At 39.2% G+C, this 57,671-nt stretch carries 52 protein-coding genes; 16 read left to right on the forward strand and 36 right to left on the reverse strand.

The window, feature by feature from the left end:
* Positions 1-1,396 precede the first annotated feature (1,396 nt).
* From ubiB to ubiE, 3 genes are read right to left on the reverse strand one after another with little or no spacing between them, the layout of a single operon-like run.
* Positions 1,397-2,962, reverse strand: a complete 1,566-nt coding sequence (gene ubiB, locus H4J57_RS04870; protein WP_182242123.1) for a ubiquinone biosynthesis regulatory protein kinase UbiB — start codon at positions 2,960-2,962, stop codon at positions 1,397-1,399.
* A 15-nt stretch (positions 2,963-2,977) separates the two neighbouring features.
* Positions 2,978-3,592: an SCP2 domain-containing protein gene (locus H4J57_RS04875; protein WP_182242124.1), complete on the reverse strand. Its 615-nt coding sequence runs from the start codon at positions 3,590-3,592 to the stop codon at positions 2,978-2,980.
* A gap of 26 nt (positions 3,593-3,618) precedes the next feature.
* On the reverse strand, positions 3,619-4,410 hold the full coding sequence (gene ubiE, locus H4J57_RS04880; protein ID WP_070375394.1) for a bifunctional demethylmenaquinone methyltransferase/2-methoxy-6-polyprenyl-1,4-benzoquinol methylase UbiE: 792 nt from the start codon (positions 4,408-4,410) through the stop codon (positions 3,619-3,621).
* Positions 4,411-4,583: 173 nt separating this feature from the next.
* On the opposite strand from ubiE, the gene H4J57_RS04885 reads away from it, so the two are divergent.
* Positions 4,584-4,856 carry a hypothetical protein gene (locus H4J57_RS04885; protein WP_182242125.1) on the forward strand — a complete coding sequence of 91 codons (273 nt, stop codon included), beginning with the start codon at positions 4,584-4,586 and terminating at the stop codon, positions 4,854-4,856.
* Positions 4,857-4,877: 21 nt separating this feature from the next.
* The gene (locus H4J57_RS04890; protein WP_182242126.1) at positions 4,878-7,499 is read left to right on the forward strand and encodes an immune inhibitor A domain-containing protein; all 2,622 of its coding nucleotides are present in this window, start codon (positions 4,878-4,880) and stop codon (positions 7,497-7,499) included.
* Between the two features lie 49 nt (positions 7,500-7,548).
* Here the strand turns inward: H4J57_RS04890 and recG are convergent, their stop codons facing one another.
* From recG to H4J57_RS04930, 8 genes are all read right to left on the reverse strand, one after another.
* Positions 7,549-9,639, reverse strand: coding sequence for an ATP-dependent DNA helicase RecG (gene recG, locus H4J57_RS04895; RefSeq protein WP_310733702.1), 2,091 nt, complete (start codon positions 9,637-9,639; stop codon positions 7,549-7,551).
* An 86-nt stretch (positions 9,640-9,725) separates the two neighbouring features.
* Complete coding sequence (gene trmH / locus H4J57_RS04900) at positions 9,726-10,433, reverse strand: tRNA (guanosine(18)-2'-O)-methyltransferase TrmH (protein ID WP_070375399.1); 708 nt, start codon at positions 10,431-10,433, stop codon at positions 9,726-9,728.
* A gap of 164 nt (positions 10,434-10,597) precedes the next feature.
* Entirely contained in the window at positions 10,598-10,987 is a 390-nt protein-coding gene (locus H4J57_RS04905; RefSeq protein WP_070375400.1) for a RidA family protein, read from the reverse strand.
* A 38-nt stretch (positions 10,988-11,025) separates the two neighbouring features.
* Positions 11,026-13,143: a bifunctional GTP diphosphokinase/guanosine-3',5'-bis pyrophosphate 3'-pyrophosphohydrolase gene (spoT, locus tag H4J57_RS04910; protein ID WP_070375401.1), complete on the reverse strand. Its 2,118-nt coding sequence runs from the start codon at positions 13,141-13,143 to the stop codon at positions 11,026-11,028.
* A 170-nt stretch (positions 13,144-13,313) separates the two neighbouring features.
* Complete coding sequence (gene rpoZ, locus H4J57_RS04915; protein WP_070375402.1) at positions 13,314-13,598, reverse strand: DNA-directed RNA polymerase subunit omega; 285 nt, start codon at positions 13,596-13,598, stop codon at positions 13,314-13,316.
* Between the two features lie 105 nt (positions 13,599-13,703).
* On the reverse strand, positions 13,704-14,330 hold the full coding sequence (gene gmk / locus H4J57_RS04920; RefSeq protein ID WP_182175052.1) for a guanylate kinase: 627 nt from the start codon (positions 14,328-14,330) through the stop codon (positions 13,704-13,706).
* Between the two features lie 175 nt (positions 14,331-14,505).
* On the reverse strand, positions 14,506-15,534 hold the full coding sequence (gene tdh, locus H4J57_RS04925) for an L-threonine 3-dehydrogenase (RefSeq protein ID WP_070375404.1): 1,029 nt from the start codon (positions 15,532-15,534) through the stop codon (positions 14,506-14,508).
* Positions 15,535-15,556: 22 nt separating this feature from the next.
* Positions 15,557-16,768 (reverse strand): glycine C-acetyltransferase, encoded by a 1,212-nt coding sequence (locus H4J57_RS04930; protein ID WP_070375405.1) that lies wholly within the window; start codon positions 16,766-16,768, stop codon positions 15,557-15,559.
* Between the two features lie 175 nt (positions 16,769-16,943).
* Here H4J57_RS04930 and H4J57_RS04935 point away from each other — a divergent pair, with 175 nt between their 5' ends.
* Positions 16,944-17,375 carry an Lrp/AsnC family transcriptional regulator gene (locus H4J57_RS04935; RefSeq protein ID WP_404842490.1) on the forward strand — a complete coding sequence of 144 codons (432 nt, stop codon included), beginning with the start codon at positions 16,944-16,946 and terminating at the stop codon, positions 17,373-17,375.
* A gap of 14 nt (positions 17,376-17,389) precedes the next feature.
* On the opposite strand, the gene H4J57_RS04940 is transcribed toward H4J57_RS04935, so the two are convergent.
* Positions 17,390-18,172 (reverse strand): serine aminopeptidase domain-containing protein, encoded by a 783-nt coding sequence (locus H4J57_RS04940; protein WP_182242127.1) that lies wholly within the window; start codon positions 18,170-18,172, stop codon positions 17,390-17,392.
* 173 nt (positions 18,173-18,345) lie between these two features.
* Between H4J57_RS04940 and waaA the strand changes: the two genes are divergently transcribed.
* Positions 18,346-19,638: a lipid IV(A) 3-deoxy-D-manno-octulosonic acid transferase gene (gene waaA, locus H4J57_RS04945; RefSeq protein ID WP_182242128.1), complete on the forward strand. Its 1,293-nt coding sequence runs from the start codon at positions 18,346-18,348 to the stop codon at positions 19,636-19,638.
* A gap of 1 nt (position 19,639) precedes the next feature.
* On the opposite strand, the gene H4J57_RS04950 is transcribed toward waaA, so the two are convergent.
* From H4J57_RS04950 to H4J57_RS04970, 5 genes are all read right to left on the reverse strand, one after another.
* A complete protein-coding gene (locus tag H4J57_RS04950) occupies positions 19,640-20,446 on the reverse strand; it encodes a DUF4198 domain-containing protein (protein ID WP_182242129.1) in 807 nt (268 codons plus the stop codon).
* 52 nt (positions 20,447-20,498) lie between these two features.
* Positions 20,499-21,017 carry a DUF2271 domain-containing protein gene (locus H4J57_RS04955; protein ID WP_182214554.1) on the reverse strand — a complete coding sequence of 173 codons (519 nt, stop codon included), beginning with the start codon at positions 21,015-21,017 and terminating at the stop codon, positions 20,499-20,501.
* Positions 21,018-21,070: 53 nt separating this feature from the next.
* Entirely contained in the window at positions 21,071-21,661 is a 591-nt protein-coding gene (locus tag H4J57_RS04960) for a PepSY-associated TM helix domain-containing protein (RefSeq protein ID WP_182242130.1), read from the reverse strand.
* 72 nt (positions 21,662-21,733) lie between these two features.
* Positions 21,734-23,827, reverse strand: coding sequence for a TonB-dependent siderophore receptor (locus H4J57_RS04965; protein ID WP_182242131.1), 2,094 nt, complete (start codon positions 23,825-23,827; stop codon positions 21,734-21,736).
* Positions 23,828-24,059: 232 nt separating this feature from the next.
* A complete protein-coding gene (locus H4J57_RS04970) occupies positions 24,060-25,133 on the reverse strand; it encodes a glycosyltransferase family 9 protein (protein WP_182242132.1) in 1,074 nt (357 codons plus the stop codon).
* Between the two features lie 52 nt (positions 25,134-25,185).
* Here H4J57_RS04970 and H4J57_RS04975 point away from each other — a divergent pair, with 52 nt between their 5' ends.
* The gene (locus tag H4J57_RS04975) at positions 25,186-25,959 is read left to right on the forward strand and encodes a 3-deoxy-D-manno-octulosonic acid kinase (protein WP_220470264.1); all 774 of its coding nucleotides are present in this window, start codon (positions 25,186-25,188) and stop codon (positions 25,957-25,959) included.
* Between the two features lie 70 nt (positions 25,960-26,029).
* Here H4J57_RS04975 and H4J57_RS04980 read toward each other — a convergent pair whose 3' ends face one another.
* On the reverse strand, positions 26,030-26,710 hold the full coding sequence (locus tag H4J57_RS04980; RefSeq protein WP_231907340.1) for a TetR/AcrR family transcriptional regulator: 681 nt from the start codon (positions 26,708-26,710) through the stop codon (positions 26,030-26,032).
* Positions 26,711-26,854: 144 nt separating this feature from the next.
* Between H4J57_RS04980 and coaD the strand changes: the two genes are divergently transcribed.
* Positions 26,855-27,328, forward strand: coding sequence for a pantetheine-phosphate adenylyltransferase (coaD, locus tag H4J57_RS04985; protein WP_070375412.1), 474 nt, complete (start codon positions 26,855-26,857; stop codon positions 27,326-27,328).
* Here the strand turns inward: coaD and mutM are convergent.
* From mutM to radC, 9 genes are all read right to left on the reverse strand, one after another.
* A complete protein-coding gene (gene mutM, locus H4J57_RS04990; RefSeq protein WP_182242133.1) occupies positions 27,325-28,140 on the reverse strand; it encodes a bifunctional DNA-formamidopyrimidine glycosylase/DNA-(apurinic or apyrimidinic site) lyase in 816 nt (271 codons plus the stop codon). The genes coaD and mutM overlap by 4 nt on opposite strands.
* Before the next feature lie 28 nt (positions 28,141-28,168).
* On the reverse strand, positions 28,169-29,074 hold the full coding sequence (locus tag H4J57_RS04995; protein ID WP_259366799.1) for a RimK family alpha-L-glutamate ligase: 906 nt from the start codon (positions 29,072-29,074) through the stop codon (positions 28,169-28,171).
* A 33-nt stretch (positions 29,075-29,107) separates the two neighbouring features.
* Positions 29,108-29,593 (reverse strand): hypothetical protein, encoded by a 486-nt coding sequence (locus H4J57_RS05000; protein WP_182242134.1) that lies wholly within the window; start codon positions 29,591-29,593, stop codon positions 29,108-29,110.
* 96 nt (positions 29,594-29,689) lie between these two features.
* Complete coding sequence (gene rpmG / locus H4J57_RS05005) at positions 29,690-29,845, reverse strand: 50S ribosomal protein L33 (protein ID WP_070375415.1); 156 nt, start codon at positions 29,843-29,845, stop codon at positions 29,690-29,692.
* Positions 29,846-29,869: 24 nt separating this feature from the next.
* Positions 29,870-30,106, reverse strand: coding sequence for a 50S ribosomal protein L28 (gene rpmB, locus H4J57_RS05010; RefSeq protein ID WP_070375416.1), 237 nt, complete (start codon positions 30,104-30,106; stop codon positions 29,870-29,872).
* A 233-nt stretch (positions 30,107-30,339) separates the two neighbouring features.
* Positions 30,340-30,720 (reverse strand): hypothetical protein, encoded by a 381-nt coding sequence (locus H4J57_RS05015; protein WP_070375417.1) that lies wholly within the window; start codon positions 30,718-30,720, stop codon positions 30,340-30,342.
* A complete protein-coding gene (locus H4J57_RS05020) occupies positions 30,707-31,375 on the reverse strand; it encodes an AAA family ATPase (protein WP_182242135.1) in 669 nt (222 codons plus the stop codon). The genes H4J57_RS05015 and H4J57_RS05020 overlap by 14 nt, the downstream gene beginning before the upstream one ends.
* An 80-nt stretch (positions 31,376-31,455) precedes the next feature.
* Positions 31,456-31,782, reverse strand: coding sequence for a PilZ domain-containing protein (locus H4J57_RS05025; protein WP_182242136.1), 327 nt, complete (start codon positions 31,780-31,782; stop codon positions 31,456-31,458).
* Positions 31,783-31,808: 26 nt separating this feature from the next.
* A complete protein-coding gene (gene radC / locus H4J57_RS05030) occupies positions 31,809-32,483 on the reverse strand; it encodes a RadC family protein (protein WP_182242137.1) in 675 nt (224 codons plus the stop codon).
* An 81-nt stretch (positions 32,484-32,564) separates the two neighbouring features.
* Here radC and coaBC point away from each other — a divergent pair, with 81 nt between their 5' ends.
* The 4 genes from coaBC to H4J57_RS05050 all read left to right on the forward strand — a co-directional run bounded on the left by coaBC (position 32,565) and on the right by H4J57_RS05050 (position 36,773).
* Positions 32,565-33,785, forward strand: coding sequence for a bifunctional phosphopantothenoylcysteine decarboxylase/phosphopantothenate--cysteine ligase CoaBC (gene coaBC / locus H4J57_RS05035; RefSeq protein WP_182242138.1), 1,221 nt, complete (start codon positions 32,565-32,567; stop codon positions 33,783-33,785).
* A gap of 11 nt (positions 33,786-33,796) precedes the next feature.
* The gene (gene slmA, locus H4J57_RS05040) at positions 33,797-34,381 is read left to right on the forward strand and encodes a nucleoid occlusion factor SlmA (RefSeq protein WP_070375422.1); all 585 of its coding nucleotides are present in this window, start codon (positions 33,797-33,799) and stop codon (positions 34,379-34,381) included.
* A gap of 95 nt (positions 34,382-34,476) precedes the next feature.
* Complete coding sequence (locus H4J57_RS05045) at positions 34,477-35,949, forward strand: aminoacyl-histidine dipeptidase (RefSeq protein ID WP_182242139.1); 1,473 nt, start codon at positions 34,477-34,479, stop codon at positions 35,947-35,949.
* A gap of 164 nt (positions 35,950-36,113) precedes the next feature.
* Positions 36,114-36,773: a response regulator gene (locus H4J57_RS05050; protein WP_404842394.1), complete on the forward strand. Its 660-nt coding sequence runs from the start codon at positions 36,114-36,116 to the stop codon at positions 36,771-36,773.
* A gap of 132 nt (positions 36,774-36,905) precedes the next feature.
* Here the strand turns inward: H4J57_RS05050 and H4J57_RS05055 are convergent, their stop codons facing one another.
* Positions 36,906-40,343, reverse strand: a complete 3,438-nt coding sequence (locus H4J57_RS05055) for a PAS-domain containing protein (protein WP_182242140.1) — start codon at positions 40,341-40,343, stop codon at positions 36,906-36,908.
* A gap of 184 nt (positions 40,344-40,527) precedes the next feature.
* On the opposite strand from H4J57_RS05055, the gene H4J57_RS05060 reads away from it, so the two are divergent.
* The 3 genes from H4J57_RS05060 to H4J57_RS05070 are packed head-to-tail and all read left to right on the forward strand — an operon-like array spanning position 40,528 to position 45,490.
* Positions 40,528-41,250 carry a TetR/AcrR family transcriptional regulator gene (locus tag H4J57_RS05060; protein ID WP_070375426.1) on the forward strand — a complete coding sequence of 241 codons (723 nt, stop codon included), beginning with the start codon at positions 40,528-40,530 and terminating at the stop codon, positions 41,248-41,250.
* Between the two features lie 28 nt (positions 41,251-41,278).
* Positions 41,279-42,376 (forward strand): efflux RND transporter periplasmic adaptor subunit, encoded by a 1,098-nt coding sequence (locus H4J57_RS05065; RefSeq protein ID WP_182242141.1) that lies wholly within the window; start codon positions 41,279-41,281, stop codon positions 42,374-42,376.
* Between the two features lie 9 nt (positions 42,377-42,385).
* Complete coding sequence (locus H4J57_RS05070) at positions 42,386-45,490, forward strand: efflux RND transporter permease subunit (RefSeq protein WP_182242142.1); 3,105 nt, start codon at positions 42,386-42,388, stop codon at positions 45,488-45,490.
* A 93-nt stretch (positions 45,491-45,583) separates the two neighbouring features.
* Here the strand turns inward: H4J57_RS05070 and H4J57_RS05075 are convergent, their stop codons facing one another.
* The 4 genes from H4J57_RS05075 to H4J57_RS05090 form a co-directional block, all read right to left on the reverse strand.
* The gene (locus tag H4J57_RS05075) at positions 45,584-46,006 is read right to left on the reverse strand and encodes a VOC family protein (RefSeq protein ID WP_182221347.1); all 423 of its coding nucleotides are present in this window, start codon (positions 46,004-46,006) and stop codon (positions 45,584-45,586) included.
* Between the two features lie 481 nt (positions 46,007-46,487).
* Positions 46,488-46,928 carry a hypothetical protein gene (locus H4J57_RS05080; protein ID WP_182221346.1) on the reverse strand — a complete coding sequence of 147 codons (441 nt, stop codon included), beginning with the start codon at positions 46,926-46,928 and terminating at the stop codon, positions 46,488-46,490.
* Positions 46,929-47,227: 299 nt separating this feature from the next.
* The gene (locus H4J57_RS05085) at positions 47,228-48,967 is read right to left on the reverse strand and encodes a sodium:solute symporter family protein (protein WP_070375431.1); all 1,740 of its coding nucleotides are present in this window, start codon (positions 48,965-48,967) and stop codon (positions 47,228-47,230) included.
* Positions 48,967-49,218: a DUF4212 domain-containing protein gene (locus H4J57_RS05090; RefSeq protein ID WP_070375432.1), complete on the reverse strand. Its 252-nt coding sequence runs from the start codon at positions 49,216-49,218 to the stop codon at positions 48,967-48,969. The genes H4J57_RS05085 and H4J57_RS05090 overlap by 1 nt, the downstream gene beginning before the upstream one ends.
* Positions 49,219-49,532: 314 nt before the next feature.
* On the opposite strand from H4J57_RS05090, the gene H4J57_RS05095 reads away from it, so the two are divergent.
* A complete protein-coding gene (locus tag H4J57_RS05095) occupies positions 49,533-51,410 on the forward strand; it encodes a putative nucleotidyltransferase substrate binding domain-containing protein (protein ID WP_182242143.1) in 1,878 nt (625 codons plus the stop codon).
* An 8-nt stretch (positions 51,411-51,418) separates the two neighbouring features.
* Positions 51,419-52,123, forward strand: coding sequence for an exonuclease domain-containing protein (locus tag H4J57_RS05100; RefSeq protein WP_182242144.1), 705 nt, complete (start codon positions 51,419-51,421; stop codon positions 52,121-52,123).
* 142 nt (positions 52,124-52,265) lie between these two features.
* Here the strand turns inward: H4J57_RS05100 and H4J57_RS05105 are convergent, their stop codons facing one another.
* From H4J57_RS05105 to H4J57_RS05120, 4 genes are all read right to left on the reverse strand, one after another.
* Entirely contained in the window at positions 52,266-52,565 is a 300-nt protein-coding gene (locus tag H4J57_RS05105) for a hypothetical protein (RefSeq protein ID WP_182242145.1), read from the reverse strand.
* A 209-nt stretch (positions 52,566-52,774) separates the two neighbouring features.
* Positions 52,775-53,026 carry a YdcH family protein gene (locus H4J57_RS05110; RefSeq protein ID WP_182242146.1) on the reverse strand — a complete coding sequence of 84 codons (252 nt, stop codon included), beginning with the start codon at positions 53,024-53,026 and terminating at the stop codon, positions 52,775-52,777.
* 10 nt (positions 53,027-53,036) lie between these two features.
* A complete protein-coding gene (locus tag H4J57_RS05115) occupies positions 53,037-53,351 on the reverse strand; it encodes a TraR/DksA C4-type zinc finger protein (RefSeq protein ID WP_182242147.1) in 315 nt (104 codons plus the stop codon).
* 175 nt (positions 53,352-53,526) lie between these two features.
* Complete coding sequence (locus H4J57_RS05120; RefSeq protein ID WP_182242148.1) at positions 53,527-55,815, reverse strand: DPP IV N-terminal domain-containing protein; 2,289 nt, start codon at positions 55,813-55,815, stop codon at positions 53,527-53,529.
* A 300-nt stretch (positions 55,816-56,115) separates the two neighbouring features.
* On the opposite strand from H4J57_RS05120, the gene H4J57_RS05125 reads away from it, so the two are divergent.
* Positions 56,116-57,162, forward strand: coding sequence for a DcaP family trimeric outer membrane transporter (locus H4J57_RS05125; protein WP_070375439.1), 1,047 nt, complete (start codon positions 56,116-56,118; stop codon positions 57,160-57,162).
* The last annotated feature ends 509 nt before the right edge of the window (positions 57,163-57,671 follow it).

The raw sequence follows: 57,671 nt of genomic DNA on the forward strand, positions 1-57,671 counted from the left end.
TCAAGACTTCACATCAGCGATGACAGTTGGCTCAAACTCACCACAAACTTTGAAGGTATATTCACTGGCGCAGTAGGTACCGCAGAGCATTTGTGTGAATTTACTGAGCACGTGGGGTTAAAGCGAGCACACGGTAAAGCCAATGCCCAAGCTTGTTTGAATAGCGCGTAAACATAGCTACATTCAAAAACAGCAAGAAAAATACAGCTACCTTGGGGGAGAAGTAAAGCTTGCTTGAAATTCATTCATTTAATCAAAACATATAAAAGTCGATATACAAAGGCTTACAAGATGAAGTACATGCCTTGTTGTTGGCCAATGGATAGCCGTGTTTCAGAGCATTATTATTGTGTAGCATTATCATGGCTGGCATAATAATTTTAACAATTTCAATATGATGTCTATTTAGATGTATTTCAGCAATTCAGTACTGTAAAGAAATCTGACACTATACAACTCATCAATCATTTTAATATATTAGATAATATTTACAAACATGAATTTAGATTAGCTTTAGTATCTAATCGAATTTAGAGTATAGAATTTCACTGATAACTACAGATAAATCATTATATAAATCTGATAAAACTATCAAAATACGTATTTCAGTAGTGTAATTGAATAAAACTCAGTGGTGATAATTGTTGTAATTCACTACCTGAAAAACACTACAGGCCAGTAAATTCAACACTCATTTACCACCTACTAAGGGACTTGTAATCAGTTGGTTTGATATGTTGTTCGTTGGTATCACCACAAGCTCAAGATGTTGATTTTAGGCGATAAACTATATTCGTTGATATTAACGGATTTCGAATAAAACAAGGTAATTAAACTTAATAAATGCGTATTAACGGAGTTTTATCAGTTGTTACTAGTTTGAACTCCACAGTCGGCTTTGAGCTTGAAACCAGTCTCACAGCCAAGTAGAAAATCCTAGCTAATAATACTCAAAATACGGTCATGGTTTCACAAAACTTAATGACCGCTGTTGGCTATCACTTGCCCTAAAGAATAACCAGTAGCTAAGGTCAGCAATGCGCACAGAGTGATCGTTAATAATTCAAAATTGACTGGCAGCAATGGTGGTAAAAAGGACTGTTTTTAGGGTTGATTAAGGCCAAAACAGGTAGGTTTTGGCCTTAGTCGTCGTTAAAGGTCGTTACGTTAGCGATTATATTGTTGGTTAGCGGCCTTTATAACACTAGTAGTTAAGACCTCAAATAGGCACAAAATAATAATGCTTTGTTGTCTCAAAAAATTTATTTCGTCCTAAGCCGATAACGTTAACTTAGATTTAGTCCTCGAACGCATAACTCCTTAAGTAATTATCTCAGCTTAGGTTAATGTGAGATAACCTCATTACTGATATCTACTCAGTCAGTTGAAGCAGGTATTAGTGAAATATAATGGCTGCACAAATACATAAGGTACTAAAAAGCAAAGTACCAATAATAACTTTATGATTTTTGTGTTGCTGCGTTTTTAATTCAGTGAACAAGTGCATTTGCTTTTGACGGGTTACTTGGGTCGTTTTTAAATAATCATAAAGCAGGTCTGGTATTTCAGGCAGTTTTTCATTCCAAAAAGGCAGATTTTCTTTTATCTTTTTAAATACGGCTTTAACACCCATTTGCTGTTTTACCCAATTCTCTAGGAAAGGTTTAGCTGTTTGCCATAAGTCGAGTTGTGGGTATAGTTGTCGGCCTAAGCCTTCGATATAGAGTAAGGTTTTCTGTAATAAAACTAATTGTGGTTGCACTTCCATATTGAATCGTCTGGCGGTGTTAAAAAGGCTTACCAGCACTTGCCCAAAAGATATTTCTGATAAGGGTTTGTTGAATATCGGTTCGCAAACAGTGCGAATAGCAAATTCAAACTCATCAACACTGGTCTCGCTTGGTACCCAGCCAGAGTCGACATGAAGCTCGGCAACTTTCCGATAATCTCTATTAAAAAACGCGACAAAATTTTCGGCCAAGTAGCGTTTATCTTCACGGTTTAACGTACCACAGATACCAAAATCTATCGCTATCCATGTTGGATCGGCAGGGTTTGTTGCATCGACAAAAACATTGCCTGGATGCATATCAGCATGAAAAAAGCTGTCACGAAATACTTGGGTAAAAAACACTTCAACCCCACGTTCAGCAAGTAATTTCATGTCTACACCAAGCCCTTGAAGTGTCGCTATCTCTCCAACGCCAATACCATAAATACGTTCCATAACCATTACGTTTTCATGGCTAAAATCACTATAAACCTTGGGTACATATAATACGCTATCGCTGGCATTACCCTGGGAAAAATTGTGCTTTAATAAGGTTGCATTCGCGGCTTCACGGTTGAGATCTAGTTCGTCAACAATCGTTTTTCGGTATTCATTAACGACCTCTTTTGGGCGTAGTCGTTTACCATCAGGTAAAAATTTAGCGACAACACCCGCAAATAGCGACATGACTTTTACGTCAGCTAAAATTGTCTCAGTAATGTTGGGACGTAAAACTTTAAGGACTACTTCAAAAGGTTGTCCGTCTTGCAGCAAGGTGGCTGTATGCACTTGGGCAATTGACGCCGAAGCAAGAGGTTTACTATTAAAATCACTAAAATGCTGATTAAATGTTTCTTCACCTATGGCTTCTAAAACAATAGCTTTGGCTAATTCACCATCAAAAGCAGGTACTTGATCTTGCAGCAATGCCAGTTCGTTGGCAAAATCTTCAGGAAGTAAGTCACGACGGGTTGACAACATCTGGCCAAACTTTACAAACACCGGACCTAAAGATTCAATCGCTAGGCGAAGTCGCAAGGCTGAAGGCTTATCTTGGTGTTTATTACGTAACCAGAATAATGTAAAGCGAATGAATTTTGCATACCAAGGTATCATATGGCTTGGGATCAGTTCATCAAGACCAAATTGAAGAAATGTTTTAATGATGCGATAAAGTCGTAAACTGCTCACAATGTTCCTTGAGAATTAAGTTAAGGGAGTTATTTTTTCAGCAAGTCGCTGAATACGTTCCGCTACTGTATTTGTTTGCTTAGTTATTTCAGTAACCTGTTCACTAAAATTACCGAGTTGACTGGCTGTAACCACTAAGCGTTTTTCATGCACTAGCCATTCGCTGGCGTCGGCTTGTATCTGTTGTGTGGCAAAATTAATTTTTTTCGCCCAGCGCTTACTTAACTGCGACAACTTATAAGTAGGAATATCACCAATATGTTGAGCAATTTCGCTTTGCCAATCGATATCTAATGATTGGGCAATATTAGCAAACTGTTGAGCAACTTTAATGTCACCTTGAACATCAAGTTTCTCTTGCTTGATTAACTCTGTAATTTGTTGCTCTTTCTTTAGTTCACGTAAGGTTTTTATACTCGTATTTATTGTACAGTCGCTACGTTCAGTTAGGCCAGTCACTAACACTTTGTTGTTATTAACAGAGAAACTTAGTGGAAAACCTAACTCAGATAATAAAATGGTCAATGTTTTTTCTTCTAAGGTCTGCAAAACACGGGCACCCTTAACACTGATTGCGAGTGCCTGATTAAAGGCAAACTCTACGGTTGAACAAAGCGTTTGTTGAAACATTAACTGACTACTGAAGTTTGTCACGATTAAAATTTATACCCTTTGTGCAGAGCAACAACACCACCGGTAAGGTTTTTGAAACTTGTCTGTTCAAAACCCGCCGAATCCATCATTTCTTTTAATGTTTCTTGATCAGGGTGCATGCGAATAGACTCGGCTAAATATTGATAGCTATCACCATCTTTAGCCACTAATTCGCCCATTTTAGGAAGAATATTAAAAGAATAAAAGTCGTAAGCCTTACTGATTAACTGATGTTCTGGTTTTGAAAACTCTAGCACCAATAAACGACCACCGGGTTTTAATACGCGATAAATAGATCTTAGCGCCATATCTTTGTCAGTAACGTTACGTAAACCAAAAGCTATGGTGACAATATCAAAGGTGTTGTCTTCAAAGGGTAAGTATTGTGCATTAGCTTGTACGTATTCAATATTTTGTACTAAACCTTTGTCACGTAACTTATCTCGACCAACATTGAGCATAGAGCTATTAATATCAGCAAGAATAACCTTGCCTTCACGACCAACTAGCTGTGAAAATTTTGCGGTTAAATCGCCAGTACCACCGGCTAAATCTAGTACTTTGTTACCAGGACGTACGCCACTAGCATCTATGGTGAAGCGTTTCCAAAGGCGATGAATACCAAAAGACATTAGGTCATTCATTACATCATATTGCGCGGCGACAGAGTGAAATACACTGGCAACCTTTGACTCTTTCTCGTTTTTATCTACCGTTTGAAAGCCAAAATGTGTGGTGTTGTCACTTGAAGAATTTGATCCATTTTCTTGATGATTATCTTGTTGAGCGGCCATCTAACATTCACTTATCACTAAAATTACTGACAGTTTACCGTATTTTTTCGCAATTATTAACACTTGAAATCAAGTGGTGGGGTTTTTTATTAAATGGACTGTGCTGGTTAAACTTTATCCACTAATTAATATGCTGTATTATGGTTAATATTATTGTTACATACGGCGATGTTATGAAATTTTATTTAGGGGTCGTAATGACTTTATTACTGGGGTGTCAGCAAACAGCAGCACTAACCGCTAAAAATAGCAGCGAACAAGTTATTATAAAAAAAGTTGTTTGTCGCCAGTCAACGATACCACCACTTAAAAACACGAAAAAGTTAAAAGAGCGGTTAATTGCCAATGGTAAAATTGATGGTTCATTATCTAATGAAGAAATAGAGCATGCAGTTAATAACTATATTCGTAAGAAAAACGCGGCTTTGAAAAACTGTGCTAAATAACAAGTGACACGAGGAAAACTCATGAAGATACCCTATCTATTAGCTTTGTTGGTCTTGATAAGTCAGCTGCCTTTACGAGCAGAGAATACTGATGATATAAAACGTTTTTCAAAAAGTTCACCAGCAGATGCTGGTGTTATTAACAAAGAGCGTATTCTCTATTGGTTAGAAAAAAGAGGTGAATTGTCAATAAACGCCACTGATCAACAAAAAAAACAAGCACTGTCTAACTATCTGATAAAAAAGTCATTTCAACCTAAAGTTTTGCCTCAGGCCTTATCAAAAAAAGTGGTGGCCGCTGAACGTTTTAGTAGTGGAGAACGCCGTGAAAAGATGGGCTTCAATAGTCAATTGAAAAAAACGCAAATAGCCCATTATTTATTACAAGAAACAGCGGATGCTGACGTTGAAACCACGGTTAATATTTTAGCGATACTGATCGATTTTAATGATTTAAAGCATAACGATAATGGTTTGTCAGCGAATGATACCGATATGTTTTATGCGAATTATTCGCCTGCTCATTATAATGAGCTCTTATTTTCTACGAGTGGATTTGATGGTCCATCAGGACAAAATATTGAATCGGCTTATCAATATTATCAACATGAGTCTGGTCAGAAATTCTTTTTTACCGGCCAAGTTAAGGGCTGGGTGACTGCAGAGAATAATGCCAGTTATTATGGTAGTAACGACGAAGAAACCGAAAATGATCAAAATGTTAAGGCGCTTGTTGTTGAAGCAGTTACACAACTTGTTGCTAATGGTTTAGATTTATCCCCTTACGACAAAACTGATTTATTTGATTTTGACGGAGACGGAAATGTTAATGAACCTGACGGTATTATTGATCATATTATGCTTTTCCATGCGAGTATCGGTGAGGAAGCCGGTGGTGGTAATTTAGCCGAAGATGCTATTTGGTCACATCGAAGTTTTGTGCTCAATGATGCGGGTGATCAACCAGCCACTATTCCTGGCTCTGAGATAAAAGCGTTTGGTTATACCATTAATCCGATTGATGCGGCTCCGGGCGTTGTTGTCCATGAATTTGGTCATGATTTAGGTTTACTTGACGAATATGATATCGATAGTAGTGATATTGGGGCGCCCGTTTCAGAATGGTCAGTTATGGCTTCTGGTACTTGGCTGGGCTCTCCAGCAGGAACTCGCCCATCTGCTTTTAGTCCTTTGGCCCGTGATTATCTACAGGAGCGTTATCAAGGCAACTGGATAACTCAACGGCAAGTTGATTTTGCGACATTAAACAATGAGAGTATCTCCTTGGTTAGTACGGTTGATCATACTGCGGTTAACCAGATTAAGGTGAACTTACCGCCCTCTGTATTAGATTTTCCAGCTGCTTACGCGGGAGAATATCAATTTTATTCTAATAAGGGTGATATGTTGGAAAACAGTATGTCGTTCTCAGTCGACCTGCCAGCAGGTACCCCGACATTGTCGATGAAAGCGCGCTGGGAAATAGAACAAGACTATGATTACCTGCAGGTATTAGTAAACGACACCGTGATTAAGGGAAATCACAGCCAAAATAGCAATCCATATTACCCCAGCATAGGTGAATATATCAGCGGAAATTCAGCGGATATTGCCAATGCAGAAGGTGATTTAAAATGGACTGATTTAACCTTTGATCTTGCTAGCTTTGCTGGAAAAAGTGTTGTCATTAAAATTAATTATGTTACCGATCAAGCGGAAGGGGGTTATGGCTTTGTCGCAGATGAAATAAAAGTATTCAATAGTGCGAGCGAGATCTTTGCTATCGATGGCGAAGTAGAAAATCAAGCTACACTTGCGGGCTTTAGCCGTTTAGCTGATAAAATTGCCGGTTTACCCCATTACTATTATGTTCAATTACGCAGTCATACCAGTGTTGATAGCCGCTTAAAAAATATCGGCTACGATGCGGGTGTTTTACTTTGGTATCGTAATGAAAATATTGCTGACAATAAGGTAGATGAACATGCTGGCCAGTTATTTATCGGTGTGGTTGATGCTGATCAAAACTTAGTAAAGGCGTCTAATGGCAGTAACAGAAATTCGGCATATCAGATACACGACGCGGCATTTAGTTTATACGACCAACAACCTTTTAACGGTGATGTGCATAATGTTGCAAAGAGTTTCTTTAGCGATTCCAATGATTACTCTTCGCCAAGTCAACCTGAGTCTGGTGTTATCCTACCCAAACTCGATTTTAGTATGAAGGTCGACTTGCAAAGCTCTGATAGTACTTCGGCAACCGTAACACTTTCAAGCTCCTCGGAAGCGTCCGATTTAAGCGTTTCATTTTCTCATTCAGCTAATGATTTAGTGGTGACCTTTACTTCAAGTCCAGTCGGGGGGGATTCACAATATAGTTATGCTTGGGATTTTGATGATAATAGTACCAGTAACATACAAAACCCTAGTCACACTTTTTCTCAGGCTGGTACCTATAGTGTTGAATTAACGGTAATGGATAGCACAGGCCTTAGCGTTAAAACGACCAGAAGCATCACGGTTAGTAAAGCACCTGCTGTTGTTGTTACCGCACCAGCAAAAGTGAAAACCTCAGGTGGAGGAGCAATAAGCTTTGGTTTATTGTTGAGCTTGTGTTTATTGAGAATAATAAGAAAGTAACTTGGGATTTTTGTCTTTGCTTAGCTGTTTATTTTCCATATAAAGCAGCCTAAGCATTGGTAAAGTATTCGCGGTCTCCCATCCAACGCTGAATAATCGCTTGGGCATTTTGTGGGTGTTTTTTCCAAATAAGATAAGCATGTTGCTGTACTTCTGGAATTAAATGCGCATCTCTGAGCAAGTCTGCTATTTTTAGATCGGCGAGACCCGTTTGCTTGGTACCTAAAAATTCACCTGGACCTCGTATTTCTAAGTCTTTTTGTGCGATAACAAAGCCGTCATTACTTTCACGTAATACCGCTAAGCGTTTGGTTGCGGTTTTAGAGAGTGGGCTTTTATACATTAAGACACAATGTGAAGCGACTGTACCTCTTCCTACACGACCACGTAGCTGATGGAGTTGCGCTAAGCCTAACCGTTCAGGGTTTTCAATGACCATTAAGCTGGAATTGGGGACATCAACACCGACCTCAATAACGGTTGTCGCCACCAATAAGTCTAGTTCGCCTTTTTTAAACGTTTCCATTACTGACTGTTTTTCAGCGGCTTTCATTCTTCCGTGTATCAAACCAATTTTTAATTCTGCTAGTTGTTCTTGTAAATACACCGCCGTGTCTTCTGCTGCTTGGCATTGTAATACTTCAGACTCTTCAATTAATGTACACACCCAATAAGCTTGTCGATTGTCTTCTACACAGCCTTTTCGAATGCGTTCAACTACATCTTCACGGCGTGTGTCAGGTAAGGCGATGGTATTTATCGGGGTTCTTCCTGGGGGAAGTTCATCAATAATAGAGGTGTCTAAATCGGCATAGGCAGTCATGGCTAACGTGCGAGGGATCGGAGTTGCTGTCATAATCAATTGATGCGGATAATTACCCTCAAAAGCGCCTTTTTCGCGTAGTGATAAACGCTGATGTACACCAAAGCGATGTTGTTCATCAATAATAATCAGTGTTAAATTATGAAAGATAACTTTATCTTGAAATAAAGCATGGGTACCAACAATCATCTGCATACTACCATTTTCGATATGCTCTAGTGCGCTACGTCTTGCTTTTGCCTTCGTTTTTCCAGCTAGCCAGCCGACGCTGATATCAAGCGGTTCAAACCAGTTTTTAAAATTAAGGGCATGTTGTTCTGCTAATATTTCTGTTGGCGCCATTAAGGCAACCTGAAAGCCTTTACTGATAGCGGTGAGTGCTGCAAGTGCCGCTACTAAGGTTTTTCCTGAACCCACATCACCTTGTACTAAGCGCATCATTGGCTGAGTTTTCATCAGGTCCTGACGAATTTCTTTTACCACTCTCACTTGAGCATTGGTGGGTGAAAAAGGTAATGAGGCTAAAAATTTATCACTGAGTACTTGATCATCGATTAAAGAGATTGAACGATGAGCATCACTAGACTGGCGTAATTTCAGCATACTTAAATTATGCGCTAATAATTCTTCTTTTATTAATCGCAACTGTGCTGGATGCTTACCCTCTTCCAGTTGTATCACTGAAGTTTCAGGGGGTGGACGATGAATAAGCGCCAAAGCTTGCGCAAGAGAATAATTTTGCAAATTAAACTCATCAGGTAATAACTCTTCAACTTGGCCTCGTTCTAATCTAATTAACGCTTGCTCGGTTAAGTTACGTAAAGTTATTTGCCGTAAGCCTTCAGTTGTTGGGTAAACGGGGGTTAGTGTTTCTTCTACCTCGGTTAAAGGCTGGTCTTCATCAAGGGATTTATACTCAGGATGAATTATTTCAAAACCACGAGCGCCACGTTTAATTTCACCATAACAGCGAATGTTCAGCCCTAATGCTAAGCTATTTTTTTGTGCAGCGCTAAAGCGAAAAAAACGTAAGGTTACGGTTCCTGAAGCATCTTGAACGGTAACCAGTAACATACGTCCCTTGCCATTAATGATTTGGCTACCGGTGATTTCACCAATAATATTAGTGAAAACACCAGGAAAACAGTCTCGTATTGCGGTAACACGAGTCCGGTCTTCATAACGATTGGGTAAATGAAAAAGTAAATCTTGTAGTGAGCGCAAGCCAACTTTTTCAAGTTTTTCTGCCATGCTTGGACCAACACCTTTTAAGCTGGTGATGGCTATTTGTGCGAGTTTGGCTAGCCCTTTTGACACTAAGTTATTGTCCTTTTATCATATAGTCAAATCACCTAAATGGCATATTTAAGGGCTTAGCTATAAAATTTCAGCAATGCTGTCGATTAATTATCTAATGCTTTCCAAGCCGCTTGAGTCATTTGCATCTGTTCCCACCATGGTTCAGAGGCAATGATTTGTCCCTCTTCATCAATCACAGGATAAGGTAAGCCCTTACGTTTACATGCTTCAGCAAAAATAGGATGTCCACCTTCAAATAAGAAACGCTGACGGCGATTATCATCAATTCGAGCAGTGTCATACATTCCAGCTAATTGACGTTGACGTTGTGCTTCATACAAAACCACAGACGAAGCGACAGAAACGTTTAACGATTGCACCATGCCAACCATAGGAATAACAATATCTTGATCGGCCATTGCAAGTGCAATGTCTGAAGCACCAAACTTTTCTTGGCCTAAAATAATAGCCGTTGGTTTGGTGTAATCGATCTCACGAAAATCTACAGCGCTATCAGAAAGGTTGGTCACCAATATTTGCATGCCTTGCTTTTTTAATTCATCAATAGCATCTTTAGTTGTCGTGTAGTTGTGCACATCAATCCAGTTTTGACTACCCGCAGCACTGCCGCCACGTACTTCCATTTCATCACTTTTCCAGATGGCATGTACATCACTAACGCCAACAGCATCGGCGGTGCGAACAACTGCGGCAAGGTTATGTGATTTATGAACACCTTCCATACAAACAGTTAAATCTGGTTGGCGTTTATCGAGCATCGCGTTTATTCTTTTTAATCTTTCAGGAGTCATTACACTTCACATCTACACTTTATGGTTCATCATCTAAAAATCGCTAAACAAATCTGTATACGAGATTGCTTACCTATTTTTGACAACTTGCTCTTAAATTTAATGGCTAGGTGCAACCATTAAATTTAAGGAGGGACAATATACTTTATAGTTAACAGCGAAAATTAGCCGACGTTAGGTAATTCCATCACGCCATCTATTTCAATTAATACGTCTTTGGGTAAACGAGAAACTTGTACCGCAGCGCGTGCTGGGTAGGGTTGTTGAAAATATTGACTCATTACTTCGTTTACTGTTGCGAAGTTGGCGAGATCCATCATGAAGATATTTACCTTCACCATATCGTTAATATTACCGCCTGCGGCTTCACATACCGCAACTAAGTTCTTAAATACTTGATTAGTTTGTTCGGTAAAGTCTTCAGAAACAACAGTCATTGTCTCTGGAATAAGAGGGATCTGGCCTGAAAGGTAAACGGTATTATTAACTTTTACCGCTTGGCTGTATGTGCCGATTGCACTGGGTGCGTTATCTGTACTGATAATTGTTTTCATAGTATTTCCTACATAGTAATTTTGTTAAAGATGATTGACTACTTATTGCGCACAACACGCTGAACATCAATCATCACTTTTATTTTTCGAATAATATCGGCTAAATGAACGCGGTCTCGACAGGTTATTTCCATGTCAATCGCATATAGTCCCGAGTCTTTTTCACCAGAATTTAACGCATGAACATTGGATTCACACTTAGCAATAACATTGGTCAATGCGGCGAGTGCACCTTGATGATTCATTATTTCAATACGTAATTTTGCAATGAAGTCTCGGTTAATGTCACTGTCCCATTTTACTGGAAATAAGCTACCTTGTTCATGGTTTTTAATGTTACGACAACCTTGTTGATGCACCATTAAACCTTTACCAGGACTCAAGTAAGCTAATATAGCGTCTCCTGGAATAGGACGGCAACATTTTCCGTAACTGACCAACATACCTTCGCTGCCTTTTATTGGCATTTTGGTTTTACTGTTTGGATCAGCGAAGCCACTTTCTGCACTATCTATAGTAAATTCATCGGTTAATCGTCTAGCAATACCTATGCTTAACGCATTACCTAAGCCAATATTGACGAGTAGACCATCAAGACTGGTATTACCGGTCTCTTTAACAACCTGATCAATTTTTGCTTGGTCAATATCTTCGATATGGACTTTACCTAAGGCATGACTTAATAAACGTCGCCCTAAACCATAAGATTCTGTTTGCTCTTGTGAACGTAAATAAGTACGAATTTGTAAGCGTGCTTTAGCAGTAACAACAAAGTTTAACCAAGTGGCATTCGGTCGAGCAGCAGAAGACGTAATAACCTCAATGGTTTGCCCTGAATCAATAGCTCGACTTAGTGGATAAGGTTTACGATCGACCTTAACCCCGACACATGAATTACCAACATCAGTGTGAACAGCATAAGCAAAATCGACAGCAGTTGCGCCCATCGGCAATTCAATAATACGTCCGTCTGGGGTAAAGACATAAATTTCTTCAGGAAATAAGTCTGACTTTACGTTCTCAATAAATTCAAATGAACTACCAGCACTTTGTTGTAATTCTAATAAACTTTGCATCCAACGACGAGCTTTCATTTGAGCTGTGGTGCCACTCTTGTCGCCGTCTTGTTTGTACAACCAGTGAGCGGCTACCCCTTTGTCTGCCATTTGATCCATATCTTGTGTACGAATTTGAATTTCAACAGGGATGCCATGTGGACCAATCAGTGAAGTATGCAGCGATTGATAACCATTTGTTTTGGGAATAGCGATATAATCTTTAAAGCGGCTTTCAATTGGTTTGAATAAGTTATGCACAGCGCCAAGTGTTCGGTAACAATTATCGATCTTATTCTCTACGATGACACGAAAAGCGTAAATGTCCATGACTTCATTGAACATTAATTCTTTATTGAGCATTTTACGATAGATAGAATAAAGGTGCTTTTCTCGGCCAATAACTTGCGCTTCAATCCCACTTTCTTTAAGACGAGCCGCAATTTCTTCTTGAATGTTATTAATAATTTCTTTGCGATTACCACGGGCTTTTTTTACCGCTGACTTTAACGCACGTGCGCGCATCGGGTAAAGGGCTTCAAAACCTAAAACTTCTAATTCACTTTTAATATCGTGAATACCCAAACGGTTAGCAATGGGGGCGTAAATTTCTAATGTTTCACGGGCAATACGTCGACGTTTATCTGGACGTAAAGATTCGAGCGTGCGCATGTTGTGTGTGCGGTCGGCAAGTTTAATCAGAATTACACGTATGTCTTGCACCATGGCAAGTATCATTTTACGGAAGTTTTCCGCTTGCATCTCTTCTTTGTTATCAAACTTTAATTTATCAAGCTTACTGACACCTTCAACTAATTCAGCAACGGTATAGCCAAATAATTCGGCTAATTCGTCTTTAGTTACCGGAGTATCCTCAATAACATCATGGAGTAATGCCGCCATTAAGGTTTCATGGTCAAGGTGCATTTTTGCTAGGTTTAAAGCAACGGCTACCGGATGAGTAATATAAGGCTCACCGCTTGAACGCATTTGTCCTTCATGCGCTTCACGCGCAACAAGGTAAGCTTGCTTTAATAAGTCAATTTGTACTTTAGAAAGATAGCTTGAAACAAGTTCTTTTAATGGTTCAAAAAGGTACACGCATTGAATCCTTGATGATTAAGCTGAACGGTCTTATTACCGCCAGTCAAAGCTTTGAGTCAGCATAACACAATACGTTATTCGTTAAATACTGACAATAAAAAACGCGTATCATTAACAATGATTACGCGTTTAGTTTATATCTCGTCGCTATAAGGCGACAAAAGATTTTATAGCTGTGGCTGAGCGCCACCAACAATGGCTGCAACAGCAGCAAGTTCTGCAGAGTCTTGCTGAACTTGTTCATGACGGTCGCTATTGTTCATTACTTCAGTAGTGATTAAACCGGCTTCAATTTCACGTAAAGCTATAACGGTAGGCTTGTCATTTTCAGGGTCAACTAAAGGATCTTTACCACCTGTGGCAATTTGACGAGCACGACGTGATGCGATTAACACCAAGTCAAAACGATTGCCTACTTTTTCTACAGCACCTTCAACAGTTACGCGAGCCATTTGGTCACTCCAACTTAAAATTTATAAAATAGTGCCGTAGTTTACTGAGCTACAGGCGATTAAGCAAGGTATATACCTATACTAGGTGAAAATACAGTAGAAATATTAGTCTTTTAATAATTCATCGAACATCAATTGATGCGTTATCGCTTGTTGCTGACATTTTAGGCGTTGGTTATTAACGATGGTGGTTAAGTCGCTCAGCGCCTGAGTAAAGTCGTTATTAACAATAATGTAGTCAAACTCAGTGTAGTGCGAGCATTCTGCTTTTGCTTGTGCCATACGAGATTTAATGGTGGCATCGCTATCTTGTCCGCGCTTTTTTAAACGGTTTTCAAGTTCTGCTTTTGAAGGGGGACTAATAAAAATTGTGGTGACACTGGGTTGTTTTATCCGTACTTGCTTGGCGCCTTGCCAGTCGATATCAAGAAAAACATCAATACCTTGTGCAAGTTGTTTATCTATCGCAGATGCTGAGGTGCCATAATAGTTACCAAAAACTTCAGCATACTCATAAAACTCATTTTGTTTAATCTGCTTTTGAAATTGCTCAACATTAATAAAATGGTAATGTTCAGCGTTATTTTCACCCGGACGAGGTGCTCGTGTGGTGTGAGAAACTGACACTTGCATCGGTCTTGCCGACTCTTGAGATAATAAGGCTTTAATTAAACTAGATTTTCCTGCACCGCTAGGTGCGGAAAGAATAAATAAATTACCGGGAGTTGTCACAATATTACCTTATAAAAGAGGTGAAAAATAAATAATGTTTATTATAACGAATTGATGGGGTATTTCATCTCTAAACTTGCTTACCGATAGCAAGAGCAGCATTGTTAATAAAAAAGCCAGCTTTTTAGCTGGCTTTATATTTTCATTAACAGGTCAGTTGATTAAACCAAAAGGTTTAACTTTCCCAGTTTAAGATAACTTTACCAGAAAGGCCTGAACGCATGGTATCAAAGCCTTTTTGAAAATCATCAATATCAAAATGATGAGTAATAATCGGTGATAAGTCTAAACCTGACTGAATTAAGCTCGCCATTTTGTACCAAGTCTCAAACATTTCACGACCGTAAATACCTTTAATTGTTAAGCCTTTAAAAATAACTTGGCTCCAATCAATGGCCATATCTTGACCAGGAATACCGAGCATAGCGATTTTGCCGCCGTTATTCATGTTTTCTAACATAGCTTTAAAGGCCATAGGTACGCCCGACATTTCCATGCCAACGTCAAAGCCTTCAGTCATCCCTAGTTCGGTCATCACATCAGTTAAACTTTCTTTACTGACATTAACCGCTCGAGTGGCGCCCATTTTTCGGGCCAAATCTAAGCGATATTCATTAATGTCAGTAATAACAACATGGCGCGCACCGACATGTTTAGCGACGGCTGCTGCCATAATGCCAATAGGACCTGCGCCAGTAATAAGTACATCTTCACCGACCAAATCAAAAGACAAAGCCGTATGAACAGCATTGCCAAAAGGGTCGAATATCGCAGCTAAATCGTCAGATATTTCATCGGGTAATTTAAACGCATTATAAGCAGGGATCACTAAATATTCAGCAAATGAGCCTTCTCGGTTAACACCGACACCGACAGTATTTCGGCATAAATGTGTACGACCACCGCGACAATTTCGGCAATGACCACAGGTAATATGCCCTTCGCCAGACACCCGGTCACCTAAAGCAAAGCCTTTGACTTCTTGACCAATACCGACCACTTCACCCGCATACTCATGCCCGACTACCATAGGAACGGGAATGGTTTTTTGTGCCCATTCGTCCCAGTTGTAAATATGAATGTCGGTGCCACAAATAGCGGTTTTTTTAATTTTAATTAATAAATCATTATGACCAAGTTGTGGTTTTTCACTCTCAGTCATCCAAATGCCGGGTTCGGCTTTTAACTTTGCTAATGCTTTCATGGTATTTCCTTTAATCCTAACCTTAACCAATAATGTTCATTGCTTTGCCAATACGAATAAAGGCAGAAATGGCTTTATCAAGTTGCTCTTGGGTATGAGCGGCTGAGATTTGAGTTCGAATACGTGCTTGCCCTTTAGGAACTACTGGGAATGAAAAGCCAATCACGTAGATACCTTCCGCTAATAAGCGGCTCGCCATTTCACTGGCTACTTTTGCGTCGCCTAACATCACTGGGATAATCGCGTGGTCAGCGCCCGCACAGGTAAAACCAGCAGCTTCCATATTTGTGCGAAAGTAACGAGCATTGTCTTTTAATGTTTTACGTAATTTGCCACCCTCGGCTAATAAATCAATCACGGTAATTGACGCATTAACAATAGCGGGTGCTAACGAATTAGAAAATAAGTAAGGACGTGAACGTTGACGTAACCATTCAATCGTTTCTTTTTTACCTGAGGTGTAACCACCTGAAGCGCCACCCATAGCTTTACCTAGTGTGCCGGTTATAATATCAACACGGCCCATCACATCACAATATTCGTGGCTACCTCGGCCTTCTTCACCGACAAACCCGACAGCGTGCGAGTCATCAACCATCACTAAAGCATTATATTTATCAGCTAAATCACACACTGCTTTTAAGTTAGCGATAACGCCGTCCATCGAAAATACGCCATCGGTAGCAATTAATTTAAAACGTGCACCAGCGGCATCAGCTGCAATGAGTTGTTGCTCTAAATCGCTGGCGTCATTGTTAGCGTAACGGTAACGTTTTGCTTTACATAAACGCACACCATCAATAATTGAAGCATGGTTTAATGAGTCACTGATAATCGCATCTTCGGCGCCCAATAAGGTTTCAAATAATCCGGCATTAGCATCAAAACATGAAGAATAAAGGATAGTATCTTCCATGCCTAAAAATTGACTTAATTTTGCTTCTAGTGTTTTGTGAATATCTTGGGTACCACAAATAAAGCGTACCGATGCCATACCAAAACCATGCTCGTCTAAGCCTGCTTTTGCTGCGGCGATAAGCTCAGGATGATTGGCCAAACCTAAGTAATTGTTAGCACAAAAGTTGACTACCGCTTCACCACTAGCTACGGCAATGTTTGGTTGTTGTGCTGTGGTAATAACACGTTCGGCTTTATATAAACCGTCTTCTTTAACTTGCTCAATTTGATCATTTAAATGTGCATAAAAACTTGCGTTGTTTGAAGAGTCGTTCACAACAATTCCTTATTAATAGGTTTGGATAATAATAGTATTATTATCCTAGACGAAGATTGAAAAAAGTGACACTAGTTAATTTTATGGTTATTTGATTAGTTAAATTGACATGTGACACTATCAAAATGACTATTGTTAGTGTCTAATTGGTTTTACTAATGGTTGACGGGTATAAATGATGATTACAGAAAAAGATGAAGAGCTACTCGCTATTTTACGATGCAACGCCCGAGCAAGTGTTTCTGACATTGCTAGAGCGACTGGCGTATCTCGCACAGCGATACAAAATCGTCTAACTAAGTTAGAAAATAGTGGTGTGATAAAAGCCTACAGTATTGTTTTAGGTAGTGAATATAGTAATCAGTTAATTTCGGCAAATGTATCACTAAAAGTAAATCCTAATCTTAGGCGAAATATTTGTATCGCGTTAAGAAAAATACACAATATTAGTCATATCTACTCTATTAGCGGTCAATATGATTTGTTAGCGACCATTCAGGCACAAACATTAAAAAAGTTAAATGAAATTCTTAATATAGTTTGTTCGCTAGAAGGGGTCGAACGGACAAACTCTTCTATTATCCTAGATACTGTTTTTGAAAAATAAAGCGTATTTACTGATCAGTTCAAAGTGGTGTTTAGCCATGAAGTCAGGTTGATTGCTAGGTACTTATTGCGGCGTAATAAGTTATGCCCTTGGTCAACGCCTTGAAAAATTTGGCTGGTAGAGTGACGGTCGCCATTCCATGAAAATAGCTCTTGGGCGGTTAAAAAACTATCGGCATGATGCGCTGAACTGACGAAATAAGCAGGAATATCAATTAAGTTTTTATAATGCTCTTTTTCCATATGATCCATAATAGGCGAAAGTATAACAAAGCTATTAATGCGAATTTTTTCTGCTAAGCGTACCGCTTCATTGACTGAGCAACCGCTGGCAACCAGTGAGATAGGTTGTTGCTCGCCAATTTTACTGCGCAAATAATTATAAGCCGCCAGAACATCTTTTTCCCAATACGAGGTCAGCATGGCAACTTCAGCTTGGTAGCTAACAATATCTTTTACTTGGTATTTTATCGTTTGGTGAGAAAAATCTTCAGATTCGCTTGCGCCATAGCCTCTAAAGTCAATGGCTAGTGCATTAATACCTTGCTCGGCTAGTAATTCACCCAGTACATTATAGCTTTCGCTACTGTGGGAGCAGTCATGGAGTAATAATACGCCGCCACCAAGCGCGTCTCCGAGATAATAATTAGCCGATAAGACAAAATCGTCGTCAGCGAGAAACTTTACTTTTTGCGGCGTATCTTTTTTCTTTACTTGGCTAACATCTACTTGATTATATGTTGGTTCTTCATATTCTTGTGCGGATAATAAAGGCGCTAGTATTATAAAGCTGACCATGGCGAACCCATGGTTGAATACGTTCTTGATGAAATGAAATTTGCTCATTTTCCTGCACTACTATTTTAGTTCCTTTAATATCACGACGATAACAAACTCCATCGGCTTTGGGTATTTTTATTGTTTGCTTAAGTCGCTATACTGCGTTTATCAACAACTAAAGAGTTTTTTCTGTGCGTTATCAATTATCTTTAATGTTATATCGACTTGTTTTTCTTTGCTTACTCCCGATCGTTTGGTTGTTACTTCAGTTTCGCTCAGTAAAACAAAAAGCTTATCGACAACGAATCAGCGAACGTTTGGGGTTTTTACCTCGAGAATTTAAAGCGGGTGGCATTATCGTTCATGCGGCGAGTGTCGGTGAAGTTATTGCTCTAAAGAGTTTTATCAGCCAACTGCTAGAAACAAAACCTCATCGTGTTGTCACTGTCACTACTTTTACTCCAACGGGTTCAGAGCAAGTTAAAAAATTGTTTGGGGAACGTGTTCAACATTGTTATTTACCCCTAGACAGTACCTTTTGTGTGGCAGCATTTTTAAATAAATTGAAACCACAGGCGATGGTTTTTATGGAAACTGAGTTGTGGCCAAACTTAATCGCGCAAAGTGCAGATCAAGGAATAAAATTGTTATTGATTAATGGCCGCTTATCACAAAAATCAATGAACAATTATCGCAAGTTAGCTTGGTTAATCACACCGACAATTAACCGTTTTGATAAAGTGTTATGTCAAAGCCAAGTGAACTATGAGCACTTTTTAGCCTTAGGTGCCGATGCTGCTCGCTGCAAGGTTTCTGGAAATGTGAAGTTTGACATCAGTGTTAATCAAACAATAAAAGATAAGCAGCAAGAGCTGGCTGAATTTGTGGTAACCGAACGATTAATCTGGGTTGTTGCTAGTACTCATAAAGGGGATGAAAGTCTTGCGTTAAATGCGTTTGCTGAATTACTAAAAAGCTTGCCACAATTACTACTCATTATTGTACCGCGCCATCCAGAGCGCTTTAATGATGTCGCATCATTATGTGTAGCGCAAGGTTATAATATTGCCCGTCGCAGCACTCAAGAAAAAGTAACTCGTGATAAACAAGTTTGGTTACTCGATAGTTTAGGGGAGCTGTTACCGACGTGTGCTTTAGCTAGCGTTGTAACTATGGGGGGCAGTTTTTCGGATATCGGTGGGCATAATCCCCTTGAACCTGCGCTATTTAAAAAACCGATTGTCGTTGGCCCTAATATGAGTAATTTTGTTGAGGTTATGCAGCAACTCGTTGCTGAAAAAGGCATTGTTCAGCTCACTGACCAATACAGTGCGAAGATGACTGATGAGCTAAGTAAAATCATTGCTGATATTTTGTTATCAGAAAAAACGCAGCAAACATTGGGAGAAAATGCTTACCGCGTGGTAACACAAAACCAAGGAGCTAGTGCCCGAAGTGTAAAACAATTATTGACGTTACTTTAGTTTAATTAAGTTGTGCTTCAAATGTTAAAAATACACTGCCCATTTGCTGGTCCGCCAAAGGAGAGTTTGGTGTGTCTTCTTTGTGCTCAGCAACTAATAAATATCGACCTGCAGCGTTCGGCGTGAAGGTGATTTCACCTTTTTCATTTGAGAGCAAAGTTAATGTTTGCGGGTTATTGCGGTAACGTGCGCCGTCGGCGGTAATTTCTACGGCAACATCTTTTTGTGCCTTACCATTAAATAAAAATTTGAAAGTCACCTTTTCATTTTCAGCAATATCTGATGGATGAGTAACCGGTAGCAATTCTAATAATTTACCTTCGGTTTTAAAGTTATCACTCGGTGCATTTAAAGTGACATAACTCTCTATTCTTGCATAACGATAAGTGGTTTTGATCGCTATAGCTTCGGCCGGTAATTTGCCGGTTAGTTCTGTCTTATTAGCTGATAGTCTTTTATGGTCGCCGTCGATAGTATAAGAGGTGATAAAGCTAGCCTCACTGTTATTGGTGATTTTATAGGTCCCAGGATCTTTTAAGAAGTAATCAATGACACTTTTTCTATGGCCTTTATAGCTTGACGACGCTCTTGATGGCTTGCCATTAGGGGTAATAATTCTCACTAAATCTGCCCCCATAGCTTTATCAACATTAAAGGTTTCATTTGATGCAGTTATATCAACCATGATCCATTCGCCTTGTTCAGCAGACAAATTAAAGTGGCTTGGTAAAACCCAGCGAGAATGAGCGAAAGCTTGTGTACTAATGGCACAGGTTAAGGTGAACGCGATTATTTTTTTTAAAGTCATTTTATATTCCAAGTCTAGTGTTTACGTTTTTGAGTTAAGGGGATGAATACGTTTATTTCGGTAGCACAGTGAATTTTATTTCATCAGTTTCATGGCTTGCCGCTAAAGTAAATGTTGATTTTATGTTATTTAATACAAATGGTTGGCGCAAAATGGCTCGTCCACCGTTTTCTCTGACTACTTCAATAAATAAAGTATATTGTCCTTTTATGAGTGACTTTTTCTGATCATCTTCGGCCAAGAAAGTCAGAGGATATTTGCCTGCTGCGCGAGTCGCAGAAGTTATACCATCAACAAAGTCAGCATCTTTTTTACCGACCTTACGCCACCAGCGTCGAATGTCCTTTAACCATTTCGTTTTTTCTCGCCAAAGTAATAAGGTACGTACTGGTTTTCCTTGTGAGTTTTCAATCCAGCTCGCAACATAGGGCGGATGATACTCGCCGAGTTGCTGCTTTAAAGTCAGTTCAAGCTCTAATTGTGCTGGCGCTGAGTTGCTCGGATTGGCAACGGCATTAAAATTTATCAAGCTTAATAAAATAAGTGATAACCCGATTTTGTTTATCTTCATATAAGTTCCTTTTGTGCTCACTCAAGTAGAGAGCGTTGTTCATGCTAATTGATTTAAATCAACCAGATAGCGGTAGAAATCATGGCGACAGTCACGGTTAAACTTACCGTTAAGGTACGATTAAATCGTCTTTGTGGCATGGCTAAAATAAAGCCACTTAGGGCAAATAGGATGCAAAGTAAACTGGTTATATCAATAATCCACCCCCAAAAAACACTGGTATTTCTTCCCTTATGTAAATCGTTCATTAGCGCCCACCAACCGTAGTCAGTTTCTTCAAAAAACAACTCTCCACTGACTAAATCGAGGGTAATAGCGGTATTTTTTCCTGCTCGTTTTATACTGAAAAACAACTCGTCCTGGCTACTTTCGAGAATCGTGTTGTTTAACGACACCGACAATTTTTGCTCAATAGCTGTCGAAACATTAACAATTTGTTGTGGTGTTAACGGCGGATTTTTAATCATAGATAAATCAATCATTAATGCTCTTTCTACAACGTCAGCTTTGCTGTCACGAAACCATTCAGGATGATTGAGGGTAATGCCGGTTACTGAAAAAAAGAGCAGTAAGCTCAACAATGCCATCGACACATAGACATGAATCAGGCGAGAAAAACTTAAGGTACTTTTATTTATTTGCATAGCAGGTGTTAGGGTCTTTAATTTATTAATGGGTAACAAATAACTATTTGTTACCCATTATTTTTAGTCAATTTAGAATGATATCTGTGCGGCTAATCGGTATCTAATTCCGTCGCCTGCGGTAACGCTAGATATACCACCACCAGCAAGGTAATCAGTATCGAGCAAGTTTTGTATGTTGAAGCGGAAATCAACACCTTGGCCACTTATTGTGGTCTTATAGGTTGCTCCAACATCGATACGGGTATAAGCATCTTTGGATATAGTATTATTGCTATCGGCAAAACGTTCACCTTGATAAAATGCACCCGCATTAAGAGCAAGTTGGTCCGTTAATTCATAACGAGACCAAATTGATGCTGACCACTCGGGAGCATCAACAGGGGTTTTTCCTTGATAATTTTCATCTTTGTCGTATTTTGCGGCTAAGTTCATTAAGGATGCCATAACAAAGAGCTTATCGTTTATTGCGCCTTGCGCAGCAACTTCGAAACCTTTGTGACGCTGCTCACCTGCCTGTTCAGTTTGCGTATCAAAATTAGGATCGCCGTCGATTGTTTCAGTGATTAACTTTCCTGTTTTGGTAATATCAAAAATAGCGGTCGTTACTAATAAACGTTCATCAAATAATTGCCACTTAGAGCCGATTTCAAGTTGTTTAGATGTCATGGCCTCGAGCTTCATGCCATGATTAATATCTCTATCGTTTTCGAGTGTTTCGCTGCTCTGGGGTTCAAACCCTTCGGAATAACTCGCGTAGAAAGTGGTTTGGGCATCAGGATGAAATAAAAGCCCAGCTTTAGGCAAGAACGACTCATTGTTCGCGCCTTCTTTACTTTGCTTGTCGTAACGTCCTCCGACCGATATTTGCCATTGATCATTTAAGGTGATTAAGTCTTGTAAATAAATGCCATAGTAATCATAGGCACTGGTGTAAAGTGAATCGTCAGTTGTGTAGCTGATATCAGGTCGTGCTGGCTCTTCTTGGTCGCTGGAGTAGTCAATTGACTCGCCATTTACTTTACGTTGTCCGTAGTAATAGTCTAAAGAATTAGCGCCAATTAATAATTGATGATCGAGACCAGCGAGGGTAAATTCTCCAGTAAAATCGATAAAAGCAGTTTTAAACTGCCAGTCATCAAAACGGTCGTAGGGTTTTGAGGTATAGCTATCACCCTCTAAAAAAGTTGTGGGTTTTTTAGGAGACGATTCAAATCGTTGGCGTTTAAAGCTTTGTTCATTGTAGCCGAGTGCAACTTGCCACTGATTATTTAATGCATAGTTGATATCAACACCGATATTTTCAACGGTAATGTCAGTAAATGCCCAAGACATATCACGAATGGTTTTATCATGACCAATAACATCGCCTTTTTCATCTAACCAAGAACCTGTATCTAACCCTGCTTCATCGTCTGTTCGGTCATAATGAAGGCGTACCATGGCATCGTCTGAAATATCATAGTCAATGACTAACGCACCTAGAAAACGATCGCGCTGACGTTGTTCATTGTTTTGGTACTCATGCTGATATTTAGCATCTTGTTTCACCAGTACACCTCTGTAACGTAATGACTCATCATCAGTTAACGAGCCACCAGCATCTAACGATAATCGGCTTGAACCTTCTTGGTCAACATCAACACCTAGCGTAAATAATGTTTTAGCTGTTGGCTTTTTTGTCACCATATTCACTAATCCACCAGGCCCTGATTGACCATATAAAATACTTGAAGGACCTTTAATCACTTCGATATTTTCTAAGATTTCGATAGGTTGTTGGTAGTGTGACCAATGCTGGTGGCCATCTCTAAGGTAGCCATTGGAAGAACTTAGTTCAAAGCCGCGTAGATTGAATACTTCACGATTACGTTGTTTAGAGCCGGCAGTTAAACTTGCGTCATTGGTTAATACTTCGCCTAATGTTGTCGCTAGTTGTTCTGCTATTACCGAGTTGGGAATAACGGTGACCGACTGAGAAGTTTCTAATAAAGAAACATTGGTCCGCATTGCGCCATGTGCTTGGTCAACTTTATAGTTATTAAAATAACTACCTTTAACTTCAATAACTTCAACAGAGCTATTATTTGTAGCGCTTTCATTGGCACTTGATGAAAAAGGCGTTAAGCCAACGAAAATTGCTAAGCAGACAGGTGAATACTTCATTGTTATTCCTAAGAGAAAAATTGAGAGATAAATTTACTTGGTGCGAATACTAATGATAGTGATTATCATTTGCAACAAATAAAATTACTTTATTGTCTTTTTCCCGATAACTGTTATTCGGTTGTTGTTGCTTGTTAAGTTAAATGTGGCGCAAGGATCCCTGGTCTCGCTAAAATAATGCAAGACCTTGTTTTGAATTTATAGCTGATGTGAGGCAGTTTAACCGTCACTATTATTTAAGGAGAAACTCAGGGTAGTGTTCATCAAGAAGTAGGTGCAGTTTTTCTTTAACTTGGCTGAAAGTAATACCATTCATTAAATCACTACCTTTGGCGCGAATCCCCCAAGGTAGCTGTTCAAGAGGTTGTCTATATTGTTCTTGGGCAGTATGTTGGTAGCAACTTACTACATAGTTTTGATATAAATATGGCCCGGTACGGCAAGGATTACTGTGCGCGTACAAGCCAATAACGGGTGTGCCAACAGTGACTGCCATGTGCGCTGGCCCAGTATCAGGAGCTATCACCAAATGAGCTATTTTAAGCACACCAAGTAGCTGTTTCAAATTGGTTTGGCCAACAAGATTAACAAGATTGGATTGGCTTAAACTGATAATCTCAGTGGCTAGTAATGTTTCTAATGTGGTCGGTCCGCCACAAATAACCACTTGAAAACCTAACCCTGTTAAATAATCGGCCATTTTTGCATAACCTTCGGCATGCCAATTTCTCTCAGCTTTACTTGCTGCTGGCGAAATAACCGCAATAGGTTTATCTGATGCTAACGATAGCCGCTCACTTGCCCAAAGTTCGTTTTCGTCACCAATGGGCATTTGCCAGCTAGGACTTTCGCTGGGAACACCGATAGCTTCTGCAAAACCAATAAAACCATCAAGTACATGTGGTTGATGTTGTGGCGCTATCTGATGATTAGTGAAAAGCCACTGGCCTTCTTTAGCTCGTTTACGGTCGAAACCTATTTTTACTTTTGCTTTAATACAGCAACTCGCTAAACTGGCACGCAAGGCTACTTGCATATGTAATAGCACATCAAATTTTTGATCGGCTAACTCAGCACGTAAATCCCGATAGCCTTTTAAGCCTGCTTTCTTATCAAATATGACAAATTTTACCTGTGGCAAGCCTTGTAATAAGTTCGCCTCTACTTTGCCTATCACCCAAGTAATTTTTGTTTGAGGATAAAAACGTTGAATTTGTTGCACCATAGCTACGGCGTGACAAACGTCTCCGATAGCAGATAAGCGTAATAAACATAAATTTTTTGGCGCTGTTAATTGACCCAGCATAAAGGAATCACCACAATAGAGCATATAAAGTATTTGAATTGAGTCTATTATCTTGAAACAGTCAGCAATTGTAAAACCTTACCAAGAAAAAATTTACCAACAAGCTAATATTTATTGTTGCTATAACGCCAATGCAATCGATGACTTTTCTCCTGAAATGCTTAATAGTGATTTTTGGCATGAAAATAATGCCATTACCGGCAGTGCCCAAGGGCGTGGTACTACTTGGTTTGTTCAGTACGACTCTCCAGAAGTAAACACCATGGAAAAACAACAGTGGGTGTTACGTCATTATTTTCGTGGTGGTTTAATTGGCAAAATAATTAATGATAAATATTTTTTTACGGGACAAAATAGTACTCGAGCCGCCCAAGAATACCATTTATTGAATACGCTACAGGAGTTAGCACTGCCAGCACCAAAGCCGGTTGCTTTTCGAGTGATTAAACAGGGGCTTTTTTATCAAGCTGATTTGTTATCTTCTCGAATTGAACATGCTCAAGATTTAGTCGCGGTTTTATCAAAAGCACCATTAGTCGAGCACATTTGGCGAGAAGTGGGCAAGGTGATCCGTCGTTTTCATGATGCTGGCATTTATCATCATGATTTAAATAGTCACAATATCCTACTCGATAAAGAGAACAATGTTTGGTTGATTGATTTTGATCGCGGCGAACAACGAGCGGTTGCTCAATCATGGCAGCAAGCTAATATGGCAAGATTATTACGTTCTTTTGAAAAAGAAAAAGCAAAATTGCCAAACTTTAATTGGCAAAAATCAGACTGGCAACTTCTATTAGCAGGATACCTGCAGTCAAATGAGTGATTAACGGCATTAAAAATGCAAAATTTAATTGAATAATATTTTGATTTTCAACTGATCAGGCGGTTGGTGATTAAGCGATTTCAGCGACTTCCATACAACGTTTACGGTACATGGTACGCGCTTCTAAAAACTCAGGCATTGCAGATTCAGTGATATAAGGTTGAATAATCACTAATATTTTTAAGACGCCTTCATAAAAAACAGCATCAGTAATTTCAATGTTTTTATTTTGGGTTTGATAAAAGCTTAACCAGAAGGTGTTCACTAAACGCAAGATACTGACAATATCAGGTAAGTCTTCATCAGCAAACTTCATCATATGAGTACTACGTAATGACAACAGCATCTCACTGACACGGGTAGCTATTGATGATTGTACATCAACATATTTTTCATGTAATAAAGGGTTTTTTGCTAACAATACCGGCAGGTTACTGTAGAAAAATCTAAACTTCATCAGTGCTTGAAAAACAGCATCCATATATAAAATGATGGTATCGAGGGGCTTTACTTCGGGCGTTACAAAAGGGACTGTATCTAGTAATAGGTTACGTGCATATTCTTCGTAGATGGAAAGAATAATGTCTTCTTTATTGCGAAAATGATAATAGAGGTTACCCGGACTAATGCTTAAATGCGCTGCAATATGATTGGTTGTTACGTTGCGCTCGCCTTGTTCATTGAAAAGCTCAATGCTGGCTTGAATAATTTTATCACGGGTTTTCATGTCAGTTACTTCTGTTTTTATCATTGTATTATTTTCCATCATACTATCAAAATTGAACTGACGGAAAGGCTTTTCGAGTAAATACTTTAACAAATTCGTCTTTGTAAGTTTCCATTCACTAAAAATAGCCTTTACAATGTTTTTAAGTTTATAAAGAAGATACAACTAATGACGATAAAAGCGATTTACCCAGGAACCTTTGATCCGGTCACTAACGGCCACACAGATTTAATTGAACGTGCGAGTGCTTTGTTTTCTGAAGTTATTGTTGGTGTTGCTGCCAGCCCAAGTAAAAAGCCTCGTTTTGATTTAGCGCAGCGTGTTGCTATGATTGAAGAAGTGAGTCGACATCTGCCCAATATCACCGTAGTTGGTTTTAGTGGCTTGTTAGTCGACTTTGCTAAAAAAAATCAAGCCAAAGTACTGATCCGCGGCTTGCGCGCTGTGTCTGATTTTGATTATGAATTTCAATTAGCCAATATGAATAGACGTTTAGCCCCTGAACTCGAAAGTGTATTTTTGACACCATCAGAAGGAAATTCTTTTATCTCGTCAACCTTAGTAAAAGAAGTATCCTTGCATAATGGTGATGTGAGTCAATTTGTTCATCCTATTGTAAAAGCCGCACTCGACGATACTTAATCAGTTTGGCAGTTCGGACAGAACACCGAGCTGCGATTCGATTGTCTAACTTCTTCAAGAATCGTTTGGCAGCTATTACATTGTTTGCCTGCCCGACCGTAAACTAATAATTCTTGTGCAAAATATCCTGGGCGACCATCTGCTTGAGTAAAATCTTTTAAGGTTGTGCCGCCTTGGGCAATGGCTGCAGTTAATACTTGTTTGATAATATCGGTAAGCTGATCAAAACGTGCTGCAGAAATCGTTCCGGCTAAGGCCGTTGGTAAAATACCGGCTTTAAACAATGCTTCATTTGCGTAAATATTACCGACACCGACCACAACAGGGTTTGACATTAAAAAGGTTTTTATTGGTACTTTGCGATTCTGTGCCTTAGTAAATAAATAACCGTAAGTGAAGTCATCACTCAATGGCTCGGGTCCTAATTTACTTAATAAACCTCGCTCGTCAATATTGTCTTTAAACCATAATACCGCGCCAAAACGTCGAGGGTCATTCAAACGTAACGCTTTGCCGTGTGCGAAGACTAAATCAAAATGATCATGCTTTGCGATAGGTGTATCGGCTTCAATAACTCTAATGGTTCCTGACATGCCTAAATGCAAAACTAAGGTACCATGTGAAAACTTAATTAATAAATATTTTGAGCGGCGTTCAACAGCATGAACACTATGGCCAATCATATTTTGTACTGTTTCAGGAATAGGCCAACGTAATTTTGCATTACGTACAACGACTTGCGAAACGGTTTGCTTTAAAATATGGGGACTAATGCCTTGTCGGCAAACTTCTACTTCAGGTAATTCGGGCATAGTAGCTCTATATCGGGTTTATAGTAAATTACAGTGTTAATGCTTGCATGCGATGAACAAAAGCATTGGCAAAGCGTGTTGCTGATTGTTCATCCATATTAAAATATAATGAAGGCTCAATTAGCTCAGCTTCCATAAGGGCAAAACCCTGCTCACAGCGTACAAAATCAACGCGAGCATACAGTGGCATGCCTATTTGCGTTTTTATCGCTTTAAGGGCTTGCTCTGCATGCTTTGTTAAGCTTGCTTCGGGTGTTATTGACCTTAAACGACCGCCATGTTCTTCCTGAACGCGAAAGTCATCGTCTTTTGGTGTTTTTAAAATGGCGTGACTGTAGTGGCCATTAAAATAAAACAGTGAAAACTCACCTTCATCAATAACATTTTTCATAAAGGGCTGAACTAAAAACTCACTGGCTGAAAACGCTTGGGCAAGTTGTGGATAAAATGTTTGATGATTTTCTTTTGTTAGCCAAAAGGTATTATCAGCATTTGCACTTATACGAGGTTTAATGACTAATTGATCAACATTTAATTCAGTAAAATATTGATCTAGCTGTTGCGGCGTTAAATTTTTCCGCCACAATGTTTTAACAATATTTACATCAAGGCTAACTAATTCACGTAAATATTTTTTATCAATATTCCACTCAACCGTTAGTAAACTATTTTCAAGGTGAGCACTAGATTGCTCAATATCAGTTAACACCTTTAAAAATTCAGCCGCATCGTCTTGATAATCCCATGGCGAACGAATAATAACGGCGGCATAGTCGTTCCAATTAACACTTTTATCATGCCATGACACCATGTGCATTTGCCAACCTAACGCGAGTAATGGCTGCGCAAGTAAATGGTCGTAAGCCTCAAAATTTTCAAGGTTGTCCATGGTCAGTATCGCGCAGTCTTGTATTTTATGATGAGTCATCGACATGATCTTCTTTATAGTTTTAGTGAAAGGGGGAAGTTAACTGGCTAATATTTCATTGGGAATGAGCTGTGAAAATATTGCCAACGGAAAAGCTAACCATCTTTTTTGCTGAGGATTAAAGACCAGCAATTCATTATCAGTAATAAAAAAATTAAGTAATTGAGCTTGCGCTTCACCGGCTAATTCAACCGTAACAACTAACGCCATTTGGTGGTCAAGCTCGGGTGGAACAGTAACTATGTCACCTGTTATCTCATGCCATGTGAGCATCATTTGCTCTAATGCTTGTCCTGATATTTTTGCTGGTGTTGCTCGCCAAGTGCGTCCGATGCGTTCTATCGCCACTTGCTGGTTAACCGCTAGCGATAGAATAACAGCATGTTTGGCAAATAAGGTCTGTTGTTTATTATCTTGTTGGTCAGTTGATGAATATAATTTTTTATTGGTCACGTTAATCACCAGAATAAAAATCATCACTGAAAAAATGATAACGTTGTTCCAACCAGTACGAGAGAGCTTCATAAAAGACTCATTATTAAATACGATAATAGTGATGATACTAAATTTTAGGCAATAAAAAACCCAGCAATTGCTGGGTTTTTAAAAACTTGAATTAAATTACTTAATTTTAGCTTCTTTGTACATTACGTGCTGACGGATGCGTGGATCAAATTTCTTGATCTCCATCTTTTCAGGCATAGTCTTTTTATTCTTATCAGTAGTATAAAAATGACCAGTACCGGCACTAGAAACTAAACGAATTTTATCGCGCATAATAATTTCCTCTAAAAGTAGTTGTTAAACTTTTCCGCCACGGGCACGGATGTCAGTTAATACTACATCAATACCTTTCTTATCGATAATACGCATTCCTTTCGGAGTTAAACGTAATTTAACGAAACGATTTTCACTCTCCACCCAAAAACGGTGAGATTGAAGGTTTGGTAAAAAACGACGACGAGTCGCGTTTCTTGCATGTGAACGGTTGTTTCCAACCATTGGCACTTTGCCTGTTACTTGGCAAACTTTAGACATTCTGAGTACTCCAAAAATTAATTCCAGGTCGAACTATTATTCCCCAAGACCGTCGCCTCGGGATCCTGAAAAAGGTGGCATATTATAGTGAAACTGAAAAATGAAAGCCACCTTTAATAAGAAAAAACTATATTAACTTAATATTGTATTACTTTACAATGGTTTATCTGTTTTTTGTGGCAGTATAATGCAAGGTTTGAGTGATAATTGCACAGATAAATATCAAATTGTTGTTAATTTATGCCTGAGTCGAGCAATTTTTTCAGTTTATTATGCTGTTCTTCGTCACAAAGTTCGTTAATTAAAATACGAATAATATGTGATTTGGCTAATTTAGTTTCTTTGGCGAGATCTTGTAATTGGATAATCGCTTGTTCACTGAGAGTGAAAGTGGCATGACGAAAGGGCTTATTTCCTTTCATATTCTTACTTGCCAATTGCTGTTTTGCAGCAAGAATGGCTTGTTCAATAGAGACATTTTTTGTGTTGTCGCTATTAACAATTTCAGGGTGCCCTAACGCGTAATTTTCTGCGTCAGCAATAAATTCGTCAACAGTAAATTCCCTTTTCTTTTTATTTCCTTGTGTGGTTTTCTTTAGGTCAGTTAAACTCATGTGAGTTGTCCGGTTTCATTGCTAATAATTCTTCAGCTATAGCAGTCATTTCTATTGCTGCTTTACCCTGAGGTTCTATTTCGAGTACTGAAGAGCCTTGTTCTTCGCTGTCATCATAAACATTACGACTAAAGGTTACCGCGTTTAATACGTTAATACCATATGAGCGGCAAACATCTTTTGCTTCTAATATTCGTTTACCTTGGTTGGGCAACGATGGGCATTGGGTGATAACAAAAGAGGCGAGCATTTTTGGGTTAACCATTTTACAGGTACTGAGCATATCTTCCATGTGCGGCACGGTTTTTAGATCTCGACGTTTAGGGCGCAGCGGAATAATAACATGGTCAGAAACCGACATTGCAGCACGAAGCGCTAAGTTATCTTGGCCACCACAGTCAACAATTACATAATCATAATGCTGTACTAAACTGAGTAAATCGTTACGAATTTTACCGTATAATTGAATACAGTTTATCGCGGGTAACGACGGATCAGAATTTCTTGCTTGTATCCAGTCAGAGGTTGTTCTTTGTGGATCACAGTCAACCATCAACACGATAGCTTTTTTATCTCGGGCAAAATAAACGGCTAAATTCTGTGCTAAACAGCTTTTACCACTACCCCCTTTTTCGCCACCTACTAAAATCATCATAATATAAAATGTCCTTACCTCTTGTTGTAACATTTGCTGTTGTAACATTCGCGTCGAGAATTAATTATAGTGCAACTATTTTATTTTGCATTTTCATTTTCTAAGCGTAGTGCTAATTCAAAATAACCATTCGGTTGCTTAATACAGCGGATCACTGTGCCATATAAATTTTGGCTATTGGGGTTGGCTACCTTAAAAACGACGGTCACTTTAGTTTGTAGTGGAATGACATGGTCGCAATCGAGCTTTAAGCCGCCACGCGAAAAGTCCAAACAAGTAATTTTTCGTTGCACGGTTTGTTGCTGGTCATTTACCCAACGTATATCAACTAACTCTTTTTCCATATCTAAGCGAAAAGATTGTCGTCGCTCGTCGTCGCTGCTCTGATTGGGTTTAGGTTCATTCATCTAAAGCTCCTTCTGTTATTTATTATTTATAATTCACCGTGTTCAGCAAACGAGTAACACTGATTACCGGCAACAATAATGTGATCGAGTACTTGTATATCAATTAAGCTTAGTGCCTGTTCTAGTCTTTTGGTAATTTGTTTATCCGCAATGCTCGCTTCGGCAATACCCGAAGGATGATTATGCGCTAAAATTACCGAGACGGCTTTTTGTTTTAACGCCTGCTCAACCACTATTCTCGGGTAGACCGCTGCCGCGTTAATGGTGCCAAAAAATAATCGTTCAAAGGTTAATACTTGATGCTGGCTGTCGAGAAACATTACCGCAAAGACTTCTCTGCTTTCACCACGTAATTCACTGATCAAGTAATCTCGTGTCACCTGTGAAGAGGTTAACGCAGTACCTTTTTGCAATTGCTCGCTAAGATAACGCTTTGACATCTCCAAACAAGCTTGTAACTGTACATATTTCGCCACACCTAAACCATGATGTTGACAAAACTCCTGCTCAGTTGCGCGATAGATGGCGGCAATGCTGCCAAAACTTTTTAAAAGCTGCTGAGCTAGCTCAACTACATGGCATCCCTTTACTCCCGTGCGTAAAAATATAGCTAATAATTCCGCATCACTTAAACTGCTAGGTCCTTTGTGTAGTAGCTTTTCCCTGGGTTTTTCATTTTCTAACCAATCTTTTAACATCACCGCATCCTTGCAAAGCAAATTTGTAAATGGGCAAATTAATGGTATCTTATCGCCACTTATCGTTATTAAGACTAGCAGTTTATGCAAATTTTACAGGGTAAAAAAATAGTTCTGGGTATTACTGGCGGTATCGCTGCCTATAAAACGCCAGAATTAGTGCGTCGTTTAAAAGATAATGGCGCAGATGTTCGTGTAGTGATGACAACAGCGGCAAAAGCTTTTATCACTCCACTAACATTACAGGCCGTTTCTGCCAATGGCGTTTCAGACAGTTTGCTTGATAGCCAAGCAGAATTAGCTATGGGGCATATAGAATTAGCAAAATGGGCAGACTTTATCCTAATTGCACCAGCGACTGCCGACGCAATTGCTCGTATTACCTGCGGTATGGCGAATGATTTATTAACTACATTATGTTTGGCAACAAGTGCGCCAATTGCTATCGCTCCAGCGATGAATCAACAAATGTGGCATGCGGCAATTACTCAAGAAAATATTGCTAAACTTATTTCACGAAAAGTTGCCGTATTTGGTCCTGGCTCAGGAGCACAAGCTTGTGGTGATGTTGGTTTAGGGCGAATGTTAGATGTTGACCCTTTAGTCAGCCATGTCTGTCAATTTTTTCAACCAGCGTCGAAGATTGCTCAGGTAGATTTATCGGGCCAACGTTGGGTGATCACAGCAGGACCAACGCGTGAAGCTATAGACCCAGTGCGCTATATTTCGAATCATAGCTCAGGAAAAATGGGTTATGCCATAGCACAAGCAGCACAATTAGCGGGCGCAGAAGTCCAAATAATATCGGGTCCTGTCAGTATTGCCGTTCCCCATGGTTGTAAAAAAATAGCGGTGGAAAGTGCATTGCAAATGCACCAGCAAGCGCTTGAACTTGCCAAAAAAGCCGATGTTTTTGTTGCCTGTGCCGCGGTTGCTGATTATCGAGTCAGTGAGGTAGCAACGCAAAAAATTAAAAAGTCAGCTGATGAAATGCAACTTATTTTAGTGAAAAATCCTGATATTGTTGCCGATGTTGCTGCTTTATCCGTAAAACCTTTTACCGTCGGTTTTGCGGCTGAAACACAAGATGTAGCACATTATGCGCTTGATAAATTAAAAAGAAAAAATCTTGATATGATTGCTGCCAACAATGTTGCGCTGTCAGGGCAAGGCTTTAATAGTGATGATAATGCCTTAACGGTTTTCTCCAATAAAAATAAAACGGAACTACCGTTAGCATCAAAAAAAATACTTGCCGAGCAATTAGTACAACTAATTTCGCAACATTATATTGAAAAAAAATAAGAGAACGATTTATGACCGTAGCGCAAAAACCTAATCGCAAACAACAAATTTTAGAGTGTTTAGCAAAAATGCTAGAAACTTGTCCTGGCCAGAGAATAACGACCGCCAAACTTGCTGCTGAAGTGGGTGTATCAGAAGCTGCGCTTTATCGCCACTTTCCTTCTAAAGCGCGTATGTTCGAAGGTTTAATTGATTTTATTGAAGAATCAACGTTTTCACGGGTGAATTTAATCCTCAGTGATCACAAAGAAGCCTTAGTGCGTTGTCATCATATTTTGCATGTATTGTTGGTTTTTTCAGAGCGTAATCCTGGGATGTGTCGTATCTTGGCTGGTGATGCGTTAATGGGCGAAAATGAAAGATTACGAACACGTGTTAATCAGTATTTTGAAAAATTAGAAACGCAATTTAAACAAGTCTTACGTGAACGAAAATTGCGTGAAGGTAAGAGCTTTAGCATTTCAGAGCAAGCATTAGCAAATATCTTAGGCGCTTATGTTGAAGGAAAAATTAGCCAGTATGTTCGTTCAGGTTTTACCAAGAAGCCTAGCGAAGATTTTAACGATCAATGGCAATTTTTAATGGCGGGTAAGTAAGTTTCGGGTAAAAATGCGACGACATAACCCTTAGCAATACAGATTTCAGTAAGTTGATAAACTAATAAGTATTAAAATAAAATTAAGGAAAAAATGTGAGTAATTTATCACAGCTTCATCCCATGCAGTTATGGCAGTTATTTGAAAAAATATGCAGTATTCCACACCCTTCAAAGCATGAGCAAAAGATATCAGCTTGGATCCAAGCTTGGGCAAAAGAGCAAGGTTTAGCGGTAAAAGAAGACGCCGTTGGTAATATTTTTATTAAGAAGCCAGCTACAGCGGGTATGGAAAACTGCCAAGGTGTCATTCTACAAGCGCATATGGACATGGTTCCACAAAAAAATGCTGATACCGTTCATGATTTTTTAACCGATGCTATCAAACCTTATACGGTTGAAGAAGCCGATGGACAATGGGTTACAGCAGAAGGTACCACCTTAGGCGCTGATAATGGTATTGGCTTATGCTCAGCTTTAGCCGTTTTAGCAAGTGATGATATCGCTCATGGTCCTTTAGAAGTTTTAGTAACCATAGATGAAGAAGCTGGCATGACCGGCGCTTTTGGCTTGGAGGCGGGCTGGTTAGAGGGTGATATTCTAATTAATACCGATTCTGAACAAGAAGGTGAAATCTATATGGGGTGCGCCGGTGGTATTGACGCCGAAGCTACCTTTAAATTGATTTTTGAAGATGTTACCCAAGATTTTACTTCATTTACCTTATCTCTTTCAGGTTTAAAAGGTGGACATTCTGGGGTAGACATTGATACGGGTCGTGCCAATGCAAATAAACTTTTAGTGCGATTTTTACTCGACGCAAGCCAAAATTTTGATTTGCGTTTAGTTGATTTAAATGGCGGTAGCTTGCGTAACGCTATTCCCCGTGAAGCTGATGCCAGTTTTGTTATAGCAGCAAAAGATGTGAGCGCTTTTAAACTTAGCCTGGACGATTATTTAGACAGGTTACGCACAACATTAGGCAGTATTGAAACCGATATCGAGATGTTACTTATTTCACCAGAGGTTTTCGACCAGTGTTGGAGTCTTAAAACACAGTCGTTAATTTTAAACGCCCTTAACGCTTGCCCCAATGGTGTTATTCGCATGAGTGACGATATTAAAGGTATTGTAGAAACATCGCTTAACTTAGGGGTTGTTCGCTGTAAAGGGCGTAATTTTGTAGCTATGTCTCTTATTCGTAGTTTACATGACGATGGCCGATTACTGGCCGAGTCTATGGTGAAATCAGTCTTTACATTAGCAGGAGCAAAGGTTGAATTTTCTGGTGCTTATCCCGGCTGGAAGCCTAATACAGATTCAAAAATTATGAAAACTGTCCGTGATACTTACCAGTCACTTTTTAATAAAGTGCCTGAGATTATGGTTATCCATGCCGGTTTAGAATGTGGTTTATTTAAAAACGCTTATCCAAACTGGGATATGGTTTCGTTTGGCCCCACCATTAAATTTCCTCATTCACCTGATGAAAAAGTGAATGTCGAAGCCGTTGGGCTTTATTGGCAGTTACTGGTTGAAGTATTGAAGAATATTCCAGCAAAAGCTTAGTTTTTTCTGTTGTTATGCTAAAGGTACCGCCTTACTTTTAATCAAGTAAGGCGCATAATTTCAACATAATGCGGTTTAAATCAAAACAAGTGTTGTTAGGCTAAGGTCTAATAAACTTTTTCTGGTAAAACCGTATACTTGAAGAAGAAAGTTTTAAGGATTAAATTATGTTCCAGCCAGAAAAAATAATAGTTGCTGACGATCACCCTTTATTTAGACAAGCGTTATTAGCTGCGCTCGATGTTAAGTTTAATAAAACCCAGTGGTTAGAAGCACAGACAATCGAGCAACTTGAGCAACAACTCGCTAATAATACCGACAGTGATTTAGTTTTGTTAGACTTAAATATTCCTGGCGCTCATGGTTTTAACACCTTAATTCATGTGCGTAATCATTTTCCGCAAATACCGGTAGTGATGATCTCGGCTCATGAAGATAACGATACTATTCGTAAAGCGATGGAATATGGCGCAGCGGGTTTTGTACCTAAATCGACGCCCGTTGAAACTATTATTTACGCGATTCAACAAATCTTAGCGGGAGAAGTATGGGTGCCAGAAAGCTTTGCTCAGGCGAGTAAAGGTGATGGAGAAAGTAATATTGCCGAGCGTGTGGCGAGTTTAACTCAGCAGCAATACCGCATTTTAATGATGTTTGCCCAAGGCTTATTAAACAAACAAATTGCTTACGACCTTAATGTCTCAGAAGCGACTATTAAGGCGCATGCTACCGCTATCTTTCGTAAACTCAATGTTCGTAACAGAACGCAAGCCGTTATTGCTATTGCGCCACTGAATGTTGCTGAGCCAAATATTAATCACTAACCGCAACTATTAACAATTACCAGTAATAGCAATGGGCTATTGCTTGCCAATTGCTTGTTAGTGCCCAACCCTCTAATTAATTACTCACAGCGGTTTGTAAAATCAATCATCAACAACCGTTGGTGATAACGATTACTCAGAATAATTATCTTGTAACTTCTTCGCTAGCAGTGCACTCATCATTGCGCGCAGCGCTGCTGGCTTAACCAGTTTTCTCATAAAGCCAACATCGGCTTTCTGGGTTTTTTCTTCAATGTCACTATCGGTCGTCGCTGTAATTAATATTGCCGGAATATAGTGATTACTGCTTGCACGTAGCGCTTTAATAAGGGTTAAGCCGTCTTGATTGTTATTAAGCTGGTAGTCGACTAATAAAATTTCAACTTCATTTTGATGCTGTGCAAATATTGCTATTGCCTGCTCAAAAGACTCAGCCGATAGCACGTTACACTGCCAAGCACTGAGCAGTTCTGTCATGCCATTAAGTACATCAGGGTCGTTATCAATACACATTACCGTGACGTCTTTTAGACCTATTTTAGTGACTGGCTGCTCAATTTTAATATTAAATTGTCGATGTGCTTTGGTGATAGCGAGTGAGAACTTACACCCTTGCTGCTCTTTTGATGTTAACGACAGCGGGTGTCCTAATAATTGTGCAAAGCTTTGGGTAATATTAAGACCCAATCCTAAACCTCTGCTGGCATGACTTGGATTGTTTTCTAGTTGAGTAAATTGCTCGAAAACAATTTTTTGTTTCTCAAGCGGAATGCCTGGGCCGTTATCCAATACTTGAAGAATAACTTGCTGACCAACAGTTCGCGATCCTAATAAAATTTTACCTGGACTGGCGTAGCGAAAGGCATTGCCAATTAAGTTCTGTAAAATACGGCGTAATAAATTACGGTCTGAAGTAATCCAAGCTTTACAAGAGACCACTTTAAATTCAACTTGATATTCAGCCGCCGCCGCTGAGAATTCTTGCGCCAAATCTTTAAATAAATCATTCACTGAAAATGTGGTGAGGTGCGTGGTGATATTACCGCTTTCAATACGTGCTATTTCAGCTAAGTCGGCCAGTAAGTCGTTAGCAACTTTTAAAGAATGATCGATGTTTTTGACTTGTCTTAATTGGCTTTCGCTTAAACTGCCTTGGCTACTCAAGGCTGAGGTAAATAATCTTGCAGCTTCCAATGGCTGCATTAAATCATGGCTGCAGGCTTTCAGATAGAGGCTTTTTTTAATATGTGCTTGTTCAGCCTTCTCACGAGCAGCATCTAAATCTTCATTGGTTTTTTCTAATTTTTTAGTGCGTTCGGTAATAATGGTTTCTAAATCAATATTGGTATCTTTTAATACTCTTTCAGCATTTTTATAGGCGGTAACGTCAGAAAACAACATGACAAAGCCACCACCGGGTAAAGGGTTACCTTGAATTCTGACCACTTGGCCGTCAGGGTGTTCACGTTCAGAGCTGTGAGGACTTCCGTTTCGTAAATACTCTAAACGTTTTTCAACTTGTCGACTAATTTCACCTTCGCCGCAAAGACCCCGCGAGGCGTTGTAACGAATAAGGTGTTTTATCGGACAACCTTTGTAAATTAACTCTTTAGGGTAAGAAAATAGATCAATATATTTATTGTTCCAAGCGACTAATTTTAGCTCATTATCGACAATTGAAATACCATCACTGGCGTTTTCTATAGCGCTTTGTAATAAATTTTGACTGAATTTACGCTGCTGGCTCGAAGCATCTTCAACTAATACCGCAATTTCGTCGAGGGCAATATCGCGTCCATCTAAAGCAGAAGATAAGACTAAACGTGCTGAAGATGCCCCCATAACACTTGCCAGCGTATTTTCAGTATGCAGTAATAACTGTTGATTATAGTCTTGATGAGTAACCTCTTTTTTCACGACACCTTGCTTAAAGTGTTTAAAACTAATTTTTGCTTTTCCTTCGCCAACAAAGCGCGAGACAAGCACTTCTAAATCACGTTCATCAATATGTCGTTTTTTCTGTGAATTGAGTAGTTTAGGTGCTTGCCACTCTAAAAATAGCGATGCCTGTACCCGCTCTTGCACACTTTGGCGACTGACTTGTGATAATGCCCACATTACAAAAATATTAACCGTTAAGCTAAGTAGGCTAACGGTGGTATTAGCCGATAATAAGCCGCCGGTAAAAGGCTGCTCGTATAAGCCAAATTGTGGAATGAAATTAAGTATTAACCACAATGAAAAACCAATTAAAATACCCGCATATACCCCAGTTAAGCTTGCCCTTCGCCAGTAAAATGCAGCGACAAGTGCTGGGGTCAATTGCGCAAAAGCTCCAAAAGCAATTTCACCTAATGAGCTTAGCGTATCGGGTGAAGTCATCAAAAATACCCCGTAGCCCAGCAAAATAACTAGAAAAACGAGTGCTTTACGAATGTTAAGCAAGCGAATTCTAAATTCATCAAAATCGGTGTTTTTAGCTTTGCTAGCACGAAAAATATAAGGGAAAACTATTTCATTACTCAGCATCGTACTCAGTGCAATCGAAGAAATAATAACCATAGAGCTGGCAGCAGAAATAGCACCTAGAAAAGCAAACAGTGTTAACCAGGTTTGTTGTTGATGCCAAGGTAAAAATAAAACATAAGCATCTGAAGGGACACTATCACCCAAGAGCATTTGGCCCGCGATACCCAGTGGCGCAGCGAAAACCGCAAAAACTAATAAATAAAGCGGAAATATTTTTCGACTGAGTTTAGTATCTTTTGGGTCTTTAAGTTCAACGACCATGACTTGAAATTGTCGAGGTAACGATAAAAATGCCGCCATGACAATAACTAACATCGCTAACATCGACATCATATTAGGAAAGTTAAGTTGCTGCTCTAGCTGTAAACTTGCTCCTGACTTGTACCAAATGTCCATGGGCGAGTCGAAGACAAAAAAAGTCACAAAGATACCGACAGCAAGAAAAGCAAAAAGTTTGACTAACGATTCAAAAGCAATGGCAAGCATTACACCTGGGTGGCGCTCGGTAACATCGATGTGACGAATACCAAATATTACGGTGAAGCCAGCAAGTACTACGCTTGAAATAAGTCCAAAGCGCCAAGTCACTAACGTTTGTTCAGCTTGAAGTTGTTGAAAAGAATAAACAATAGCTTTTAATTGTAGAGCGATATAGGGCATGGTGCCAATTAAAGCGACGATGGTCACCATAATCGCTAGCTTGTGTGACTTGCCATAACGTGAGGCGAGTAAATCAGCGAGAGAAGTTAAGTTTAACTTTAAGCTAACACGCACAATACGTTGGATAAAAGGCCAAGCAAAAACAAATAATAAAATGGGTCCTAAATAGATAGGAATATGAGAAAGAAAGTTCGTTGAGGCCTGGCCCGTAGTGCCTAAAAAGCTCCACGACGTACAGTAAACCCCTAGTGTTAGCGCATAAATAATACCCTGACTTTTACGAACAATTTTATGGCGGTATTTGTTTCCCAAATAGGCAATAAGAAAAAGCAGGCCAATATAACCAATACTCAATACAGACAATTGCCAATTAGGAAACATAATAAATCTCAATTTTTATTTTTATACTTCTACAATACCAAGCATTTAAGCTAATTTATACAAAACTTGGTGGGTAATTAAGCGAAGTTTTTTTAGCCATTAACTTCAGGACATTGCATTTCAACAACATTACGATATAATCGCGTTCGAATATCATTCGAACGAATAAGTTAAAGAGGTTTCTATGGCACCAGCACCAAAATTTAGCCTTGAAGAACAAGAGAAGTTAATTCTGTTTGCCGCGGTTACCGCAATAGAAAAAAGTAACTTATTAGATTTTTCAATGTCATCAATCGCCAAGTCTGCTGGCCTATCTATGGGGTCGGTCTATAAATTTGTGCAATGTAAAGAAGACTTGCTGATTGTCTTAGCAACAAAAATGTATCAAGAAAAATATCGGGTTGTAAGTCAAGTGCTTGCATTGCCACTAACTACGCCAGAACGAATTATTGCTTTGAGCTTACTAGATTTTTCTAAAGTACAAATGTTTAGTTTTGATGATCAACTAGAAAGTATTGTTAATACGCGCTCTATTATAAAGCGATGCTCGCAACGCTGGCTTGATTATATGATTAATTGTAGTCGTGTTTGCGAGGATTCATTTAAAGCATTGTTGCAAACGGCAGTCGATACTAATGAACTACAGTCGGGCGTTAATGACATGGAGCAGATAAGTATTGGCGCATGGTCTTTAAATGTCGGTTATTTTCAAACGGTAAGATTACATCACAATAGAAACAGTAAACAAGATAGTGAAGCTCAAGAGGGTATCACTTCTTTATCAACAGACAATGTGCACATTCTTAATTTACAACGCTTTATCAACACCTTTGATTGGCGACAAAAAGTCAGTAAAGACGATATTGAAAAAGTAGCTATACAGCTAACTACGTCAGAGCTTAGATAACAACATGAGAAATAATAAAGGAAATACTATGAAAATCCGTCAATGGATTCTGATTATTCTAATTTTAGTTGCAGTAGTCAGTAGCTTGTATTTTTATAAGTCATCATTACAAGCCCAAGCATCGCAGGGAGTCAATATGCCTGAGCCTTCAGCAACGGTTAATGCGACTGAAGCGGTTCGTGTCGATTATCAAGAAATGCTTAAAGTCAGTGGTGAAGTACAAGCCTTTAAATCATTATCATTAAATAATGAATTCGCTGGGCAAATTACCTTGTTAAATGCACAGTCAGGACGCCTGGTGAAAAAAGATCAGGTACTTATTGAAATTGACCATCGAGATGAAGACTCGAAGTTAATTGCCGCTCAAGCACAGCTTACCTTAGCGAAAAAGACCTATAGTCGTTATCTTGTCTTAAAGAAAAACAATGAAATTAGTGCTGAACTTGTTGATCAAGCTGAAGCTGAAGTTGCATTGGCTAAGTCTGATGTAGCCTTATTAGAAACGATGATCGCCAAGAAAAAACTGAGCGCGCCTTTTGATGCAAAAGTGGCCATTCACAATCTTGAAATAGGACAATATTTAGATAAAAACAGTCAAGTATTGACCTTGATTGGTATTAACGAATTTACCTGGATTGATTTTTACTTACCACAAGTTTATCAAGAACTCGTGGTGGGATCTGTTGTTAACGTTCAACCGATGAATCAGCTTAAGTCATATGAAGCGATGATCATTGCCATTGATCCACAATTAAAACGGACTTCACGTAGCTTGAAGTATCGCGCACAAATAAAGTCTTCATTATTAGCATTGAAGCCTAATACCTTAGTCAGTGTTTATTCACCCATTGCCGCCGAGGCTTCGCTAATATCAGTACCTGATATCGCCATAACACGAGATCCACTAGGAAGTTATGTTTTTATACTTGAAGCTGAGGGTGAAGGTGCTTATCGGGCTAAAAAAGTTAAAGTGACTTTGGGTGACCGCAATGATGACCGGGTAATGGTGTTGTCAGGCCTCAATGAAGGACAATTAATTGCTACAAAAGGTGCATTTAAATTGTTCCCACAAATGAAAGTTTACCTCGCTGAGTCTTTGTCAGCGAGCACTGCTGATAAGAAATAGCGAGTTATGATGAAAAAAACTTCAAATCCAATTTCACACAGTAAAGCATCGGTAATGGATATTTTTGTTCGCCGTCCTGTTGTCGCGTTAGTTTTGTCTATTATTATTTGTTTAGCGGGACTTTGGTCAATCAGTAAGATCCCCGTGTTGCAGTTTCCAAAGATAGAGAGTGCTTCGTTAGTTATTGACACGTATTACATTGGCGCTTCAGCTGAAGTGGTGCAAGGTTTTGTTACTGAACCGATAGAGCGAGCTGCCGCAACGGTGCCTGGTGTTGAGTATGTTGAGTCTAAAACGACTTCAGGCAGCAGTAAAGTTACCGCGTGGCTCAACTTAAATGAAAATAGTACCTTAGCATTAGCGGAGTTAACCGCACGTTTAAGCCAAATTCGCTATGAATTACCCACAGGTGCGCAAGACCCCATAGTCTCGGTAAGTCGTGCAGATCGTCCTTTTGCTGTCTTCTATCTGAATGTTAATGCTAATGGTAATGACTTATCAAAAGTCACTGATTACTTAACCCGACAAGTTAATCCGGTTTTAAACGCCATAGAAGGTGTGCAACGTGTTGGTATTGAAGGGGCAAGAACGCCAGCAATGCGCATCTGGTTGAATACCGAAGCGCTTGCAGTGTTTAACTTAAGTTCGACAGAGGTTTACCAAGCATTAGCAACCAATAACAGTATTGCAACTATGGGTTATGCTGAAAATAGCCGACAGCGCATTGATATTGTTGCTAACAGTCAATTAACGTCAGTGACTGAGTTTGAGCAATTAGTGGTGGCAAATATCGACGGTGCTACCATTCATTTAATTGATATTGCTCGTGTTGAAATAGCGGCAGAAGATGCCAGCGTTACGGCAAGGCTAAATGATAGTGACACGGTTTATATCTCAATTTGGCCCTTACCTGGCGCTAATGAAATTGATATTGGCGATAGTCTTTATAGTAAAATTGCCGAATTAAATAAAACATTACCTTTAGGTATGTCGATAGATTTTGCCTTCGACGGTACACTTTATATGCGTGATGCGTTAAGTGAAATTTTCATTACTTTAATGGAAACTGTTATTTTAGTCGGCTTGGTCGTTGTCTTACTAATGGGGTCATTTAGAAGTGCGATGGTGCCACTTATTACTATTCCTATATCTATACTTGGCGCGGTAGCAGCGATGTCATTTATGGGTTTTTCGCTTAACTTATTAACCGTGTTAGCGATTGTATTATCGGTAGGTTTGGTGGTTGATGATGCGATTGTGGTGGTGGAAAACGTTGCCCGTTTAATGCGCAAAGGTTATTCAAAATTTGACGCTGCTTTAGAAAGTTCACGTCAACTACTTGTTCCCATTATTTCGATGACCTTAACGTTAGCTGCGGTCTATGCTCCTATTGGATTTTTATCAGGGTTAACTGGGGTTTTATTTAAAGAATTTGCTTTTACCTTGGCTATTGCGGTCATTATTTCAGGGATTGTCGCGATTACTTTATCATCGGTGATGAGCGCACATATCTTGCCTAAAGGGGGTGAAGAGGGGTGGTTAACACAAAAAGTGAATAAACTTTTTGATAATATTCAACAGGCTTATGGCAAATTACTGCAACGTATTTTTAAGTGGCAAGGGCAGGTTTTTTTAATTGCGGCTGTGGTTTCTTTGCTTTCAGTGCCTTTTTATTTGCAATCAAAGAAAGAGCTAGCGCCTGTTGAAGATCAAGCGAGTGTTATGTTTGTCGTTATGTCACCACCTGACTCTTCATTAGCGTACAACGTTGCTCAAATGGGACCTGTGGTGGAGACCTTACAAGAGATTGAAGGTGGTTTGAAAGTTTGGCAATTACTCTTCACTTCTGGTGGCTTTGGCGGCTTAGAGTTGGTTGGTGCTGACGATCGTAATTACTCTACACAAGAACTTATTCCAGAAATGTATGGCAAATTGGCGCAAATACCCGGTTTGAATATGTTACCTATATTACCCGGTTCATTACCAACCGCGGGACAATTTGAAATTGAAATGGTAGTTAAATCTTCGGCATCCTACGCGGAAATGAAAAACTATGCTGATCAATTGGTGGGAGCAGCATTTGCCAGCGGTGATTTTCTTTTTGCAGACAGTGATTTAAAAATAGATTTACCCCAAGTTGAGTTACAACTAGATCGCGAAAAAATTGCTGATTTGGGGCTTAATGTTGCTGATATTAGTCAACAAATGGGCATTCTATTGTCGAGTAACTTCGTTAACCGTTTCGATGCTAACGGTAAGGCATATCGTGTTATTCCAATGGTTGATAATAATATTCGGGGTAAAACTGAAGAGATCTTAGCGTTAAATATTAAGATACCTTCGGGAGAATTAATCCCCGTTTCGGCTGTTGCTGATTTAACATGGAAAACCGTACCGCGTGAATTATCAACTTTTGCTCAGCAGGCTTCATTTAAAGTTTATGGTGGCGTTGCGCCAGGCGTTAATAAAGAACAAGCGCTGTCAACACTAGAAAATGCGGCGAGAAATATGCTACCTACAGGTTACAGTATTGACTATGCCGGAGAATCACGTCAGCTTCGCAAAGAAGGCAGTACCCTAGTGATGGTATTAGGTGTTTCATTATTGATTGTGTTTTTAGTTTTAGCGGTACAATTTAACAGCTTTAGAGACCCGCTTGTGGTGCTTTTAGGTTGTGTACCGTTAGCGTTGTCGGGAGCATTACTTTTACCTTATATTGAGTTAACCACCATTAATATTTATTCACAAATTGGTTTGATCACCTTAATTGGTTTAATCGCTAAAAATGGTATTCTTATTGTCGAATTTGCGAATCATGCTCAAATAGCTGGCGCCGATAAATTAGCGGCGGTTACAGAGGCGGCAACGACACGTTTGCGACCAATATTAATGACGACCGCGGCAACTATTTTAGGACATTTTCCTTTAGTATTGGTGACGGGAGCTGGAGCAGAAGCGCGAAACAGTATCGGTATTATTTTAGTGGCGGGTATGTTTATTGGCACACTATTCACGCTGTTTGTTTTACCGAGTTTCTATTTGTTATTCGCCGAGAGTCGACAAGCTTCAGTCGAAAATAGACCCGAGATGGCTATCGCTAAAAGCGAAGCTTAGTCACGGCTGTTGTTGCTTAGTAAGAAAGGGCGTTACTTTATAAAGTAACGCCCTTTTTTTACGCAACAAACGCAGTTAATACTTTAAGGGGGATCACTCGTCGCCACTGTTTCGTTGTTGAGGAATATCACTAAAGTACTGGACAAACTCTACTTCAAAGCCATTGGGGTCAAGAAAATATAAATTAGCTCGGTGTGTATGCTCAACGCCTTCTTTATGCACGTCAAAGCCCGCCTTTACTAGTCTATTTTTTATCGCTGTTAAATTATCAGTCACAAAAGCAAAATGGGCTAAACCTACTTGATGTCCCAATAAATCTCGATTTTCTCCAATACCGTTATCGTTGAAAGTAAGGTATTGATAGTCGTCACCAAAGTGTACCCAATTGCGATCTACGCCAGACCATTGTGAAATGCCCTCAGCTCTTATTTTCCAATGAGGAAAGGCTGCTTGGTAAAATGTCAGTGTTTGTGGAATGTCGTTAACGACTAAATTTAAGTGTTCAATGTGCAGCATAAGTATCCTTGTTTACTAACAGTGAAGAAACGATGAAAACTCAGCTTAAGCTGAAGTAAAAGGTTATTTCTAATAAGCTTGAAATTATATTATGCCAATTAAGTCCTAATGGACAGGGTGAACACTGAAGAAGTGAATTTAATCATAGACAACCTTGCTAAGCGTGATTAATTTGGGGGTGTAAAAGTATCGAGGTTACCTTTTTATCAAAAGATAATCGTCCTATCGTGGCTTAGCGTGATTAATTTGGGAGTGTAAAAGTATCGAGGTTACCTTTTTATCAACAAATAATCTTCCTATGGTGGCTTAGCGTGATTAATTTGGGGGCGTAATAAGATGTCGTAGCGAATGATTGTTCAGATAATGAGTTGGCTTGGTGTTAGTCATGTTATCAGTGGTTGTTTTTATCAATGAATCGTTGTCATAAATACCATGACAACGATAAATTAACGACCTGCCACTTGTGGGGTTATCGGTGGTCTTAGTTAAGTGTTTGCGTATAAAACTCAGAAAAATATTTACCGCCCTTAATTTCAAGGATTAAACGTAATTTGTAGCTTTGGCCTTTATCTGCAACCAAACGACCAAGTGGTGTTTCGCGCTTCCAGTAATAAGGCGAGTCTTTCATGCCGAGTCGAAAGGACGTTGCTTGGTTTTCTTTATCGACGAGAAATAAAGTCGCGGTGTCGATAGGGAAAGTAGAATTAACGGTCGTTATACCCTTATCATCCATAACATTTACTTCAAATTCTCCTGATTTTAAAATACATTTTTGCTGACTAACGTCACAATGTCCAAAGGGAACTAATTCAAAAGCGCGCGCTTGACTAGCACTATTCTCTTCCCATAAATCAGCTAAGGCAAAGCCTAAAATGGTCAGGATAGGGGCAACGATAATAGCTGTTTTAGTGTGTTTGTTCATAAAGCTTCCTATGAGTATATGTTACTTCGTCATGCTGAATTTATTTCAGTTGTTTAACTTGAGATCTTGAAATGAATTTAGGATGACGCCGACTTAGCTAGTTAGGTTTTAGTTCTGCCGCCCACTGAGTCAGTTTAGTTTTAATCATAACGGCCATTTAGCCCGTTCGGTGTTAAGTATTATGTCTGCTTAAGCAGAAGAATTTACTCATTATATCGTAATAAGTAAATATAAAGCCCTATTTATACAAGTTAAATAGGGCTTTAGTATTATTAATCAAAAAGTTGTCGTAAGACTAATTAGTGATCATGTGCTGCTGAAACACCACCGTGCGGTGTACGGAAGTTTTCAACCATTTGTTGGATATGAGCGGGTGCTGGACCTGTTACTCTTAATACAGCGAAAGCAACTGCAAAGTTAACAGCAGCGCCGACTGCACCAAAGGCATTAGGAGAAATACCAAAGAACCAGTTAGGACCCATGTCACCTAGGAAAGAAGTGCCTGGGATAAACATAAAACCTTTGTGTTGGAACACGTATAACATAGTTACACCGATACCCGAACACATGCCCCAAACTGCTGCTGGACCACTCATCTTCTTAGCAAATATACCCATCATTAGTGCAGGGAATATTGACGATGCGGCTAAACCAAAGGCTAGCGCCACCGTTCCTGCGGCAAAGCCAGGCGGATTTAAACCAAGCCAACCAGCAACCATCACTGATATTGTCATCACAATTCGACCTGCGAGTAACTCATCTTTCTCTGACATGTCAGGTGTTAAAATACCTTTCAATAAATCGTGGGAGATAGAGGAGGATATCGCTAATAACAAACCAGCGGCAGTAGATAACGCAGCAGCTAAACCACCGGCGGCAACTAAAGCAATAACCCAGTTTGGTAAGTTTGCGATTGCTGGGTTAGCAAGTACCATAATGTCACGGTCAACTTTAACCATTTCATTCGTCGCTTTATCAGCAGTATATTGTATTTTACCATCGCCATTTTTGTCTTCGTATTGTAAAAGACCAGTTTTTTCCCAATCTTTAAACCATTGTGGACGTTCAGCATACTCAAGGTTCTGACCGGCTACGGGTTCAATAGTGTTCATTAGGTTTAAACGAGCCATTGCGCCAACTGCCGGAGCAACTGTGTATAACAAGGCGATAAAGACTAATGCGTAACCTGCAGATTGACGTGCAGCTTTAACTGAAGGAACGGTAAAGAAGCGCATAATAACGTGAGGTAAACCGGCAGTTCCTATCATCAGAGATAGAGTATATGCGAACATATTTACTGAGCCGCCCATGTTATCAGTGGTGTACTCTTTAAAGCCTAATTCAGTAACAACTAAGTCTAATTTATCAAGTAAATAAACACCGCTACCGTCAGCCAACGTTGAGCCTAAGCCTAACTGTGGAATAGGGTTACCCGTTAACTGTAGTGAAATAAAGACTGCAGGAATGGTATAAGCAAAAATCAATACTATGTACTGAGCAATTTGCGTGTAAGTAATACCTTTCATACCACCCAATACGGCATAAACCCAAACAACGAACATACCGATGTAAAGACCTAAATCGTAATCAACTTCTAGGAAGCGAGAGAAAGCAACACCCACACCTTTCATTTGACCAATGATGTAAGTTAATGACGCTATGATTAAACAAACAACGGCAACAACACGTGCTGTTTTTGAGTAATAACGGTCAAAAATAAATTCAGGTACAGTGAACTTGCCGTGCTTACGTAAGTAAGGAGCAAGTAGCATGGCCAGTAGTACATAACCACCAGTCCAACCCATTAAGAAAACTGAGCCACCATAGCCAAGGAAAGAAATCATCCCTGCCATTGAAATAAATGACGCGGCACTCATCCAATCGGCACCAATTGCCATACCATTTTGTAATGGGGTAACACCACCACCAGCAACGTAAAAGTCACTAGTTGAACCGGCACGAGCCCACCAAGCAATACCAAAGTAAACGGCGAAAGAACCGAACACAGCAATGTATGTATAGAGTTTTAACTCATCCATTATGATTCCTCGACGTTATATTTTTTATCAAGATCGTTCATTTTTTTGGTGTACCAAAAAACTAAACCGACAAAAGTGTAAATTGAACCTTGCTGTGCAAACCAGAAACCTAGTTTGTAGCCACCGATACGTATTTCATTTAAAGGTTCTACTAATAGCAAACCGAACCCAAATGAAACGACGAACCAGATAACAAGACTTATAAATATTAGGCGCAGATTTTCTGACCAATATGTCTGTTTCTCTTCCATTATCCTCTCCTAGCAACTTAACTTATCTGGGTTTTAGCCCAGTTATTATGTGAAGCGTTTATTATTTTTTTACGCTTGATTTATCACCTGTTTTACCAATTAAGGCAGTAGTTACGTTTACTATTAATTCGGATCGCGATAAAACCAAAATCAAAATTCATAGTGAAATTTAACTATTATTGACACTAACAAGGTTTTTCGAATTGAGGTATTACACTTTAGTCTAGATTTTATACTTTAGGGTTGACGTAAGCGGGCTAAATACACTAAAAATAGCTATCTACTAAGTATGTTTTGTTAAAGGCTGAAAGAATATGGATCATGAACTCGCCGAGATTAGTGCTTTCCTTCAAGCGATTCCGCCATTCGACACCCTACCCGAATCGGTGACGTTACAATTAGTTAAAGAAATAAATATTTGCTACGTAAGGGCCAAGCAACCGTTACCACCTAATGGTATCGAGGAGGCGCGTCTTTATATCTTACGCAAAGGTGCTTTGGTTTATACCGACCATAATGGTCAGTTAGTGGGAAAATATACCGAAGGTGAAATTTGCAGTGTTTTTTGTCGACCCGCACAACGCAATGAAGTGGAGGTAAATACTGAAGAAGACACTTTACTGTACAGTCTTGATTATCAAACTTTGCTGTCTTTAGTTGCAGACTACCCACAAATAGACGCTTTTTTCATGCAAACAGCTGCAGAGCGTTTAAAAGGGAAAATGAGCAAGGTTAATGAAGACGCGATTATTAATTCTTCACTGATTAATAACCCCATTAGTCAATTTTATCATCAACCAGTATTAACCATTAACAGTCATCAAAGCATACAAGAAGCGGCGCTAAAAATGACTGAAAAAGATATTTCTTGCTTAGTCGTAATTGATGATAAAGAAAGTGGTGTCGGTACACCGGTTGGTATAGTAACCGATAAAGATATTCGTCGACGTTGTGTCGCTGAAGGGTTAAGTTTTACCCTGCCAGTCAGCGAGATTATGACCACAGATATGGCAACGTTACCCGAGCAAAGTAGCGCTTATGATGCGCTTATGTTGATGACTAGCAAGCGTATTCACCACCTTCCTATTACTGGCTTTAGTGATTCTGGAGAGTATGGCGAACTAGTGGCGATGGTAACTATCACGGACTTAATGAATAATGAAGGCCACAATGCCGTCAATATCACCAGTATTATTCGTAAAGCGGCGACCATTAACGATTTGATCCGTATCAGTAAATTAATACCAAAATTACAAATTCGTATGGCTAAACTCGGTACCAGCGCTGATCATATTGGTAAAAGTATTAGCGCGATAACGATGGCATTTACGATTCGAATTATTGAAATGTCAGAAAAAATCAATGGCAAAGCGCCAGTTCCCTATGCATGGGTAGCTTGTGGTTCTCAAGCAAGACAAGAGCAGCTTGCCCATTCTGACCAAGACAATGCTTTAATTATTTCTGATCAGGTACAACCTGAGCATGAAGCTTGGTTTGAAAACCTCGCCTCGTTTGTTTGTGATGGTCTTGCTGCCTGCGGTTTTATCCTGTGTCCTGGCGATATCATGGCTTCAAACCCTAAATGGCGACAACCACAAAAAATGTGGCATCAATATTTTGAGCAATGGGTGAATACTCCAAGCCCACAGGCGTTACTCAATGGTAGTGTCTTCTTTGATTTTGCTACAGTACATGGCGACGATTCTTTACTTAACGAAGTACGTAGCAAGCTGCTGGCAAAAACCAAAGGTAATAGCTTATTTCTCGCACACCTGTCTAGAAATGCTTTGATGCTGAGGCCACCACTGGGGTTTTTTCGGGATTTTGTGTTAATTTCTGATGGCGAGCATAAATCGAGTCTAGATATTAAGCACAATGGTATAGCGCCGATTGTTGATCTGGCAAGAATTTATGCGCTAGCCGAAGGGATCGCATCAGTGAACACTATAGAGCGCCTTAGAAAAGCAGCTGGAAGCCCTTCTATTTCTAAAGAGTCGGCGGCTAACTTAATTGATGCTTATGAATTTTTAGGCATATTGCGTTTAGAGCACCAAGCCAATTTACTTCAAGCAGGTAAAGAGCCAAATAATTACTTGTCACCGAAAAAATTGTCTAAGCTCGAACGTGAACATTTAAAGGATGCTTTTAAAGTCATTAAAGCATTACAAGATAGCAGACAGTCAACGTACTAAGGTTAAATATGCTCAGCAATCAACCCTTGTTTTATTGGTTACTCGGTTATGAAGCTCAACGAAAACGTGCTTGGGCGCGAGCGCCAGAAGGAGCCTTAAAAGACTTTCTTGCTGTCAGTTTTCCTGAACCTGATACGCCATTAAATGATATTGAAATTTTGTCGGTTGATTTTGAAACCACTGGCCTTCATGCCATTAACGATAAGTTACTGAGTGTTGGCTTTATTGGCATAAAACAGCAGCAAATATCATTAAAAGACAGCTACCATCAAATCATCAAAACGAAGGATGATCTTTGCGCAGATAACGTTATTATTCATCAAATAACTGATCAGCAAAAAGAACAAGGCGCGCCATTAAAAGAGGTGGTTGAAGCCTTACTCAAAGCTTTGGCTGGAAAAGTAATGTTGGTACATTTTGCTCGTATTGAAAGACAATTCTTGCAACAAGCTTGTTTGGAACTTTATGGCGTAGCGCCACCTTTTCCGATGATAGATACACTAATGGTAGCAAAGCGTCAACTTGATAAAAAGGATGTCGCTTACGACCCCTCAGAATTAAGATTGTCAACTTTGCGCCACGCTCATGGCTTGCCAAATCATTTTGCCCATAACGCTTTAAATGACGCTATAGCTACGGCAGAACTGTTAATGGTACAAGTCAGTGAAATGTCTGATAACAACTCACTTAAATTGCACGATTTATTATTGTAGTTTCGGCTCAATGAACCCATAAAAATTAACGGCAAGTAAATATGTTGAAGGCAACCGTGATATTTTCAAGTTGAATATTACTTTTGAAAAAGCCCCTGACAACTTACTACCGCTCTTATTTGAAATGGCTTATGGTGACCGTTTAGGCTTTATCAACTGAAGTTGATGTAGACTTAGCATTGGCCTTTATTATTTCAATATCTACTTTATCAATAAGTAATAAAACGTCTGCTAATTTTTTTCTTAAATCAGCAGAGAGCTTGTTAGGGAAGCTACATTTTTTGGCGACAGAAAATGATTCTCTGCGGATAACGATGTTAAGTAAATTCTGAATAGAATCGGTATTTGATAGTGCTAATGCGGGGAGTGGTTTTTCAACTGCTTGATTAAAGGTATCGTACGCTTCTTGTAATGCTACTTTTGCTTGTTTTAGTCTAGCCATGTAACCACCTATTTTATTGTTATTAAGGGCCTATTGGTGTTTATCACGATTAATCAAAACACCTATGGCCCCTTCTACAATAAATAGATTTGAAACTTTGTCTAGTGTTATTCGTTAGTAATTAAACGATTGCAGTAGTGTTAACATTATCATCTTGCCTTGAACCTATAGCTAACCTTAGTTTCATGCTCTTACTTGACGATAAAATTTTAGTCGGTTGATTTCGCTTTTTTGATGATGGTAAATAATTCATCTTTTAAATGTAAACGCTGCTTTTTTTGTTGATCGAGATATTCATCCGAAGTATTTTCAGCCCCTTGTTCAATATGATGTACTTCTTGATCGAGCTCGTGATATTTTTTGAATAAGCGAGCAAAATGAGCATCATTCATTTTTAGGCTGCGTATTTCATCAGCAAATTCTGGAAACTCGTGGTGTAAATCATGTTTTTCTATTATCATTTTTTATCCCTTATGTTGCGCAATTAATACAAGTTGTTGTGTAAGGTAAAGCGTGTAATCTTTCGATGTTTATTAGGGTGTTACAGCTTGAACAAAAGCCATATTTTTTATTTTCTAGACGATTTAATGCGGCAATAACATACTTTAGTTCAGCTTTTGCTTGGTGATGAATTTCATCTAGCACTTCATCATTTTCGGTTTCGGTTGCTTGTTCAGCAAAGTCCTGTGAGCGACCTTGATGTAAATCAGCTTCAATAGCACTTATGCGATGCTCTAGCTGAGCTTTTTTCTCTGTTAAGGAGATTAATATTTCTTGATGAGTCATGTCATTTTCCTTTAAACGATAATGGCTATGACTTTATTTTATGACAACGTTGGCTAATTGTTTTGATCTAGCGCAAGTGCAAGCGAATAATTGGCAAGCTAGGGCTGATAAAAATAATGTAATGCCAATAAAAAAGACGCAGTAAGCGTCTTTTTTATTGGGTTATAAAGCTGTTTTATTTAGAAAACTGAAACTCTTTGGGTGGCGTTGCTCCCATTAAATGTTCAACAAAATAATCCCAACGTTTGCGCATCATGTAAGGTTCACGCGCAAAACCGTGGCCGCGATTAGGTAACATCAACATATCAAAATCTTTGTTAGCCTTAATTAAAGCTTCAACGACAATCAAAGTATTGTAAGGTGGTACATTGGTATCGGTTGTACCGTGAGCGATCAATAATTTACCTTGCAAACTGTCCACCGATAACTGGTTTGCTTGGCTGTCGTAATTGCTAATGCCTTCTTCATCTATAACTTCAAGACCATGGTATTTTTCGCCCCATTCATCAGCATAGTTACGGTTATCATGATTACCTGCCTGGGATACGGCTACTTTGTAGAAATCTGGAAAAGTTAATAATGCACGAGTTGATGCGAAACCACCGCCAGAATGACCCCAAATACCAACGCGTGTTACATCAATCCAATTATGACGCTTAGCTAACTGTTCAATGGCAGAAACTTGATCAGGAATACCACTGTCGCCCATGTTGCCATAATAAAATTCATGGAAAGCTTTTGAGCGACCCGGTGTACCCAAAGCATCAATTTCTATAACAATAAAGCCTAACTCAGCAATTGCTTGGTTATCGCCACGGGAGCTACGAAAATGACGGCCACGAATACTACCTACTTGTGGACCTGGATATAAATAATTAACTACAGGGTAAGATTGGCTGGCGTCAAAATTTGTTGGCTTGTACATTAAACCATAAATATCATTTTCACCGTTTCTGTCTTTAACAATAAATTCAACCGGTGCTTGCCAGCCAGACGCTTTTAATTGGCTAATATCCATGGTTTCTATGGTCAATTCTTTGTTATTACTAACGGCACGTACTCGGCTTATTTCAGCGGTTGTTGGTGTTGCCGCGCGGTCTAAAAAGTGTGTGCCAGCTTTGTTTAACGTAATGCGATGGTGCTTTTTCTCGGGTGTTAATAAGGTTAACTCAGAGCCATCTTTGTTAACGCTGTAAAGATAATGGTAATAAGGGTCACTGCCTTCTTTGCCTGCGCCAGTGAAAATAAGCTTACCCGTTTGTTGATCAACATGGAGTAATTCGATAACCGTCCAGTCACCTTGGGTAATTTGTTGTTTAACTTTCCCCGTTGCTAAATCTATTAGGTATAAATGTCCCCAGTTACTGCGCTGAGAAAACCAAATAGCCTCATTACTTTTTTCTAAATACTGCCAACTAATGCCATCGACACCTGATTCAAAAAAGCTTTTTTGTGTTTCTGACATAACAAGCTTAACTTTACCGGTTTTAGCATCAGCAATTTTCAACGTGGCAGTTTTGTGATCGCGCGTAGAAGAAACAAAGGCAAATGTTTTACTATCGTCAGCCCAATCTATGTCTAATAGTTCGCCGTTACGTCCAGCGACATGGTCGGTGATTGTTGAACGGTGAGCATCGGGTGCCATATCAAGTGGCGTGACCTTTTTACTTTCAACGTCGATAACGACACGATGAATAGCAAATATATGTTCATCACCCGGTAAAGGATACTTCCAAACGTCAATTGTTGGATGGCCAACTGCGGTTGACACTATGCCCATGTCACCTACGTTGCGGCCATCATGCTTAAAGGTGGTTAATTTTTTTGAGTCAGGCGCCCAAGTCACTACGGGAGAATCACGACGAACCCAGCCAGCATTATTGGTTGCATAGCCAAAGTCTTTAATACCGTCAGTGGTGAGTTGACTTTCTTTATCTGTTATTAAATCACGTAACCATAGATTATGATCGCGAATAAAGACGGCACGTTTACCATCAGGTGATAAGTTTTCCGCACTTTTTTGGCTTAGTTCATCAAGCTGACATAAATAATGAGTTAAATCACATTGGTAACTCTTTGTCTTTACTGAAAATTTGATGTTGTTTACAGATATAAACTCTACTTGAGTGAAAGGGAACTTATCGTGATTTACTTCGCTATCAGTAATGCGAGCAAGTGATTCTGCTAATTTTTTATGATCGAATGCGAGAGATTTTTTCTGGCTATTAATATCAACTTTAAAAAATTTATCGCCGTCTTCAGTATGGCTGCGGTATACCAAAGTGTCATTGCTTGACCATAACGGGTAGTCAACAGTACCTGTTACTAACTTACTGGTATAGCTTGATAATTGTTGTTCAGCTTTTTTATAGTCGTCAACGTTTAGTTGTTTTGCCGACAACAGGGTTGGTGTCAGTGCAGAGATAATTGCAACGCCACTGGCAAGAATAAGAGATTTTCTCATCTAAATTTACCTTTTTTCATTATTAGTTATTCACTCGAGGATAATACAAGCAAAGCTATGACCAGCCTAACATTTCCTAACCGTTTCAAGTGTAATTATCGTTAAATATACAATTTTATAAGATGAAAGAATCGTTATTAACAGGCAAAAAACATCCCCTTTAGACTTATGTCTAATTTCTAAATAGCGATTAACGTTTTAAGTTATATCCATAAAATAAAAATAAAACGATAAAAAGTAGCCAAAAGATCGTATCTGCAGTTTTTCTGAGGCTAATACACAACAAACGGGGATAGCAAAATGTTTAACAAGAAAAAGCTTCTATTAGCAACAGGATTATTCGCACTGGCTGGCACAGCAAATGCGGCTTACGAAATTAAATTAGACAACGACGACAGTATTACTTTCGGTGGCTATATCAAAGCCGACGCACGTTACATCGATGGTACTGTTGCAGCAACTGATTATTGGTATGGTAGTGGCACGGCACTAGACAATAGTATTTCTAATTTTGGTATTGCGGTAAATGAATCACGCATTAATACTAAATATAAACATGGTGATTTAACCGGTTTTATTGAAATGGATTTCTATGGAGACGCTGTTAGAGGAGGGGGTAATGAAATTATCTCAAATTCGTCAAACCCACGTATTCGTCATGCATTTATTAAATATAAAGATCTATTAATTGGTGACACTTGGTCAACTTTTGTTAACACCAGTGCACTTGCAGAAGCCGCTGATTTTGGTGGTCCATTGTTATCGGCAGCTTTTATTCGTCAAGGACAAGTTCGTTACACTATGGGTAACTTTCAGGTCTCTGTTGAAAATCCAGAATCATATGGTGGTGTCAGTGGCAATGATTCTATGCCTGATGTTATTGCTCGTTATAATTTTAAAGGCGATTGGGGTAATGTCGCTATTGCCGCGGTAGCCAAACGATTACAAACCGTTGGTGGTAATGAAGAATCAGCACTAGGTTATGGTATTTCAGGTCGCATTAATACTTTTGGAAAAGATGACTTTCGTTTTCAATTTCATGGTGGTGAAGTAGGTCGCTATATTGGCGTAACCGCATCAAAAGATTTAATTGGCGAAGAAGTTGAAGAAACAACCTCAATCAGCGTTGCATACCGTCATTTCTGGACCGAAGATTTACGAAGCACGGCCTTTTATGGTAACACCACTACAGAAGTTGCAGATTATGACCGTACACATTGGGGTGTAAATTTATTTAAAAATGTTACTCAGCAATTATCCTTTGGTGTTGAAGTGGGTAATTTTGAAATGGCAGATAAAAATGTTGATTCTGACTACTTACAATTTTCAGCAAAATACGTTTTATAAGTATACCGTTACATAAAAGCAAAGAATTCACACGTTTTGCGTTAGTTGACCTCCTATTCTGAGGTTTTTTGGGGAAGCTTTTGCTTCCCCTTTTTTATGTACAGGATGTACGGTATAGCGTGGTGGCATGGATGCCAAAGAACGCATATGTACAGGATGTACTGTATAGCGTGGTGGCATGGATGCCAAAGAACGCATATGTCATCCTAATACAAAAACAACCGTCCCAAAAACCGTCATCCTGAATTTATTTCAGGATCTAGTGTTATAAATATGACAAGAAGCACAGATACTGAAACAAGTTCAGCATGACGAAGTCTTTAGCATAAATTGAACATAACCAAGCCTTTAGAATAAAAAACCGTCATCCTGAATTTATTTCAGGATCTAGTGTTATGAATATGGCAAGAAGCACAGATACTGAAACAAGTTCAGCATGACGAAGTCTTTACCATAAACTCAACATGAAGCAGTCTTTAGAATAAATTCAGCATGACGAGGTCTTTAGC

Source organism: Colwellia sp. BRX8-7 (genome assembly GCF_014077275.1).
Lineage (GTDB): Bacteria > Pseudomonadota > Gammaproteobacteria > Enterobacterales > Alteromonadaceae > Colwellia_A.

What these genes read in the sequence shown, in the direction of transcription:
- H4J57_RS05055 (WP_182242140.1), bottom strand. Translation starts at nt 40,343, where the DNA reads ATGTTTCCTAATTGGCAATTGTCTGTATTGAGTATTGGTTATATTGGC.
- H4J57_RS04905 (WP_070375400.1), bottom strand. Translation starts at nt 10,987, where the DNA reads ATGAAAACAATTATCAGTACAGATAACGCACCCAGTGCAATCGGCACA.
- H4J57_RS05105 (WP_182242145.1), bottom strand. Translation starts at nt 52,565, where the DNA reads ATGGCTAGACTAAAACAAGCAAAAGTAGCATTACAAGAAGCGTACGAT.
- H4J57_RS04965 (WP_182242131.1), bottom strand. Translation starts at nt 23,827, where the DNA reads ATGAAGTATTCACCTGTCTGCTTAGCAATTTTCGTTGGCTTAACGCCT.
- H4J57_RS05065 (WP_182242141.1), top strand. Translation starts at nt 41,279, where the DNA reads ATGAAAATCCGTCAATGGATTCTGATTATTCTAATTTTAGTTGCAGTA.
- H4J57_RS04995 (WP_259366799.1), bottom strand. Translation starts at nt 29,074, where the DNA reads ATGTCGATGACTCATCATAAAATACAAGACTGCGCGATACTGACCATG.
- mutM (WP_182242133.1), bottom strand. Translation starts at nt 28,140, where the DNA reads ATGCCCGAATTACCTGAAGTAGAAGTTTGCCGACAAGGCATTAGTCCC.
- H4J57_RS04970 (WP_182242132.1), bottom strand. Translation starts at nt 25,133, where the DNA reads ATGCTGGGTCAATTAACAGCGCCAAAAAATTTATGTTTATTACGCTTA.
- H4J57_RS05000 (WP_182242134.1), bottom strand. Translation starts at nt 29,593, where the DNA reads ATGAAGCTCTCTCGTACTGGTTGGAACAACGTTATCATTTTTTCAGTG.
- trmH (WP_070375399.1), bottom strand. Translation starts at nt 10,433, where the DNA reads ATGACTCCTGAAAGATTAAAAAGAATAAACGCGATGCTCGATAAACGC.
- H4J57_RS05100 (WP_182242144.1), top strand. Translation starts at nt 51,419, where the DNA reads ATGCTCAGCAATCAACCCTTGTTTTATTGGTTACTCGGTTATGAAGCT.
- H4J57_RS05115 (WP_182242147.1), bottom strand. Translation starts at nt 53,351, where the DNA reads ATGACTCATCAAGAAATATTAATCTCCTTAACAGAGAAAAAAGCTCAG.
- H4J57_RS05085 (WP_070375431.1), bottom strand. Translation starts at nt 48,967, where the DNA reads ATGGATGAGTTAAAACTCTATACATACATTGCTGTGTTCGGTTCTTTC.
- H4J57_RS05060 (WP_070375426.1), top strand. Translation starts at nt 40,528, where the DNA reads ATGGCACCAGCACCAAAATTTAGCCTTGAAGAACAAGAGAAGTTAATT.
- H4J57_RS05025 (WP_182242136.1), bottom strand. Translation starts at nt 31,782, where the DNA reads ATGAATGAACCTAAACCCAATCAGAGCAGCGACGACGAGCGACGACAA.
- H4J57_RS05125 (WP_070375439.1), top strand. Translation starts at nt 56,116, where the DNA reads ATGTTTAACAAGAAAAAGCTTCTATTAGCAACAGGATTATTCGCACTG.
- H4J57_RS04885 (WP_182242125.1), top strand. Translation starts at nt 4,584, where the DNA reads ATGAAATTTTATTTAGGGGTCGTAATGACTTTATTACTGGGGTGTCAG.
- ubiE (WP_070375394.1), bottom strand. Translation starts at nt 4,410, where the DNA reads ATGGCCGCTCAACAAGATAATCATCAAGAAAATGGATCAAATTCTTCA.
- H4J57_RS05080 (WP_182221346.1), bottom strand. Translation starts at nt 46,928, where the DNA reads ATGAACAAACACACTAAAACAGCTATTATCGTTGCCCCTATCCTGACC.
- H4J57_RS04950 (WP_182242129.1), bottom strand. Translation starts at nt 20,446, where the DNA reads ATGACTTTAAAAAAAATAATCGCGTTCACCTTAACCTGTGCCATTAGT.
- slmA (WP_070375422.1), top strand. Translation starts at nt 33,797, where the DNA reads ATGACCGTAGCGCAAAAACCTAATCGCAAACAACAAATTTTAGAGTGT.
- H4J57_RS05095 (WP_182242143.1), top strand. Translation starts at nt 49,533, where the DNA reads ATGGATCATGAACTCGCCGAGATTAGTGCTTTCCTTCAAGCGATTCCG.
- coaBC (WP_182242138.1), top strand. Translation starts at nt 32,565, where the DNA reads ATGCAAATTTTACAGGGTAAAAAAATAGTTCTGGGTATTACTGGCGGT.
- rpoZ (WP_070375402.1), bottom strand. Translation starts at nt 13,598, where the DNA reads ATGGCTCGCGTAACTGTTGAAGGTGCTGTAGAAAAAGTAGGCAATCGT.
- H4J57_RS05110 (WP_182242146.1), bottom strand. Translation starts at nt 53,026, where the DNA reads ATGATAATAGAAAAACATGATTTACACCACGAGTTTCCAGAATTTGCT.
- H4J57_RS05015 (WP_070375417.1), bottom strand. Translation starts at nt 30,720, where the DNA reads ATGAGTTTAACTGACCTAAAGAAAACCACACAAGGAAATAAAAAGAAA.
- H4J57_RS05020 (WP_182242135.1), bottom strand. Translation starts at nt 31,375, where the DNA reads ATGATGATTTTAGTAGGTGGCGAAAAAGGGGGTAGTGGTAAAAGCTGT.
- H4J57_RS05120 (WP_182242148.1), bottom strand. Translation starts at nt 55,815, where the DNA reads ATGAGAAAATCTCTTATTCTTGCCAGTGGCGTTGCAATTATCTCTGCA.
- coaD (WP_070375412.1), top strand. Translation starts at nt 26,855, where the DNA reads ATGACGATAAAAGCGATTTACCCAGGAACCTTTGATCCGGTCACTAAC.
- H4J57_RS04875 (WP_182242124.1), bottom strand. Translation starts at nt 3,592, where the DNA reads ATGTTTCAACAAACGCTTTGTTCAACCGTAGAGTTTGCCTTTAATCAG.
- H4J57_RS04940 (WP_182242127.1), bottom strand. Translation starts at nt 18,172, where the DNA reads ATGGTCAGCTTTATAATACTAGCGCCTTTATTATCCGCACAAGAATAT.
- tdh (WP_070375404.1), bottom strand. Translation starts at nt 15,534, where the DNA reads ATGAAAGCATTAGCAAAGTTAAAAGCCGAACCCGGCATTTGGATGACT.
- H4J57_RS04980 (WP_231907340.1), bottom strand. Translation starts at nt 26,710, where the DNA reads ATGATAAAAACAGAAGTAACTGACATGAAAACCCGTGATAAAATTATT.
- H4J57_RS04935 (WP_404842490.1), top strand. Translation starts at nt 16,944, where the DNA reads ATGATGATTACAGAAAAAGATGAAGAGCTACTCGCTATTTTACGATGC.
- H4J57_RS05075 (WP_182221347.1), bottom strand. Translation starts at nt 46,006, where the DNA reads ATGCTGCACATTGAACACTTAAATTTAGTCGTTAACGACATTCCACAA.
- rpmB (WP_070375416.1), bottom strand. Translation starts at nt 30,106, where the DNA reads ATGTCTAAAGTTTGCCAAGTAACAGGCAAAGTGCCAATGGTTGGAAAC.
- H4J57_RS05090 (WP_070375432.1), bottom strand. Translation starts at nt 49,218, where the DNA reads ATGGAAGAGAAACAGACATATTGGTCAGAAAATCTGCGCCTAATATTT.
- H4J57_RS04890 (WP_182242126.1), top strand. Translation starts at nt 4,878, where the DNA reads ATGAAGATACCCTATCTATTAGCTTTGTTGGTCTTGATAAGTCAGCTG.
- H4J57_RS05070 (WP_182242142.1), top strand. Translation starts at nt 42,386, where the DNA reads ATGAAAAAAACTTCAAATCCAATTTCACACAGTAAAGCATCGGTAATG.
- H4J57_RS04955 (WP_182214554.1), bottom strand. Translation starts at nt 21,017, where the DNA reads ATGAAGATAAACAAAATCGGGTTATCACTTATTTTATTAAGCTTGATA.
- H4J57_RS04960 (WP_182242130.1), bottom strand. Translation starts at nt 21,661, where the DNA reads ATGCAAATAAATAAAAGTACCTTAAGTTTTTCTCGCCTGATTCATGTC.
- rpmG (WP_070375415.1), bottom strand. Translation starts at nt 29,845, where the DNA reads ATGCGCGATAAAATTCGTTTAGTTTCTAGTGCCGGTACTGGTCATTTT.